Source organism: Fimbriimonas sp. LA-C6 (genome assembly GCF_055398105.1).
This window is the reverse complement of the sequence record NZ_AP038796.1, coordinates 2,292,043-2,349,713: the sequence shown is the minus strand read 5'-3', so window position 1 is coordinate 2,349,713 and position 57,671 is coordinate 2,292,043. Positions and strand designations below refer to the sequence as shown.

At 52.5% G+C, this 57,671-nt stretch carries 55 protein-coding genes (2 of these 55 only partly in view); 24 read left to right on the top strand and 31 right to left on the bottom strand.

Annotation, left to right across the window (positions count from 1 at the left end):
• Positions 1-730, top strand: partial view of an APC family permease gene (locus ACZ51B_RS10925; protein WP_464293359.1) — the 3' portion only. It extends 608 nt beyond the left edge of the window; 730 of the gene's 1,338 nt are visible here — the last part of the coding sequence; its start codon lies off the left edge, out of view; its stop codon occupies positions 728-730.
• 24 nt (positions 731-754) lie between these two features.
• Positions 755-1,672 carry an alpha/beta fold hydrolase gene (locus tag ACZ51B_RS10920; RefSeq protein WP_464293358.1) on the top strand — a complete coding sequence of 306 codons (918 nt, stop codon included), beginning with the start codon at positions 755-757 and terminating at the stop codon, positions 1,670-1,672.
• Between the two features lie 13 nt (positions 1,673-1,685).
• Here the strand turns inward: ACZ51B_RS10920 and ACZ51B_RS10915 are convergent, their stop codons facing one another.
• From ACZ51B_RS10915 to der, 4 genes are all read right to left on the bottom strand, one after another.
• Complete coding sequence (locus tag ACZ51B_RS10915) at positions 1,686-2,492, bottom strand: DUF4198 domain-containing protein (RefSeq protein ID WP_464293357.1); 807 nt, start codon at positions 2,490-2,492, stop codon at positions 1,686-1,688.
• Entirely contained in the window at positions 2,489-3,133 is a 645-nt protein-coding gene (locus tag ACZ51B_RS10910; RefSeq protein ID WP_464293356.1) for a peroxiredoxin family protein, read from the bottom strand. Before ACZ51B_RS10910 ends, ACZ51B_RS10915 begins: the two co-directional genes overlap by 4 nt.
• On the bottom strand, positions 3,133-3,894 hold the full coding sequence (locus ACZ51B_RS10905; RefSeq protein ID WP_464293355.1) for a prepilin-type N-terminal cleavage/methylation domain-containing protein: 762 nt from the start codon (positions 3,892-3,894) through the stop codon (positions 3,133-3,135). The genes ACZ51B_RS10910 and ACZ51B_RS10905 overlap by 1 nt, the downstream gene beginning before the upstream one ends.
• 605 nt (positions 3,895-4,499) lie before the next feature.
• Positions 4,500-5,852, bottom strand: coding sequence for a ribosome biogenesis GTPase Der (gene der / locus ACZ51B_RS10900; protein WP_464293354.1), 1,353 nt, complete (start codon positions 5,850-5,852; stop codon positions 4,500-4,502).
• Between the two features lie 72 nt (positions 5,853-5,924).
• Here der and ACZ51B_RS10895 point away from each other — a divergent pair, with 72 nt between their 5' ends.
• Positions 5,925-6,497, top strand: coding sequence for an acyloxyacyl hydrolase (locus ACZ51B_RS10895; protein WP_464293353.1), 573 nt, complete (start codon positions 5,925-5,927; stop codon positions 6,495-6,497).
• Here the strand turns inward: ACZ51B_RS10895 and ACZ51B_RS10890 are convergent.
• Positions 6,475-7,338 carry a TrmB family transcriptional regulator gene (locus ACZ51B_RS10890; RefSeq protein WP_464293352.1) on the bottom strand — a complete coding sequence of 288 codons (864 nt, stop codon included), beginning with the start codon at positions 7,336-7,338 and terminating at the stop codon, positions 6,475-6,477. The two genes, ACZ51B_RS10895 and ACZ51B_RS10890, sit on opposite strands and share 23 nt — an antisense overlap.
• A gap of 285 nt (positions 7,339-7,623) precedes the next feature.
• Here ACZ51B_RS10890 and ACZ51B_RS10885 point away from each other — a divergent pair, with 285 nt between their 5' ends.
• Entirely contained in the window at positions 7,624-10,887 is a 3,264-nt protein-coding gene (locus ACZ51B_RS10885; RefSeq protein ID WP_464293351.1) for a PAS domain S-box protein, read from the top strand.
• Here the strand turns inward: ACZ51B_RS10885 and ACZ51B_RS10880 are convergent.
• The 7 genes from ACZ51B_RS10880 to ACZ51B_RS10850 all read right to left on the bottom strand — a co-directional run bounded on the left by ACZ51B_RS10880 (position 10,884) and on the right by ACZ51B_RS10850 (position 17,393).
• The gene (locus ACZ51B_RS10880) at positions 10,884-11,714 is read right to left on the bottom strand and encodes a Stp1/IreP family PP2C-type Ser/Thr phosphatase (RefSeq protein ID WP_464293350.1); all 831 of its coding nucleotides are present in this window, start codon (positions 11,712-11,714) and stop codon (positions 10,884-10,886) included. The genes ACZ51B_RS10885 and ACZ51B_RS10880 overlap by 4 nt on opposite strands.
• A 15-nt stretch (positions 11,715-11,729) precedes the next feature.
• Positions 11,730-12,641, bottom strand: a complete 912-nt coding sequence (locus tag ACZ51B_RS10875) for an FHA domain-containing protein (RefSeq protein ID WP_464293349.1) — start codon at positions 12,639-12,641, stop codon at positions 11,730-11,732.
• A gap of 79 nt (positions 12,642-12,720) precedes the next feature.
• Positions 12,721-13,767: a GGDEF domain-containing protein gene (locus tag ACZ51B_RS10870; protein ID WP_464293348.1), complete on the bottom strand. Its 1,047-nt coding sequence runs from the start codon at positions 13,765-13,767 to the stop codon at positions 12,721-12,723.
• A 143-nt stretch (positions 13,768-13,910) separates the two neighbouring features.
• Positions 13,911-15,083 (bottom strand): bifunctional phosphopantothenoylcysteine decarboxylase/phosphopantothenate--cysteine ligase CoaBC, encoded by a 1,173-nt coding sequence (gene coaBC, locus ACZ51B_RS10865; protein ID WP_464293347.1) that lies wholly within the window; start codon positions 15,081-15,083, stop codon positions 13,911-13,913.
• Positions 15,084-15,098: 15 nt separating this feature from the next.
• A complete protein-coding gene (gene gmk, locus ACZ51B_RS10860) occupies positions 15,099-15,650 on the bottom strand; it encodes a guanylate kinase (protein ID WP_464293346.1) in 552 nt (183 codons plus the stop codon).
• Between the two features lie 47 nt (positions 15,651-15,697).
• On the bottom strand, positions 15,698-17,008 hold the full coding sequence (locus ACZ51B_RS10855; protein ID WP_464293345.1) for a gluconeogenesis factor YvcK family protein: 1,311 nt from the start codon (positions 17,006-17,008) through the stop codon (positions 15,698-15,700).
• Complete coding sequence (locus tag ACZ51B_RS10850; RefSeq protein WP_464293344.1) at positions 17,001-17,393, bottom strand: phage holin family protein; 393 nt, start codon at positions 17,391-17,393, stop codon at positions 17,001-17,003. Before ACZ51B_RS10850 ends, ACZ51B_RS10855 begins: the two co-directional genes overlap by 8 nt.
• A 108-nt stretch (positions 17,394-17,501) precedes the next feature.
• Between ACZ51B_RS10850 and mutS the strand changes: the two genes are divergently transcribed.
• Positions 17,502-20,069 (top strand): DNA mismatch repair protein MutS, encoded by a 2,568-nt coding sequence (gene mutS, locus ACZ51B_RS10845; RefSeq protein ID WP_464293343.1) that lies wholly within the window; start codon positions 17,502-17,504, stop codon positions 20,067-20,069.
• Here the strand turns inward: mutS and ACZ51B_RS10840 are convergent.
• From ACZ51B_RS10840 to ACZ51B_RS10815, 6 genes are all read right to left on the bottom strand, one after another.
• Positions 20,066-21,145, bottom strand: a complete 1,080-nt coding sequence (locus ACZ51B_RS10840) for an oxidoreductase (RefSeq protein ID WP_464293342.1) — start codon at positions 21,143-21,145, stop codon at positions 20,066-20,068. The genes mutS and ACZ51B_RS10840 overlap by 4 nt on opposite strands.
• Before the next feature lie 128 nt (positions 21,146-21,273).
• Positions 21,274-22,113 carry a ComEC/Rec2 family competence protein gene (locus tag ACZ51B_RS10835; protein ID WP_464293341.1) on the bottom strand — a complete coding sequence of 280 codons (840 nt, stop codon included), beginning with the start codon at positions 22,111-22,113 and terminating at the stop codon, positions 21,274-21,276.
• Positions 22,097-23,479, bottom strand: a complete 1,383-nt coding sequence (locus ACZ51B_RS10830) for a ComEC/Rec2 family competence protein (protein WP_464293340.1) — start codon at positions 23,477-23,479, stop codon at positions 22,097-22,099. The genes ACZ51B_RS10835 and ACZ51B_RS10830 overlap by 17 nt, the downstream gene beginning before the upstream one ends.
• The gene (locus ACZ51B_RS10825; RefSeq protein WP_464293339.1) at positions 23,467-23,865 is read right to left on the bottom strand and encodes a DciA family protein; all 399 of its coding nucleotides are present in this window, start codon (positions 23,863-23,865) and stop codon (positions 23,467-23,469) included. The genes ACZ51B_RS10830 and ACZ51B_RS10825 overlap by 13 nt, the downstream gene beginning before the upstream one ends.
• A complete protein-coding gene (gene recF / locus ACZ51B_RS10820; protein WP_464293338.1) occupies positions 23,862-25,004 on the bottom strand; it encodes a DNA replication/repair protein RecF in 1,143 nt (380 codons plus the stop codon). The genes ACZ51B_RS10825 and recF overlap by 4 nt, the downstream gene beginning before the upstream one ends.
• Positions 25,005-25,265: 261 nt before the next feature.
• Complete coding sequence (locus ACZ51B_RS10815) at positions 25,266-26,012, bottom strand: RDD family protein (RefSeq protein WP_464293337.1); 747 nt, start codon at positions 26,010-26,012, stop codon at positions 25,266-25,268.
• Between the two features lie 18 nt (positions 26,013-26,030).
• On the opposite strand from ACZ51B_RS10815, the gene ACZ51B_RS10810 reads away from it, so the two are divergent.
• Positions 26,031-27,338 carry a DUF58 domain-containing protein gene (locus ACZ51B_RS10810; RefSeq protein ID WP_464293336.1) on the top strand — a complete coding sequence of 436 codons (1,308 nt, stop codon included), beginning with the start codon at positions 26,031-26,033 and terminating at the stop codon, positions 27,336-27,338.
• Here the strand turns inward: ACZ51B_RS10810 and ACZ51B_RS10805 are convergent.
• From ACZ51B_RS10805 to ACZ51B_RS10750, 12 genes are all read right to left on the bottom strand, one after another.
• On the bottom strand, positions 27,333-28,946 hold the full coding sequence (locus tag ACZ51B_RS10805) for an FAD-dependent oxidoreductase (RefSeq protein WP_464293335.1): 1,614 nt from the start codon (positions 28,944-28,946) through the stop codon (positions 27,333-27,335). The genes ACZ51B_RS10810 and ACZ51B_RS10805 overlap by 6 nt on opposite strands.
• 92 nt (positions 28,947-29,038) lie before the next feature.
• Positions 29,039-30,847 carry a methyl-accepting chemotaxis protein gene (locus ACZ51B_RS10800; RefSeq protein WP_464293334.1) on the bottom strand — a complete coding sequence of 603 codons (1,809 nt, stop codon included), beginning with the start codon at positions 30,845-30,847 and terminating at the stop codon, positions 29,039-29,041.
• Positions 30,848-31,177: 330 nt separating this feature from the next.
• The gene (locus ACZ51B_RS10795) at positions 31,178-32,314 is read right to left on the bottom strand and encodes a trans-sulfuration enzyme family protein (RefSeq protein WP_464293333.1); all 1,137 of its coding nucleotides are present in this window, start codon (positions 32,312-32,314) and stop codon (positions 31,178-31,180) included.
• 252 nt (positions 32,315-32,566) lie between these two features.
• Positions 32,567-34,456 (bottom strand): carbohydrate binding family 9 domain-containing protein, encoded by a 1,890-nt coding sequence (locus tag ACZ51B_RS10790; RefSeq protein ID WP_464293332.1) that lies wholly within the window; start codon positions 34,454-34,456, stop codon positions 32,567-32,569.
• Between the two features lie 171 nt (positions 34,457-34,627).
• On the bottom strand, positions 34,628-35,431 hold the full coding sequence (locus ACZ51B_RS10785) for a DUF4097 family beta strand repeat-containing protein (protein WP_464293331.1): 804 nt from the start codon (positions 35,429-35,431) through the stop codon (positions 34,628-34,630).
• Between the two features lie 82 nt (positions 35,432-35,513).
• Positions 35,514-37,127 (bottom strand): M56 family metallopeptidase, encoded by a 1,614-nt coding sequence (locus ACZ51B_RS10780; RefSeq protein WP_464293330.1) that lies wholly within the window; start codon positions 37,125-37,127, stop codon positions 35,514-35,516.
• Positions 37,124-37,516, bottom strand: coding sequence for a BlaI/MecI/CopY family transcriptional regulator (locus ACZ51B_RS10775; protein ID WP_464293329.1), 393 nt, complete (start codon positions 37,514-37,516; stop codon positions 37,124-37,126). The genes ACZ51B_RS10780 and ACZ51B_RS10775 overlap by 4 nt, the downstream gene beginning before the upstream one ends.
• A 204-nt stretch (positions 37,517-37,720) precedes the next feature.
• Positions 37,721-38,575, bottom strand: coding sequence for a universal stress protein (locus ACZ51B_RS10770; RefSeq protein ID WP_464293328.1), 855 nt, complete (start codon positions 38,573-38,575; stop codon positions 37,721-37,723).
• 141 nt (positions 38,576-38,716) lie between these two features.
• Entirely contained in the window at positions 38,717-40,297 is a 1,581-nt protein-coding gene (locus ACZ51B_RS10765) for a putative bifunctional diguanylate cyclase/phosphodiesterase (RefSeq protein WP_464293327.1), read from the bottom strand.
• A gap of 233 nt (positions 40,298-40,530) precedes the next feature.
• A complete protein-coding gene (kaiC, locus tag ACZ51B_RS10760; RefSeq protein WP_464293326.1) occupies positions 40,531-42,063 on the bottom strand; it encodes a circadian clock protein KaiC in 1,533 nt (510 codons plus the stop codon).
• Positions 42,064-42,077: 14 nt separating this feature from the next.
• A complete protein-coding gene (locus tag ACZ51B_RS10755; RefSeq protein WP_464293325.1) occupies positions 42,078-42,356 on the bottom strand; it encodes a circadian clock KaiB family protein in 279 nt (92 codons plus the stop codon).
• Positions 42,353-43,189, bottom strand: coding sequence for a hypothetical protein (locus ACZ51B_RS10750; RefSeq protein ID WP_464293324.1), 837 nt, complete (start codon positions 43,187-43,189; stop codon positions 42,353-42,355). The genes ACZ51B_RS10755 and ACZ51B_RS10750 overlap by 4 nt, the downstream gene beginning before the upstream one ends.
• 283 nt (positions 43,190-43,472) lie before the next feature.
• Between ACZ51B_RS10750 and ACZ51B_RS10745 the strand changes: the two genes are divergently transcribed.
• The 17 genes from ACZ51B_RS10745 (at position 43,473) to ACZ51B_RS10665 (ending at position 56,397) form a co-directional block, all read left to right on the top strand.
• Positions 43,473-44,219 (top strand): flagellar hook-basal body protein, encoded by a 747-nt coding sequence (locus ACZ51B_RS10745; protein WP_464293323.1) that lies wholly within the window; start codon positions 43,473-43,475, stop codon positions 44,217-44,219.
• Positions 44,220-44,327: 108 nt separating this feature from the next.
• Positions 44,328-45,119 carry a flagellar basal-body rod protein FlgG gene (flgG, locus tag ACZ51B_RS10740; protein WP_464293322.1) on the top strand — a complete coding sequence of 264 codons (792 nt, stop codon included), beginning with the start codon at positions 44,328-44,330 and terminating at the stop codon, positions 45,117-45,119.
• Positions 45,120-45,125: 6 nt separating this feature from the next.
• Positions 45,126-46,319, top strand: a complete 1,194-nt coding sequence (locus tag ACZ51B_RS10735) for a flagella basal body P-ring formation protein FlgA (protein ID WP_464293321.1) — start codon at positions 45,126-45,128, stop codon at positions 46,317-46,319.
• Positions 46,316-46,972, top strand: a complete 657-nt coding sequence (locus ACZ51B_RS10730; RefSeq protein WP_464293320.1) for a flagellar basal body L-ring protein FlgH — start codon at positions 46,316-46,318, stop codon at positions 46,970-46,972. Before ACZ51B_RS10735 ends, ACZ51B_RS10730 begins: the two co-directional genes overlap by 4 nt.
• Positions 46,972-48,207, top strand: coding sequence for a flagellar basal body P-ring protein FlgI (locus ACZ51B_RS10725; RefSeq protein WP_464293319.1), 1,236 nt, complete (start codon positions 46,972-46,974; stop codon positions 48,205-48,207). The genes ACZ51B_RS10730 and ACZ51B_RS10725 overlap by 1 nt, the downstream gene beginning before the upstream one ends.
• Entirely contained in the window at positions 48,204-48,551 is a 348-nt protein-coding gene (locus ACZ51B_RS10720) for a rod-binding protein (protein ID WP_464293318.1), read from the top strand. Before ACZ51B_RS10725 ends, ACZ51B_RS10720 begins: the two co-directional genes overlap by 4 nt.
• On the top strand, positions 48,548-49,018 hold the full coding sequence (flgN, locus tag ACZ51B_RS10715) for a flagellar export chaperone FlgN (protein ID WP_464293317.1): 471 nt from the start codon (positions 48,548-48,550) through the stop codon (positions 49,016-49,018). The genes ACZ51B_RS10720 and flgN overlap by 4 nt, the downstream gene beginning before the upstream one ends.
• 31 nt (positions 49,019-49,049) lie before the next feature.
• Complete coding sequence (gene flgK, locus ACZ51B_RS10710; RefSeq protein ID WP_464293316.1) at positions 49,050-50,432, top strand: flagellar hook-associated protein FlgK; 1,383 nt, start codon at positions 49,050-49,052, stop codon at positions 50,430-50,432.
• A 92-nt stretch (positions 50,433-50,524) separates the two neighbouring features.
• Positions 50,525-51,406 carry a flagellar hook-associated protein FlgL gene (gene flgL / locus ACZ51B_RS10705; RefSeq protein WP_464293315.1) on the top strand — a complete coding sequence of 294 codons (882 nt, stop codon included), beginning with the start codon at positions 50,525-50,527 and terminating at the stop codon, positions 51,404-51,406.
• 20 nt (positions 51,407-51,426) lie between these two features.
• The gene (gene fliW / locus ACZ51B_RS10700; RefSeq protein ID WP_464293314.1) at positions 51,427-51,885 is read left to right on the top strand and encodes a flagellar assembly protein FliW; all 459 of its coding nucleotides are present in this window, start codon (positions 51,427-51,429) and stop codon (positions 51,883-51,885) included.
• Between the two features lie 49 nt (positions 51,886-51,934).
• Positions 51,935-52,141, top strand: coding sequence for a carbon storage regulator CsrA (gene csrA, locus ACZ51B_RS10695; protein WP_464293313.1), 207 nt, complete (start codon positions 51,935-51,937; stop codon positions 52,139-52,141).
• A gap of 6 nt (positions 52,142-52,147) precedes the next feature.
• Positions 52,148-52,585, top strand: coding sequence for a hypothetical protein (locus tag ACZ51B_RS10690; RefSeq protein ID WP_464293312.1), 438 nt, complete (start codon positions 52,148-52,150; stop codon positions 52,583-52,585).
• Positions 52,585-53,493, top strand: a complete 909-nt coding sequence (locus tag ACZ51B_RS10685) for a bifunctional riboflavin kinase/FAD synthetase (RefSeq protein WP_464293311.1) — start codon at positions 52,585-52,587, stop codon at positions 53,491-53,493. The genes ACZ51B_RS10690 and ACZ51B_RS10685 overlap by 1 nt, the downstream gene beginning before the upstream one ends.
• Positions 53,494-53,522: 29 nt before the next feature.
• Positions 53,523-54,008 (top strand): hypothetical protein, encoded by a 486-nt coding sequence (locus ACZ51B_RS10680; RefSeq protein ID WP_464293310.1) that lies wholly within the window; start codon positions 53,523-53,525, stop codon positions 54,006-54,008.
• A gap of 109 nt (positions 54,009-54,117) precedes the next feature.
• The gene (locus tag ACZ51B_RS10675; RefSeq protein WP_464293309.1) at positions 54,118-54,429 is read left to right on the top strand and encodes a hypothetical protein; all 312 of its coding nucleotides are present in this window, start codon (positions 54,118-54,120) and stop codon (positions 54,427-54,429) included.
• A gap of 85 nt (positions 54,430-54,514) precedes the next feature.
• Positions 54,515-55,636, top strand: coding sequence for an aminopeptidase (locus tag ACZ51B_RS10670; RefSeq protein WP_464293308.1), 1,122 nt, complete (start codon positions 54,515-54,517; stop codon positions 55,634-55,636).
• A gap of 89 nt (positions 55,637-55,725) precedes the next feature.
• Positions 55,726-56,397 carry a DedA family protein gene (locus ACZ51B_RS10665; RefSeq protein ID WP_464293307.1) on the top strand — a complete coding sequence of 224 codons (672 nt, stop codon included), beginning with the start codon at positions 55,726-55,728 and terminating at the stop codon, positions 56,395-56,397.
• Here ACZ51B_RS10665 and ACZ51B_RS10660 read toward each other — a convergent pair.
• The gene (locus ACZ51B_RS10660; protein WP_464293306.1) at positions 56,389-57,363 is read right to left on the bottom strand and encodes a phosphotransferase enzyme family protein; all 975 of its coding nucleotides are present in this window, start codon (positions 57,361-57,363) and stop codon (positions 56,389-56,391) included. The two genes, ACZ51B_RS10665 and ACZ51B_RS10660, sit on opposite strands and share 9 nt — an antisense overlap.
• 71 nt (positions 57,364-57,434) lie before the next feature.
• Here ACZ51B_RS10660 and ACZ51B_RS10655 point away from each other — a divergent pair, with 71 nt between their 5' ends.
• Positions 57,435-57,671, top strand: partial view of a GlsB/YeaQ/YmgE family stress response membrane protein gene (locus tag ACZ51B_RS10655; RefSeq protein ID WP_464293305.1) — the 5' portion only. 39 nt of this gene lie beyond the right edge of the window; 237 of the gene's 276 nt are visible here — the first part of the coding sequence; its start codon is at positions 57,435-57,437; its stop codon lies off the right edge, out of view.

The following is a 57,671-nucleotide window of genomic DNA, read 5'->3' as shown; positions in this document are numbered from 1 at the left end:
GAACTACTTGGGATGGGATTCGATGTCATCGGTGGCGGGCGAAGTAGAAAATCCAAGCAAGAACTACCCCAAAGCTCTTGCCATCACAGTGCCGCTTGTAACGGGTCTGTACGTGCTCACGGCCTGGGTAGGCGTCAGGGCCTACCCAGATCTCAGTAAGTGGGATGAAGGGGCATGGACCAACGTCGCAGCCGCCATCGGAGGACATGGGTTAGCCATTGCCATGACGCTCGCAGGAGTCTTCGGAGCTGCGGGCCTCTTCAGCGCAACCCTCATGGCAGGCAGCCGCATTCCCTTCGTCCTGGCGGAAGATGGTTGGCTGCCGAAACGGATCGCACAGATTCACCCTCGCCATGGAACCCCGTTCGTTGCCATTTTGGTGTCTTCGCTCTTCTACACCATCTTTAGTTTCAGTTCCTTCAAGGACCTTGCCGAAGCAGATGTTGTGCTCTATACAAGCGGGCTCGTTCTCGAGTTCGTCGCCCTCCTGTTATTTCGACATAAACAACCTGAACTCCACCGCCCCTTTCGTGTCCCTGGCGGATGGCTCGTGGCGGCGCTTATCTCGTTCTTTCCAACGGCAGTTGTCATCGCAGCTCTGATTCACGACTTCCAAGAAGGGGGACAAACGCGCATTTTGTATTCAGCAGGTCTGATCTTTACCGGCTTTGTCGCGTACCCTATTTGCAACGCATATCGACGAAGATCGAATGCGAAGCACACAACGTAGAATTGACTTGGAAGGACATCGCTCGTGCCACAGTCAACCGACTCAAGCTATCCCTGGCTCAATACTGTTCAGTACCCATTTGCCACCCGCCAATTTGACACAGGGGAAGGCTGGATCAGCTATGTGGATCACGGGCAGGGGCGTCCCATTGTGTTCTTACACGGCAACCCCACCTGGTCTTATCTCTACCGAAATCTCATTCAACAATTGGGAAGCACTTATCGATGCATCGCGCCCGATATGCTGGGATACGGACTCTCTGATAAGCCTCAAGACGTGGATTACCGTCCTCAAGCTCAAGCTCAGCGATTCGCTGCACTCATGGAGTATCTCGATTTGGACGATGTCACCATCGTTGTCCAGTGCGCTGGTGGGCCTATAGGACTCTCCTGGGCACTCGATCACCCCGAGCGAGTCCGCGATTTCGTAATTTTCAACACGTGGTTATGGCCCATGAATGAGAATCACATCGCCAGAAAGTTGGCCCAGCTTGTAGGGAACCCGCTCAACCGAATCTACTACAAGATCATCAAGGCGACTCCACGGTTCTTATTGCCCTCACTATTTGCAGACCGCCACCGGATCTCCCGGGCATCCCAAACGCAGTTCCTGCTTCCGTTCCAGAACTATCTTGAGCGAGGTGGCCTGTATTCCATGATCTTTGGTCTTGTGCGATCCACCGACTGGTTTCAAGGCCTATGGAACAGGCGGCAGATACTTGCGAACAAGCGTGCTCTAATACTATGGGGAATGAAAGATCCGATGCTGACAGAGGACTACATGCATCTGTTCCAGCAGATGTTTCCCCGTCATGAGACAATTCCCTTTAGCCATCGGGGGAGGTTCATCCCAGAAGAGGTTCCAGATAAGGCTTGCGAAGAGATTCGATGGTTCCTCATGAACCACACGGCCAACAACGATGTGGCCGTGCAGCTCAGTTAGGGTTACCGCGTCACTATTTCGATCCGCCTACGCAGCAAGGGCAAATGCCTGGAACGAGTACTACCAACGTAGCGCTGTATCCTATGGAATTGTAACCCTGCCCCTTGGCTTCCTTGTCCGTAAAATGGGCCGCCACCAAGTAGGAATTTGCCTCCTTCAGCGTAAGCTGCGCCTCACCGTTTGCGTCAGTTTTCTTCTCATAGGAGAAGTCCATCTCCCCGCGAAGCTCAGCGCCTTTCGGGATGAAACTCACCTTGGTGTTTGGCAGGGCCTTGCCCTTGTACAAGAGCCGAACCTTAAGGGTGCTGCCTGCGCCGAAAGGCGTCACCGGGTTCACAACCGGCACCAGCTCAAGCGCATGTCCGAGCGCCCGATTAAATCCAGGATTCAATTCTGGAACCTTGTCGAGGCTGTTACTGACCACAAAGAAGGTCTTGGCACTCTTGATGTCTCTCACAGGCGCGTAGCTCATCACCTTGTCAAAGGTGCTCGCAGCCATATACATGCCAGGAAGCTCGGGCTGGAATCGGGCACTCCAAAATCCCTCTTGCGGTGTGTACCCATTGTCTACCAAGGACGTTGTCAGATCGAACTTTTGCCCCTTCGGTCCATACACCATGAGGCTCTGGTCCCCCGCCGGCACCTTGGAGGCAAGTTTGAAATCCCGATGTGTGTTGCCATGATTGCCCAACATCAGCGAGAGTCGCAGCCAGTCGCCGCTACGAACAATCTGGCTGCTAGCCTCAATCCAAATGTCGTGTGCTTGACACGCACTGGCAAAAACGCACCCAGCAAGTAATGCAAACCATCCTCGCTTCACTGTTTCGCTCCTCTCATCTTTTCCTCCATACCCAGCTCACAACCTGATGTCATCGACACTGGTGCGGGTCTGGTATCCATCTTGCGATCCGCTATGCCAGACAGCTTCGCGATCTTCCCAGTGAGTTCTTTGAGCATTCCAGCTGAGTAGCCCGGATAACTCAGAATGATGCGACCGTTCTTGCTGACAAGTCGTGTGGCGAGACCGCTCCCAGCTCCGTACGCTTTGGCAATCTTGCCTGACGGGTCAGACAAGACCTGGAACTGGGGATTATTTTGCTTATCCCACTTCGCCGCCACCGGCACATCGCCATAAACGATGCCGACCACATTCGCCACATCCTTGTAGTGGTTTTGCACCCGGTCCAGGTAGGGCTTTCCACCCTTACAGCAAGGACATCCGCCCTCGATGAAAACCAAAACAACCGGCTTCTGCCGAAGGGTTCTTAGCGAAACAAGCTGCCCGTTCGAATTCTTGGTAACGAAATCGGGAGCAACTCTTCCATTCAATTTACTGGCGCTTACTGATGCAGAGTCTGCCGTAACATGACCGGCTCGCTTTCCATTTGCGTCAAGCGTGTGTCCGTGGTCTTGGGCACTCGTTCCAATGACAACCAATCCCAAAAGAGTAAGAAGTTGCATCAGTTGGACCGTCCTTGGTTTCTTGGATCGTAGCTGCCCGCGTAGATGCCTTTCGGCACATCTTGCCACCACAGTTGCGACCATTTTCCGAACTTCGCATGTCCATCTGCATACTCATAGTTCGTCCCCCCTGAGAAAGCGTCGAGTTTGATCTCTTTGGTGATCCCCTTGGCTGCGTCCCAGGTCATGTTCTGCATGTATCCACTTGCCGCTTCGCTCGGGTTCCCCCAATAGAAAGCGTGGAAGTGGTCCCGGGGAGCCACATCGTCTCGCGCCAACGAGATGTAGATGACATTCGCCGGAGAGTTGAGCGAGGATTGCACCGAGAACTGACCAACAGAGCCATTAGGATCCGTGTAGGCGCTCGACATATAAGCGCTCAACAGATAACTGGTCCATCTCAATTTCCAACGTGGGTCGTCCTCAGGAGTGTCCAACTGAGGTGGCTTAGTACCAGCCGCAGGCCACAGAGTGCTGGTGTCTCCTGGAGACTTAAACATGTCCCAATTCTTTATGTAAGCCTGGCAACGCAAAGGCCACGAGTTTCCTTTAGATGGGTACGAAGTGAGAGGGAAGCGATCATCGTTATCGTTTCCGTAAAGCATCATCATCGTGCCGATCTGTTTGAGATTTGATAGATCGACAGTCTTCTTGGCAGCCTGCTTTGCTTGACTAAAAACGGGGAACAAAATGGCAGCCAAGATCGCAATGATGGCGATGACGACGAGTAGCTCGATGAGCGTGAATGCCTGTTTTTTCACGTAGGGTTCTCCAAATGTGAGAGGGGTCCCTTGCCCAAGCTAGGTGGGACAAAGAACGAAGCAACGAGTCCGAAAGATGACTACGCGCTTATGGGAGGGAGAACCAACGGGGGAGAGGAGAGCGAACTGAACTCACATGAATATTCATGTTTCGTTCTAACCAGAGCAGGAGGCTGTGGACACTCGAAATCGAAAGGCTCAATCAAGAAAGGCTCAAGCCTGGGCGGAACCTGTGCCTGAACTCGCGCGTCCGTTTTTTCGGCGCAACGGCACTGGACAAAGGCTTTTTCACCCAGTTTTGGAGCACGTTCGGTGTAGCCAATAATCGTGCCACAGCAGTCTCTTTGCGCTACAAGCACCTTTTGAACAGGAGCAGTAGGGCATTGCACTCCCTCTGGCGTCCGCGGCATGTATTGAAACGCGGTACAGCCGAATAACCAGACCACAAGGAACACAGAAAGAACTTCGCGTCCTCGCAAGCTAGCTATTCTTGCCAGAAGATATTTGACCATGGGCCAAAGATTAGGATACCTGCCATAAGCGCACAACAAAAAAGCTCCACCGTCCAAGGACAGTGGAGCTTTGCAATCCAACCAAAGAAGGATTTACTTCTCTTTGGGCTTGTGGCTGCTCTTGGCTCGAAGCCGAATCGGAGTTCCTTCTAGAGGGAACGCCTCTCGAATCTTGTTCAGCAAATACCGCTGATACGAGAAGTGCATGATCTCTGGATCGTTGCAGAACATCACGAACGTGGGAGGTCTTGTCGAAACCTGTGTCGCGTAATAGATCTTCAGGTTCTTACCCTTGGTGCTATACGGTCTCGCAAACACGGCATCCTGGATCAAGCGGTTCAGCGCACCAGTTGAAACGCGGAAGCTAAATGCCTCCTGCGCCTTGAGCACTTCCTCCAAAACAGGTTCCAATCCTGCGCTTTCTTTCGCGGAAGTGAAAGCAGCTGTAGCGTACAGAAGCTCCGGAATCTCATCCTTGATGATCTTGACGAAGTCCTTCTTCAGCAAAGACTTGGTGCGGGGCTGACCGTCTGGCGGCTCCTTAGTGTCCCACTTGTTCACCGCAAACACCACCGCCTTACCTGCGTCGTGTGCGAGCTTCATGATGCGCTTGTCGCCGTCCGTCAGGCCCTCGCTACCATCCACAACGACCAACGCACAATCGGCACGGTCAATCGCTTTCTGAGCTCGGTCCACCATGTAGTATTCGACCGTTCCCTGGATCTTTCCACGACGTCGAATACCCGCAGTGTCGATTAATCGGAATCGCTCACCGTTGTATTCCAACATCGTGTCGATCGCGTCCCGTGTGGTGCCAGCGATGTCGCTGACAATCATCCGCTGCTCGCCCGTGAAGGCATTGACCAGCGAAGATTTTCCAACGTTGGGTCTTCCAACAATCGCGACTCGAATCTCGTCCTTCTCTTGCTCCTGTTCGGAGTGATCAGGGAGATCGGCAACGACGAGATCAAGAAGATCCGCAACGCCTCGACCATGCAGGCCTGAGATCGGATAAATCTCGCCCAGTCCTAAGCTATAGAATTCATTCGCAAGCGAATCTCGGTTTGCGTGGTCGGCTTTATTGACCACCAGGTAAATCGGCTTAGTAAAGCCGCGGAGTTGGTTGGCTAAGTCTTGATCGTCTGGACTCAATCCAGAGGTCGCTTCGGTAAGGAACAACACCACGTCGGCCTCGGCAAGGGCAACGTTGGCCTGAACACGAATCTGTTCGGCGAGCGGATCTCGCTCGTCAAATACGATTCCGCCGGTGTCTACAACTTGAAATTTCTTTCCGTTCCATACGGCGTCGGCATACAATCGGTCACGAGTAATACCGGGTTCGTCTTCAACGACAGCGACGCGTCGCTTGATCAATCGGTTGAAGAGGGTGCTCTTCCCGACGTTCGGGCGACCGACAATTACGACGGTTGGCAGTTTAGAGGTCATCGGGGGTATTTGTAAAGGTACCCGATAGGTCAAAAACACTTTTGGGTTTCTGCCAACGTAATGATAAGTACAGTGAAGATATGGGGAGTAGTTCTGCTCCTTGCCACCGCAACGGCTGCGATGGCTCATCAAGCAGACGAACGAACAGCGAAAACACATTACTTCGGCGCATTTTTTGGACAATCACAGTTGATACTTGGCTCGCAAGACCGACGCACAGGCGGCGGTTTTTCTTATGCATACGGCCAGCCAGAGCCAAAACTACGATGGAGGACGATCCCAGCCCAGCTTGTTATTGAGGGCTACACAGATCACACGCACAGCAAAGGTTTTGAAGGAGAACAATCCAACGACACCCTCGGCTACGGCGTGCTGAGCTATGGAAGATGGCGGTGGCCAGTCACCGCACGACATATAGGAATCTATTTCGATTTAGGAATCGGGTTGCAATACACAAACCGAACTACTTCAGATCTAGACTCCCGTTTCAATTCAACACCTATGGTGGGATTTGGTGGGGTATTCCAATTTGGAAGTCAAGAACTCTTACTAGGTTTCCGCCTACTGCATATCAGTAATGGAGGAACAGCAAAACCCAATAAAGGACAGAATCAACTCTTCATTACTGCGACGGTTCGGTACTAGCAATCCACTCGACTCCTAGAAGGTCCGCACAACCCGGAGTGGCCAGCGGATGTCGAAACTGCGTTAGGGTACGCAGCAGCTGTTTACGGCCGGCATCCGCTTTGATCTTGCCAGCAAGGACGTTAAGGCAGAACTCCGACGCAAGCCCGTTATGGTGGATCAAAGCAAGGATCGGACTCCTGCTCCATACAGCTTGCACCACTTCATTAGTCTCTCGGCTCACGATAGCTACAAGATAAGCGCGTCCATCCACCACCAGATGAAGCTCGTCGCCTGGCCAACGCTCATGAAGCTCTTGGGGATCGCCTGAGACGATGACTTCCACACCCGTCAGCTCAACCTCAGCGAACGCTTTTAAAACCACATCTATGCCTCGCCCCGCAGCCTCCTGCAAGGCAACTGCCAGTTCAGAAACGATGCCTGGGAATGCCGTGAGTAAAACTACTTTCTCGGCTTCCTCTATCGACTGGATAGCCTGAGCAATCACCTGGTCGCGAGACTTCATTTGGTAAACCCGCTCGTCTCCAGTCGGTCTGCCAAGCTTCTCCAGCGCCTTGGCTGCCTTCGACCGTTTGCTCTGAAACTCCTTCTCAAGCCGACCGAGTAACTTCTGAGAATCGATGGCACTCACCTGACGGCTATCACCCTGATCAACAAGGACAGCACCCTTCCGCTCAAGACTTTGAATTGCCTTGTAAGTGTTGGCTGCAGGCTTCCCAATAGCCTGAGCCACTCGATAACCGGTAGCAGGAGACTCACCCAACAGGAACGCGTAGATCTCCGACTCCAAGGCGGTGAAACCGAAGTCCATAAGGATGTGCGCTGGGCTTGGAGATGGCATGATTTAAGCATCTTACGCTGAGAAGACCTTCTCTTGCCAGATTTGATAGGTGAATCCGCATCATAACGAAAGTTACGAATTGCCTGATTTCAATAGTTTCGAGGACGGAAACATGCATCTTAGCCGCAATAATTCCGTTGATCAGAGAGATGACCTTGCTGCAAAATGAATACACTTCAACGAAGATCCTAAGCAAGGATCCTCTTGTACACTGCTTCCATACCAACTCTTCACCCGATCTCAACGACTGAGGCTCGAAATCATCCCACCTTAAGGAACTTGAATTTGAAAGCCGATTCCAGTAGAACGAACTCAGTCGTGCTGGGATTGGTTTCCGGTGGCCTTTTCATTGGCGCCATAGCAAGCATCACGTTCTCTAAACCAACGGGCATCCTTTTAGGCATGGGCGGCACGGCTCTTCTCACGTTGTCTTGTGCTTCTCACCTGCGATTTATTGCTTCTCAGAAGAAGTTAGAAAACACTTACCAATTGTCTTTGGTCTCAAACGATAAAGGCTTCTGGAACTGGGACATTGTCGCAAATCAACTGACTTACTCCGATCACTGTCGGACACTACTTGGATATTCGCGTGAAGAATTTCCGGACCAGATCAGTTCCTTCATCGAAAAAATCCACCCCGAAGATCTAGAAGGTGTCCGGGCCGCGATCCAAAGACACGTACAAGAGAAAGAGCCGTACCACATTCAATACCGACTGCTTGGTAAGGACGGAGAGTATCGGTGGTACGAGGTCCAAGGCCAAGCGCGATGGTCAGAGAGTGGGGAACCTCTTCAGATGGTGGGGTGGATTTCCGATGTCGCTGGGCGTCGCGCCAACGAAGATGAAGCGGCTCATCGGCAATTCCTAAAATCTGAGTTCTTTAAGAATTCACCCATCAACTTAGCGCTCTACCGAGCTGTGCGCGACGCAAACGGGAACATCATCGACTTTAGCATTGAGGACACAAACCACCGCAAAGGACCCGACAAGGTAACGCAACAAACAAAAGGGTTTCGCTTCAGAGAATTTTATGGACAGGAAACGCTGGACGAGTGGCTTCCTGTGTTGCAAGGGATAGCACAAACAGGCATCTCCGTCACCCGCGAACACTGGTTCGAACCGCTCAAGAGGTTCTACTCAAGCTCCATATTCTGGCTCGGTGATGACTACTTTGGCGTGAGCGCGGTGGATATCCATGAGCGCATCATCAGTGAGCAAAATTGGAGCGAGTCGGAACAAAGACTTCGAAAAATCATCGAGTCAACCGCCGTCGGCATGCTTCTCTATGATTTGCGTGATGACGATCAACTCATTCTCACCGCCACAAACCGAGCGACCGATCAACTATTAAACATCGACACATCGCCACTTATTGGGTTGCCGATCGAAGAAGCGTTTCCAGAACTCCAATATTCAGACAACCCAGAACGCTATCGGCTCGCGGCCAAATACGGGGAACCGTTCGTTCCCGAAGAGCATGTCTACTCCTTCAACGGCAAAGACATCTTTTTTGAAGTACACGCGTTTCAAGCGGGACAGAACCGGGTGGTTGTTCAACTCATCGACATCACGCAACGCAAAGAAAGCGAACTCGCCTTGATTGAGCGTGAGCGAGAATTCCGCACGCTGGCAGAAAACTCACCTGATGTCATCATCCGCTACGACTCGCAGGGCCGACGCACTTTCGTGAATGAAGCCTATGAAAGATCAACAGGGCAACTGCGCAATAACGTGATCGGTCAACAACCTAGCGAATATGCAAATTCCAGCCAAGAAGTAACGGACTTTGGCCAAGCGCTACACAGTGTCCTTGAGACGGGCGTGTCCGCAGAAGTTCTGATCGAGTGGAGCGATCCGAGTGGACTCGTGACGACTCAAGCCGTTCGAATTGTCCCAGAGCGCAACGTTGAAGGGAAGACCGTTGGGGCTCTCGCGATCGGTCGAAATGTGCAAGAACTGATCGACGTTCAAAACAAACTTCGAGAGAGTGAAATCCGATACCGAGAGGTGTTCGAAAACACAGCGGAGATGATCTTCGTGATCGATGTGACTGAAGAGGGTCGGTTCAAGTTTGCTAACGTGAATCCAGCTTGGGAACAAGTGGTCGGAAAGAAGAACGACGAGATCCAAGGACGGTTCATTGAAGATTGCATGCGCCAAGAAACCGTAGAGCAGGCAACACCGCGTTATTGGGAGTGCATCGAGCGCGCAGAACCCATCTCATTCGAGTTGGGGCTTACAACGTTCCAGGGTTTCCGCTACTTCATTACCACGGTGGTTCCCGTCAAAGACGCAACCGGTAGGATCCACCGATTGTTCGGCATTTCTCGAGACGTAACTCAACAGAGACTCGCTGAACAAGCGATGCGCAACGTACTACGACACGCCCGAACCATGGTGATGTCAAGTATTGTCACCGCGCCAGAAGGATGGGAGGCTCATGGGCCGGAGTGGGCCGCAGGCAAATTCGAGTGGGTTTCCTACTTCCCAGACGAAGAGTCTGCGAGAATTGTTCTTCCTCTTGAGATGCGTGAAGGAGAGGCATACTCGGCTGCATGGGGGCGTGCGAGACATCCTGATGATCGCCCTCCCACTGACCTGACTGCCGCCCGAGCATTTTATTCAAATGCGCCCCATTGGAACCAAGAATTCCGCGTACGCGATCTTTTCGGCAACCTGCGATGGTTCATGCAGTCTGCATCAGTTGAACTCATCACGCCCGGAAAGTGGACCGTAACCACCATCAATACCGACATCAGTGATCGAAAATGGATAGAGGAGGAGATTCACCAACTCAACTCCGAACTAGAACTGCGGGTTATCGACCGCACCAAGCAGCTTGAAATTGCAAACCGAGAACTGGAAGCATTTAGTTATTCCGTATCTCATGACCTTCGGTCGCCGCTTCGAGCAATCGCTGGATTCAACACATTCCTCACGACATTCGTCAATGAAAAGGGGGGAGAGGACGAGCAGCACTGTGTCCAGAGAATCCACGCTGCAACCATCAGGATGTCAGAGATCATCGACAGCCTTCTGGCACTGTCACGCCTTTCTCGGAAGAAGATGGAAGTCCGATTGCTGGACCTATCTGACATCGTCCAGTCCATTGCAAGAGAACTCAGCGAGGCTTACCCAACACGCAAGTTCGATTGGCGAATCCAAGATGCAACTCGTGTTCTCGGTGACGAAAGCCTCATCACCGCACTGCTCCACAATCTACTGGAGAACGCAGTGAAGTACACCCGCGATCGCGAGGTGGCAATCATCGAATTTGGGGAGTCCAAGAAGACATCCAGCAACCTAGAGTTCTTTGTCCGAGACAACGGCGCTGGCTTCGAAATGGAGGGCGCCGAACGGATGTTCCATGCCTTTGAAAGGCTCCATTCGAGCAAGAAGTTTGAAGGTACGGGCATCGGACTCGCTACCGCTCAGAGAATCGTTGCCATGCATGGCGGCTCTGTAAGGGCCGAGGGCGTCGTAGACGAAGGTGCCACGATCTATTTCGAGCTCAGCAGAAACTACTCCGCTAAGCCCGAACTGCTCTAGACACTCTCAACATTCTCAAGAGAGTCGACCCGCACAACCACAACAGTGGTGTTGTCGCTTCCTCCACCTTGCAAGGCGCTCCCCACGAGTCTCCACGTGGCTTCCGCCGGAGCAAACGTCCTGAGGGTTTCGCCGATCACATCATCACTCACATGGTTGATAAGCCCGTCTGAGCAGAGCAGATAGATGTCGCCGGCCTTAAGATCGTGTTTCTCAATGTCTGGCCGCACTTCGCCTTCCGTGCCAATGGCTCGCGTAAGAACGTGCTTGTAAGGATGGTTTTCAGCCTCTTCGGGGGTCATGGTTCCCAAGCGAAGCGCTTCGTCTACCCAAGTGTGGTCGTGGGTCATCTGAAGCAACTCACCGTTTCGAAGGCGATATACACGTGAATCACCGACTTGAGCGGTGTACACGGAATCCTGAAGCAGAATTAAACCACTGAGCGTCGTTCCCATTCCTTTGCGCTGAGGAAAGGCTCGACTGTTATCCAGAACCCATCGATTTGCCGCAGTGACTGCGCTGGCAATGGCCACTTCCGGCTCAGTCGCTGGGTGGTGGAGATAGACATCAATAAACGTCTTGCAAGCAAGTTCACTTGCAATCTGTCCGGCAGCGTGGCCGCCCATGCCATCGCAGACCATAAACACGAGCCCGCGGCTCGCGAGAGTCGCATCGTCCTCCGCCATGAAGAACTCAAACTTGTCTTCGTTATTCTCACGTACGCGACCGAGATCGGTCTTAGCGGCTACCGTAACCGATGTCCGGACACGGAGTTCGGCGGTCGTGACCAACTGGTCGGCGGCATATTCTGCGGTGATGTCGTCCATATTCGAGTCTGTATATTAGCTACCGGAAGGGGGCGTGATCTTAACCTGGAACTCCATGCTGCCCAATCTGAGAACGTCCTCAGGAGTCATCTGGGTTCGCATATTGGGCACAAGCTTGGCATCGTTGATAGCAGTTCCGTTGGAGCTGCCCAAGTCAGTTATAAATACGCCAAGGTCTGTGATTTCGATTTGCCCATGCTTGCCACTGACATAAGGATCGGCAATCTGAACATCGTTCTCTGGCTTTCTTCCAAACGTGTTAACACCGGCTCGAAGCGGAAACTCTTTGCCCTCACCGACAAGCATGGCAGGAGCGACCTCTTTTCGTGGCGCAGCAGCAATAGACGCGGTCTTGTTGCTAGAGAACACCTGTGTGGTGTTCCCACCCTTCGCACCAGGCATGCTCACCTTCAGCTCGACGCCACCTAGATTGATAGTTTCGCCACCTTTCAAGACCCGCTTTTCACCAGCAATAAGCGCGGTGCCATCCACTTTGGTTCCGTTGGTCGAACCGAGATCCTCAATCACTAGCTGATCATTGGCGTTGGTGATCTTTGCGTGACGACGAGAGATGCGACCGTCCGCAATGAGAATGTCGCCTTCACGTCCGATGCTGTTCTCACCAGGGCGTACCGGCTGCTCCTTCCCGCTCTGTTCCACCAACATGGGGACCTGAACCGCTGGCGCACCGAAGGCATCCTCTGCCAAAGCGCGCTCAAAAATCAGGCCGCAGTCAATGCAGAACATGACTCCTGCAGGGTTAAAGGTCTTGCAAACCGGGCACTGCATCGGCTTGACGATCTGCGTGACATTGAGGGACGGAGCCGTACCCATCACCGTCTTGTTAGGATCAATGGTAGGGGCCACACCCAATTGAGTGCGATTAGGGTCCGACATCAGTAACTGGGTTTTGTTGGCGTCGCTCATACGCTGTTCCTTTGACGGGGCAACGGGCGCTCTTAGTTTAACTCTTTCAACAGAACATCTGAAGTTCTATTGAAGAGCCTTATGCAACTCTCTGCTGTTTTCGCGCCCGTTTGTGCTGGTACATCAGACCATCGGCTTCCGCCATCACTTTTGAGAGATCACTATCCCCATTTATTTCGGTGATGCCAAAGCTCGTCCCAAAATTGAGTACTTTGCCGTCCGCGTACACTGGCTTGTCTTTAAGAGAAGAGTCCAACTTGACGAGAAGCCGTCCGAGGCTCTCGGTATCCAGCTTGTGCACCACGACGAATTCATCACCGCCAAGCCGAACAAGGAACGCATCCTCACCCGTGCTCTGCCTAAGACGCGTGCCGAATGCAATAAGCGCAGCATCTCCGGCACGGTGACCATGAGTATCGTTGAGGGCTTTAAAACCGTCGAGATCCATCAGCGCAAGCGAGCCCTTATCTTGAGTGGAACGCATCGCGGATACAACCTTCGCGAAGTGTCTTTCAAAGGCCGCCCGGTTGGCGAGACCTGTCAAAGCGTCCGTGCTGCTCTCCTTTTGGAGCTTCTCAAGTTGCACCTGCATTTTTCGAAGCTGTGACTCGTAGGTAGCCTGCATCGCGTCGCGCCGCTGGGTTTGTTTGCTGACCATTGCCCGTAAGGAGCTGAGACCCTTCGTCAAATGAGCCTTTGCCTCATCAAGCGACTTCGCATGTTGAATCTGCGAGAGGCTTCCGTTCAGATCTTGAATCTCCGTGATGCTCTCACCAGCAACGTCCACCGAATGTTTGTAAGAATCCAACGCATCTCGAACAGAATTTCCAAGCTCGTGAATCAACGCGTCAACTTCCTTCCGCTGAATCTCTCCAAACTCTTCAGCATTCGCTTCCAGCTTCTGAGACAAAGCATCGAACTCACGATCTTCCTCGGCGATCAGGATCTTCTCTTTCAGCGCATCATTCTTCTTCTTAAAACTGCTGGCAGATTCGGAGTTAGGACGAAGGATGAAAACCTCATGCAGGTCTGCTGCTCGCAGCGCGAGACCTCGCAAGCCTCCAACCTCGGGAGCGTCCATCTCACCGAAACCACGCGCCTTCTTCATCCACTTGAAACTGATCATAGGTCCAACCTTTTATGTCGGTTCATAGCGACACCAGGACTCACCGTATAAATGCTGAGGTCGCACAGATATATGTCAAAGCACTCAAAGACCTTTGACTTACTCAAGTCCATGCAACTGGAGCGTCTCAACAAGAAGAAGGCTTAGTTTGCAATCTGTTGTAACAGCCAAATGGCACAACCTAACTTCGTCTGGAGACCACTCTGAATCGAACGACCATCACTGAATAGCAACGTCAGTTCGTTTTGATCGGCATCAAACCCCACATCTTGGCGACTGATGTCGTTCGCCGCAATGGCGGTTAGGTTCTTGCGAGCGATCTTCTGTTTCACCGTCTCAAGCTCAATACTCGGCTCAGCCGCAAAGCCAACAACCGTAGCTCCGGGATTAGCTTTTGCCAACTCAGCGATCACGTCCGGATTCGGGACCAAACGAATATCCACTGGCTCATCAGAGCGTCGGAGTTTCGTCTCGCTCGGATGTTCAGGGCGATAGTCCGCTACTGCGGCCGCACCGATAATCAAGTCGTGCCCCGTTGCGTGCCACAAACCAGCATGAAGCATCTCTTCAGCTGTCTTAACAGGCACCACCCGGGCATTAAGCGGATACACAACGGAGGATGGGCCAGCTAATACGGTGACCTCGGCCCCCATGAGCAGAGCGGCTCGCGCCAAAGCCGCACCCATCTTGCCACTCGAACGGTTCGTAAGAAATCTCACCGAGTCGATTGGCTCTTGCGTTGGGCCACTCGTAATCAGGACCTTCTTGCCCTTGAGCAGCTCCGACCGTTTGAGAACAACTTCTACGGCACTAGCGATTTCATGAACGGTCGCCAGTTTGCCCTGCCCGTGTTCCCCACAAGCGACATCCCCTTCAGTCGGCTCAACAATCGAAGTCGCCCGAGCCGCAAGCTTGCGCATCGCTTCGCGCGTCACCTCAGACGCGTACATCTGAGGATTCATTGCAGGCGCAATCAAAAGCGGAGCAGTCGAAGCCAAAACCAATGTGGTGAGCATGTCATCTGCCATGCCCACAGCAAGCTTCACTATCGTATTGGCAGTCGCTGGTGCCACTACAACGAGGTCGGCCTGACGTGCCCACTCAATGTGCGCCATGTGCCCACGATCTGGCTCCTCGAAGGTGTCGATCAAACAAGGCTGCCCCGTGAGAGCCTCAAACAGCGCAGGCTTCACAAACTCTTGCGCGCTGTCCGTTAGACAAACCCGAACCGTGTGGCCATTGCGCATCATCTCACGCGCCAAATCTGCGGCGCGATACGCAGCCACCGAACCCGATACACCTAATACGATGTTCAAATTAGTTCCTTTTCGTTAGCTAACAAGCTCTTCCAATCGCCGAACTACCTCGGCAACGTCCTCATTGATCACGCGATGCTGATATCGATCCGCAACCGCCATCTCATCATAGGCATTCTTCAACCGTTTGGCGATGGTCGCATCGTCATCCGTGCCACGACCCCGGATGCGCCGCTCTAGCTCTTCTACGTCGGGAGGCATGATGAAGACGGTCAGAGCTTCTGGTCGCAACTCCATCGCAGTAAGTGCACCCTGAACATCGATCTTCAGAATGGCAACTTTCCCTTGTTCCAGCATCAACTCCATGTCGCGCAAAGGAGTTGCATAGAAGTTGCCGTGAACCTCTTTGTGCTCCAAAAAGTCGCCGTTCTCAACATGTTGAAGGAATCGATCCCTGGTCACAAAATGGTAATCCACTCCATGCGTTTCCCCGATGCGAGGATCCCGTGTGGTGTAAGCAACCACCCGTTCTACATGGGGATTCAGCTCGCGCCACCGGTCAATCACCGTGTCTTTCCCAACACCGCTTGGACCGCTTAATATGACAAGTTTTCCGTTAGACAACATGTAAAGTTTACTAGGCTGAATCGCCTGCACTAAGTATTGGCGGTTTCCTAGCGAGATAAGAGTCCAATCACGCGGGCCGCAACCCGCATGGGATCGTGACGCACCACGTCCGTCTCACTCATCAAGTTGCCCTGGATCACGCGCAAGCCCAGCGCACGAATGCGATCCACATCGGCCTCAACCAGCTTCTGCCCAGAGTGCATGTACTTGTTCAGGGCTTCCTCACTCGGAATCCCGTCATTCACCAGGACCATGTCGAACACTCGATCCCGTACGTGGTTGAGAATCGCGGTGACGTGCTCAGAAGCAGTAAACGCGTCACTCTCTCCTGGCTGGGTCATTACATTGCAGATATAGACCCGAATCGCCTCAGTGTCCCGCAGGGCCTCAGCCATGCCAGGCACGATCAGGTTTGGAATGACGCTCGTAAAAACGCTTCCCGGACCGATGCAGACCAAGTCCGCGGCGCGAATCGCGTCGAGAGCCTCTTTAGTGGCGCTGCAGTTGCTCGGATCCAACAGAATCTTGCGGATCCGCTTGCCCGAAGCCACAATCGCGGTCTCCCCAGCAATCTCCGATTCATCGTCCAAAATCGCCTTCAGGCTCACATGCTCCAGTGTGCTAGGGACCACGCGTCCGCGGATCGCAAGGACGTCGCTTGCAATCTCAATGGCTTTTTCGAAGTCACCATGAGCCTGATCCACCATCGCCGCAATCAGCAAGTTCCCAATCGAATGGCCGCTGAGGGATCCGCTGTCGTTCTTAAAGCGATGCTGGAACAGATCCGTCATCGACTTTTCTGCATCGGCCAAGGCAACCATACAGTTCCGAATGTCTCCAGGCGGAATCATGCCCTTATCGCGAATGAGCTGTCCAGAGGAACCTCCATCATCCGTCACGGTGACGATGGCAGTGATGTTACTGGTGTGATGCTTGAGGCCCCGTAACAACGTGCTAAGCCCTGTCCCTCCACCAATCGCAACCACGCGAGGACCTTGTGCCAGTTGTTGCCGGCGACGGTAAACGTCGACTTTGCCCGACTTCAGTCCGGGATTCAGCGTCTCCACAATGTGATTCAGCGCCGTCCGCATGGCATAGAACACGATCACTGAGCTCACGAGTAGCAGGATGCCGCCCATGTACCACATGACCATCTCTACTTCGGTCGGCGACACAAAACCCAGGAGCAGATGGCGTAAACCTGCGGAAGACCACACGAGAACTGGAAAGATCAGCTTCTTAAAGCTAAGCCCAATGGCCAAAAACCACAAAAAGATCCCCACCACCAGCCATGTGACTGCCTTCAGGAGACCTGCGGTCGGAGCAAGTAACTTCCGGAGACGATAATTTCTAATCATCGTCGTCGGGCAGGAACACCCCTAGCACTCCATTAATAAAGGAGATGAGCAAGCTCGCTACAAATGCGGCTAAGAACGCCTTGAGCCCGGTATCCGTAATGCGAAATCCAAGTTGAAGCATCGCCGCGGCATACAGAACAGCCGCATTGACCACCAACGAAAACAGACCCAGTGTGATGCAGCTGAGCGGGAGTGTAAGAAACTTGAGGATCTTCCCCAAAGTAGCGTTGAGCAAACTCAAAACTGCTACACCAACCAGCAGATTCATCACCTTTCCGGCTGTGGACACATCGACTTCAAATCCGAGACCGAGGACGTGGCTTACTAACGAGGCCGCGAATACAGAAAACGCAAGCAGAATCCAACGCAAGAAAAGTCTCTTCATAATCTGCCTCTCAACGCATTATGACGCGAGTCCGCAATCTGTACTGCTTTCACATTGCGAGATAGGGCTTCGGGTAGCTCAAAATAAGACGTGCCCCCTCATACACCCATGCTTCAACAGTACTTTGCCGCCAAGGCAGAGCATCCGGGTGTCCTCCTCGCCATGCGCGTTGGAGATTTCTATGAATTCTATGGAGAGGATGCCGACGAAGCAGCGGCAGCGCTGGAAATCACACTCACCGGACGCGAAGACGGTGCCAACGGACGCATCTCCATGGCAGGTGTCCCATTTCACTCGGTTGAGAAGTATCTTGCTCGGCTGTTAGCCAAAGGCTTGAAGGTCGCCCTGTGCGATCAACTAGAAGATCCCAAAGCCGCAAAGGGCCTAGTGAAGCGAGGCGTCACGAGGGTTCTCACGCCTGGAACGCTGGTCGAAGACTCTATGCTGAGCGCGGGCCAGAACAACTTCTTGGCTGCGATCTGTATACAAGATGGGCGTGCAGGCTTAGCCATATTAGATCCCTCCACTGGCGAATTCGCCGTGACGGAGCTGCTCGGAGAAGCCGTACAAGAACTGCTACTTGGAGAACTCGCCCGAGTGCGACCAACCGAACTGCTCGTCGACAATCACGGTGAGGCCTACGGAGAACTTGCCTCAACGTCACTAGGGTCTTCCGTCACCCAAGTGGGAACACTCAGTGCCGACCGCGCGGCGAAGAAGCTCTTAGGGCAACTCAACGCATCAAACCTACAAGGATTCGGGTGTGAAGACAAACCCAGCGCTGTGATCGCCGCCTCGATGATCCTGGCCTACGCCGACAAAAACCACTTACCCCTGAACCACGTCGATTCCTTGTCCACCTACTCAGTGGATTCGTTCATGAGGCTAGACCCCGCAACTCGCCGCTCTCTAGAACTCACCCAAAACCTATCCGACGGATCCCGTCGGTTTACGCTCCTTTCAGTCCTAGATGAAACGGTAACCCACATGGGCGCACGCCTCATGAGGCGATGGATCGAACAACCCCTTTTGGATCTTGCACAAATCACGTCCAGGCAAGAAGCCGTCGAGCGTCTATTGGGCCATTCCATGATCCGAGGCGACTTGCGCGATGCCATGCGCAAACTCTCCGACTTAGAGCGACTGGTCTCCCGAGTCTCAACAGGCGTCGCAGGACCGAGAGACCTGGTTGCCTTACGAAACTCGCTCATGGCGTTGCCCGTCATCGCCGAGCCACTCCGAAAAGTGGGCCTCGGCAGACTCCAAGAGCTGCGAGAGCAGATGAGCGACCATCAAGAGCTGGCTCTCCTTCTGGATCGAGCCCTCATCCTCGACCCTCCCATGTCCATCCGCGAGGGGGGTGTCCTCAAAGAAGGCTACGACCTAGAACTAGACAAGCTGAGGGATTTATCCAAGAATGGTAAGTCCTACATAGCCAGTTTGGAACAAGCGGAGCGTGAACGAACGGGCATCAACACCCTAAAAGTAGGCTTCAACTCGGTGTTCGGTTACTACTTGGAGGTTTCCAAACAACACCAAGCAAAGGTTCCTGCCGAGTACATCCGCAAACAAACAACCGCTAACGCCGAGCGCTACATCACGGCAGAGCTCAAGGAACATGAGTCGCAGGTTTTAGGTGCAGAAGAAAAAGCAACCGCCGTCGAGGTCGACCTCTTCAACCGTCTCCGCAACCGTGTAGCCGAACATACTCGGGCACTCCTTCAAACCGCCCGTGCCCTCGCAGAGATCGACACGCTCGGCGCCCTTGCTGAAGTTGCTTCCAGACGCGGATACGTGAAGCCGGAGCTGACCGACGAAGATGTAATGCAAGTCACCTCAGGTCGCCATGCCGTCGTCGAAACCTCAACAAGCGCCTTCGTACCTAACGACCTAAAATTTGAGACGCGCGCGGAGCCAACCGGTGCAAGAACTCACATCCTCACGGGCCCTAACATGGCGGGTAAGTCGACCTTCTTACGCCAGAACGCCCTGATCGTGCTCATGACCCAAATAGGCTCGTTCGTCCCGGCCAAAGAAACAAAGATGGGGCTTTGCGACCGCATCTTTGCACGAATCGGCGCAAAGGACGAGCTAGCGCTGGGACAAAGCACATTCATGGTGGAGATGGTGGAGTCCGCCAACATTCTCAACCACGCAACAGAAAGGTCCCTCGTCATCCTGGATGAAGTCGGCAGAGGCACTTCCACCTACGATGGCATGGCCATCGCGTGGGCCATGATCGAGCACTTAGTAGAGGTGGGCGCAAAGACGCTATTCGCCACCCACTACCATCAACTCAACGCGCTTGCGGACCAGATGCCGAGCGTAGCCAACTACCGAGTCGCGGTGGAAGAGTTTGGGGACGACATTGTTTGGACCCACCGTGTTCTTCCAGGTGGCACGGATCGCAGTTACGGCATTCACGTTGCCAGAATGGCAGGCGTGCCGCCTACTGTCCTGCTACGTGCCACAGAGATCCTACAAGACCTTGAGGACCGCTCAGAGCCACCTCAGGCGATCCAGCCCTCCACCCAGCGGCTCCAGATGACGTTATTCGAGTTCGAGGAACCACCCGTGGTGAAGGAGCTTCAACGCCTTGATGTCAACCGCCTCACACCCATCGAAGCCCTCAAGCTGATCGATGAGTGGAAGCGACGTTTTGGGCAGAAGAACTAGGCCGACTCGATGTCGAACCAACCGGTCACGGCGTAGATCTTTTCGGTAAGAATCGTTGGAAGCACCAGCTTCTCCTTGGCATGTGTAGCAGGCACCTTAAGTTGGGGTTCTCGATGCTGCTCTGTGTACAGCGGCCAGTCGGGATCTGTGATAGCGGTTCGCCCGATTGCAACCAGGTCGGAGCCTGCCGCCAAGATCGCCTCAGCATCTGCAACAGTCTTCACTGAACCCACCCCGATCAGTGGCAACCGATCCCCAATGTATTTCGCAACGTTGTCCAGGGTTGGCCCCTCGAACGATGCCTGCAAGCTTCCCTGCTGATAATCCCGGAGCGAAATATGCAGGTAGGAGAGCTTCCTCTTGCATAATTCGTCAATCAATTCATAGGTTTTTCCAATGCGAATTCCCGGTGTGTCCGCTTCTTCAGGGGAGAATCGATACCCAACCGGAAAGTCCGGACCTACTGCTTCGAGCACTGCGTCGGTAACAGCTAACGGGAATTTCAGCCGATTCTGGCCCCAACTGTCGGAGCGCCGATTGCTGTGAGGACTCACAAACTGTTGGAGCAGGTAAGTGTTCGCCCCGTGAATCTCCACGCCGTCATACCCTGCTTGCTTAGCCCGAGCGGCCGCCTTTGCGAACGCATCGATCGTCTCCAAGATCTCGTCCTCTGTCATCTCGTAGGGAACGGGAGCGTCCTCCTTGGTCGGGATAGCGCTAGCTGAGAGAGGTCTACCACCGCACAAAGCAGCGGGACACTGTCTCCCTCCATGGTGGATCTGCAGGATCGCCTTTGAACCGCCTTCGTGGATTGCATCCGCAACCGACTGTAGTGAAGGGAGGAACTTGTCGTCACTGCATCCCCACTGTCCGGAGAACGCCTGTCCGTGCGGATGAACGTAACATGCCGCTGTGATAATCAACCCGAAGCCGCCCTCTGCACGCCTCTTCAAATATTCAATCTCTTCCGGATTGATCGTGCCGTCGTCGTGGCTTGAATAAGTAGTCATAGGCGCTACTACCAGCCGGTTTTTGAGATTCAGTCCTTTCCCAAGAAGGAAGCCTTGTTCGATCATCACTATGCTCTATGGCTTCTTAAACAAGTTCGTTTCAATGTTAGAAGTTCACCATCGTCCAGAGTTTCTAGAGATCGTAGGGCACAGAATCACCAGAAATAGCATTCTGCGGGTGCGCTGTTTCACCTTCACTTAGACAACACAAAGTGCCCATTCTGAAGCACAAACCTTAAATCTCCTTGACGGTCTGTGCGAAAGGTCCGCACACCTTTTGATTGCAACAAATTCAAGACCTCTTGCTTTGGATGCCCATATCGATTGTTCCTGCCCACACTCAACACTGCATAAGAAGGGTGAACCGCATCGACCCATTCACCACTTGATGAAGTTTTGCTGCCATGATGCCCGCACTTCAGAACATCGCTTCGCCAGTCACCTGTTGAAACAAGCTCATGCTCCACCCGACTTGGAGCATCGCCAGAAAACACAGCCGTGCCGCCCTCATCCAGCAGGTGCACAAACATAGAACCATCGTTGTCGCCCATGCCTGGAGTCCACTTCGGACACGTAATGTCCATCTCCACGCCTTCAAACTTGACCTTGCTATGGTGGGGCAGCCAGATCAACTGGTTCGGCTTCAGACTCCACTCACGAATAAGCCTCAGCCACTTTTCGTCCTGATCAAAACATTTTGAGATCGCAATGCGACAATCAGGATAAGCGCGCAAGATCGCCGGAACACCACCCACATGATCGATATCAGGATGAGAAAGCAAAATCAGATCCACAGACAAAACGCCCATTTGGTGCAGCCGAGGAATCACAATTCGTTCACCTGCATCCGCAAAGTCTGTTTTTGGGCCAGCGTCGATCAACACGGTGTGTCCCTTATGTCGCAAAACAGCACAGTCACCCTGACCCACCGATAGAAAGGTGAGATCATTTGCGGGTGGTTGAAATGCTCCAACGGCAATTCCAGCAATCAGGCCAACAACGGCTAACTGATACGGCCTAATCTTGTTGAACACGAGGCCTCCAAGCGAAGAGTAATAGACCGTACAGAGGAATCAAGAGATAGCTTGAAAAGGACGGCACTACAATGTGGGTCCATGCAAATCGATCCAGACCCACAATTGCCCATCGACAAATCATCGTAAGTGATGCGACCGCCGCCATCAGAGGTTTGGCAGCAGCTAGCGAAACAAACGACACCCCAAAAGCAAGGAAAGCAATCCAGATTGCTGCGCATGCTGGGAGCACGGCAACCATGTTAGCCGGAATATTTGTCAGAGAAAGAACTCCCGTATGGGCCGCCAGAATTGGCTCACCCACCACAGCAGCCAACATGCTAAGCACCGACCCTTCCAACACGTAGGTCTTTGCAACAGACACCAAGTTTCGCTCCTTTGACTTAAGTCGAGGAAGGAAAAGAATGAGAGTCGTGACAATACAAAACGATAGCTGGAACCCCACGCTGTAAATAGCCGCTGGGTCGAACAAGAGATATCCACCCGACCCCAAAGCCAGAGCTGACAACGCGTCTGGGTCGCGTTTAACCAAGTAGGCCGAACACCCAACCATGAGACTACAAACCGCGCGAACGGTGGGCATATGCAAACCTGTCGCCAGACAGTACAAGCAAAGCACAAACCCAATGATCACTAATTGCAGCGGACGCCCAATAGGTACCCACCGTAAGACTGTAAATAACAGCGCCGCCAAAACCCCGACATGAAGACCCGAAGCTGCTACTAAGTGGACCGTGCCGGTCCGAACCAAAGCATCTCGCTCCTCAGGTTGCATCGCACCAGATCGAAAGCAGAGTGCCTGAATCCACCTCGCGTCATCTGGCATCAGGATCTCATCACTAAACTTCGCGAACCGCTTACGCCAAGCATCAGACCATCGATAGATGAAAGGGCCCTCGCTGATTCTCTTCGCCGTACCCGGCCACCGAATCGATCCCTGAACGCCCTGAGCTCGCATAAAAGGAGCAATCGTCTCAGACAAAGGCTTGGCCTTCACGACCAGTTGCCATCGCTCACCTTTGTGAATTTCTGCATCGAGAGGAGCGGTTGCTAGAAGCCTAAGGCTATTGCTCTGAATCAAGAAGCTCTGTGTCTTTGCTCCTTCTCGCGGGACAGAAACAACTTGAACTTGATCCCGAATCGAGACAGCTTCTGACGATTCGATAGCAGGCAAAGGTGCAATGCAAACACCCAACACTGACGCAACAAGGGAGATGATCCAGGAACGGTCTGTCTGGAAAAACAGGAGCATCAGACCCAGAAACCCAGCATGATAAGGGTGAGTAGGGACGGTAATGCCTAGGGAGAGAGCAAGCACAAACACGACCAGAGGTCGGTGCTCTATCGCATCTCTCAGTCTTTCCACTTTCTTAGCCGCCGCTCCGCAATCTCACTGATGGAGAGCGACTCGTCGTAAACGACACGCTCGGGAATGACGGGGAGTTCTGGATACTCAAGGTTCGAAGGCAGAGGGCGCACACCAAAACGGACATCGGTAAACAACCGGGAGCCTTCCATCTCATTCAGTTTATCAAGAATGCGCGTTTTCATAAAGCGCAGCTCCTGTGCCCAGGCAGAACCTTGCACTGCAACCCACACAACCCCTTTCTCAAACCGATCAGGATAGGATCGCCGAGCCATATCGGCTCCAACAACATCAGGCCAATAACGCAGAACCACCTGAGCACGAGCTGTACGTATCACCTCGGCCTGCTCAATCGCATCAGGCAGAACCGCTTGGATTCTCCTCATGCCTCGACTGCGCACAATGTCCCTCCTTTCACAGAGAACACTTGAGCTCTGTCCAATATCTTGTTTCCAGCAGCAGAAGCTTCAGTGCAAGTAAGGATCGCTTGTCCTGCCCGTTCCAAGACAACCTCAACCAGCAAAGCTCTTCGGGTTTCGTCCAGATCAGAAAGGATGTCATCCAACAACAACAAGGGCGCTGATCCGAGTTCTTCCTTGGCCAATTGCAAAGTCGCCATCTTAACCGCAATCACAGACGTGCGCTGTTGGCCCTGTGAGCCATACAGACGCGCCTCACGGCCTTGAACGTCCAAGATTAGGTCATCGCGATGTGGACCCGCTGTAGTCGATCCTCGAGCAATATCTCCAGAACGATTCCCTACCAACATCGCTCGTAGCTCGTCCACGTCAGTTGTCTCATCCTTGCAAAGGTAAGTCATTCCCAACTGCTCACCTCCACCCATCTGCGAATGAACCTGCTGGGTAACAGGCATCAGACGCTCAATATAGGCTTGTCGAGCATTTCTGAGCGCAGTTCCATGGGTTGCCAGCTGCTCTTCCCAAGGCTCCCAAACAGGATCAGGAGGTACCCATTCTCGTGCACTCTTAAGCAAAGCGTTACGTTGTTCCAATGCGCGTTTATAAAGGCTCAAGTGCCGAAGATAGGCCGGATAAAGACCACTGAGTTCTAGGTCCAAGAAGAGTCTTCGGTCAGCAGGCTCTCCTCGAACAATCGCCATGTCTACCGAACTGACGCAAACACAAGGCATCCGCCCCAAGATGTCCGCAGCTCTTGGAAGCCCCAATCCATTGAGATAAGCCTTCTTCCGAGCGCCACGTTCCAGAGTCATCGAAACGGTAGTCCCAACCTCGCTTAGAGTGGCACTTACTTGAGCTTTAGGCTCACCTTCCATAATCGCCTCAGTGTCACGCTGTCCACGGAGTAGCCGAGTTGTGGCGAGAAGATAGAGAGCTTCTAACAGGTTCGTTTTGCCTTGAGCGTTGGGTCCAGCCAACACATTGAAACCCGCGTTCAAAGAAAGGTCTAAAGATCGATAGTTCCTGAACCGATCTAACAATACGGACTGAACACAGTAGACAGTGCGGTGGTATTCCACATCCGTTTCTTTTAATACTGTATTCATGATAGATCAATTAGATTTGTTATTAAGGCAAACCATTTTGGGGATAACTTCAAAAGGTCAGCTTTAACGGCACGAGTAAGTCAACGGTTCAGGTTCAAAATTAAAAGCATCTTAATGAACCGCGTGGTGGATAAATAGGTGGATAACCACCCCTGATGACGAGTTAAGTGGTGTGCTTCTCCACCGTCCTCAAATCTGTCCACACTTTCCACCATTCATTCACACTCAAAACAGCGGCTTTCCCCACCTCTTTCCTCTGCCTTAAAGGATGCCATGTTTGCGTCCATACTTCATCACGACCGCCTCAGCCAAATAGATCGGATGGATGTTGGGCGGGTTTGGAATGCCTCTTCTCTCCGCAATCGGTTGAAACACTTCGTTCGTCAACTTGATCTGAATGTTCGTTGAGAGCTCTGGGAACCGATCCGCAAACCGTCGAAGTGCGTGATACTCCTCGATGGTCATCCCTCTCAATTCACCCACTTGGTTCTCAAACGGGTGTATACCTACCACGTGGGGTGCAATCGTGAAGTTGGGTAGCGATCGCTTCTCGTAGCACACCACCGTGTTTGCAACCAAGTCTCCAATACGCTGGGCTCTTGGGTTTGTGAAGGTCGCTAGCAAGCCAGCGAGATACGATATGGGCAACATGTCCGCAGGACGCAGGAGATTACGTCCAATCGCTGCTCCGAACGTGATCGGCGTACCGTCGGTCATCCTCACTCGAATTCCGAAGGCTTTCTTCCCAGGTGTCTGCCCATTCCACAGTCCTTCAAGCAAAATGAAGTAGAGAAGGGGAACCACGAAACTAATGAGTAGCAAAAGCCCCTGGCCAGAAACGGGATCGACACGGAAGAATGTGAAAGCAATTATGACGTTGACGACCATCACCAAACCGATGATCAGAAGGATATCGACTAGGTGAGCGATGATGCGACTTCCCAAACCGGCCAGCCGATAGGTTATGATCGTTTTCTCGGGACTGAGAATGACTGCGTCTTGCTCCACACATAGAGTTTACTAACGATGATCCCTACAAAACGATTTTGGGCGCTAATTGCACTAGGAGTTCCAGTGGCTGGGCTCTCCGCGGAGCTTGGTTCGCCTATGTTGGGAGTCGCGTACAACGTGGCCCTGGTCGCGATTGCCTACGCAACAAGCCGTTTGGGACCCTCTGCCAAAAACCTCCGTTTCAAGCGAACCCATGATCCAGTACTGAGCGTTCGCGTCGCCAATAAGGTCACCTTGACCATCGAGAACACGGGTGTCGAAACAATCACGGCGCTAGTGCGAGACGAAGCCCCCCCAAGCTTCCCAGCATCCCAGCGAGAGTTCCGAGTAAAGCTAGCTCCCGACGATCCTATAGAACTGCACTACACCCTGACACCTCCAGAAAGAGGCTCCGAAACCTTTCGAGGGACCTATCTTCGAGTGGATTGTCCGCTTGGCCTCGTGACGAATCAGGTCTATGTCGACACAACCCAACCTTTGCGCGTGTATCCAAATGTGCTGGCTCTGAAAGAGTTTGACCTCCTCAAGCAACAGGGCAGACTTAAAGAGATGGGCATCCGCCGATCTCGCGCACGTGGACTAGGAACAGAATTTGAGAGCCTGAGACAGTATGCCGAAGGAGACGACTACAGAAAGATCGACTGGAAGGCCTCGGCGCGTAAAGGCGAAACGGTCGTCAGGCAGTACGAGCAAGAACGCAATCAGTGCGTCTTGATCTGCATTGACATTGGTCGCCATATGCTTGCGGAAGTAAATGGAGTCCGAAAACTGGATCACGTCCTCGACGCACTCCTCATGCTGACGAATGCTGCAGCCGTTGCAGGTGACCTCGTGGGTGTCATGGTATACGCTGATACCGTCCGCCGCTACATCCCACCTAGAAAGGGGCGAAACCACGTAGGCGCGATCATCGAGGCTTGTCACGACTTAGTTGCCGAACCTGTCGAATCCGATCCCGTCGCGGCCTTCAGCTACCTTGCCCAGCGCTGGAAGCGCAGATCCCTCCTTGTGACTTTCACAGACTACGAAGACGAAGATCGTGCAAGGGACTTGGTGCGAGCGTTCGGCCCAATGGCTAAGAGACACCTCTCCCTAACATGTCGCGTGATGGATCCGAGGAACGAAGAAGTGTTTGCGGGGAACATTCAAACCAGTACGGATCTGTACAGGAAAGCGGCTGCCTCGATGCTTTTAGAAGATCGACGGAATGCCACGTATATCATGGAGAACGCTGGAGTCCGGAACCTTGATTCCGAACCTCAGGATCTAGCCGCGAAGCTGGTTACCTACTATTTCATGGTCAAAGAGAAGAGCCTTCTATAAGGCTCTCAGCTTTGGCCACTCCAATTCGATCCCTTGCGCCCTAAGCAACGCTTGGTAGTCGTGGAGTAGCATTCCTTTCTCGTGAACCTCACTCGGCACCACATTCCGACCAATGCAGAAGGCAGCCAATAGCCCTGCTGCTTCCCCAATGTTCCATTCAACTGGGTGCAGTCGGTAGCAGCCATTGGTGATGTGTGTCGATCCGATGTTCTTGCAAGCGGCAATGAGATTGCGCATCCGAACAGGAATGAGCGCTCCCAAAGGAATCTGAAACGGCAATGAGCTTGTGTCGATATAGCTGGTGCCGCTTGTACTTGGATGCAAGTCGATCCGATAAGCTCCAATACCCACCGAGTCAGCAAACTCCGTCGCTCGATCCTGATCGGGATTGGTATAGGCAGCAACCTGCTGCTCAGTAATAGTTGTTCGTGCTACCAGGCGTCTCGATTCTCGGATGTAAGGCGTCTTAGCAAAACCATCCTCAGTCCCCGTCAGATTGGGTCTAAGGTGCAACCCAGGGTAACCCGTGTTGCCATAAGGATTGGGAGCCTCCGTTTGGAGCCAGTACAGCAATGACAAAGAAAGCTGCTTACTGGCATGAAGTCGGTCCGCAAACAACGTGCGTTCTACATCTACAATAGGATCGATAAAGTAGTCGTTCTGAGGCCAGTTTACGATCGTGACGGGGACCGAAATGTAACCTTCCTGAAAGACTTTCGGTTCGACAATCTGGCGGTACTTGAACAGACAGAACCAACCATCGCTAAAAATCGGGAGGTTCCGAGGCGCCCCTGTTTGGGGGTTGATGTCTGTGAACCCAAAGAACTGCCCTGGCCAGAAATCAGGTTTATAACTTCTCCAAGATTCATACTGTTCGGGTTTCTGAATCGTATGATTCTCGCCTGGCTCGTATCCCATCGCGAATACCCAAGTAAATCCTTGCTGGTTGTTAGGTTGAGGCGGGCCTTCCACAGCATTTGGTTCGTGCGTATCTGCTTTACTCTCCGCCCCCACAACGTACTCGGTGCCCGTCAGCGGAAGAAGATCACCCAACTCCGTCGCGTCAATCACATACTTGGCTTGAACAATCTCTTCCCGTATTGTTTGGAGATTGAGTAGCGCTACGGATTCGATCTGATCGTGATGAACACTACTTTGTTCGGTTCCTTCTAGGAACGGATTTGAAAAAGCAATGCTTCCAGAAGCAATGGTATGAAGGCGAATTTCGAGAAGCCCCTTCGAAACCGCTGGCTGAACCATCTGATTCAATACCTGCCATCCAATGCGTGGTTCATGACATAGCGCGCTAACCCACCCTGTTCCAGGGTTCAGAGCAGCTTGTTGGCCGAACTCAGGAAGTAATGGTGTGTGGTCTCGGTAGAACTTTCGGACAAGATTGCGATAAGTGCGATACCGACTCGTGCAGCCAAACTGCTCAATCCAAGGATGTTCGTCGGGCGGAACGGCTTGCGAAGTGAGCTGCCCTCCAATCCAGTCGGTCTCTTCGGTAAGAATTACCTTGAGACCCATGGCTGTGGCCGCCAAAGCCGCCGCAACACCGCCTGTGCCTCCACCTACTACCAAGACATCGCACTTCACTTCGCGCATTCAGAGAGGTTACCGATTGTATGGAACTGCTTAGATAAATAAAAACGCGCAGCAAGGACCTTGCTGCGCGTCTTCAGGCGGTTCTGGAAGTGTTAAGCGGCTCGCTGCATCGGCTTTGACGACTCCTCCTCAAGATTAAATTGCCTAATTGAGGCGGTCAACTTATCCGTCACCGCAAGCATTTCCGTACAGGCCATGGCAGACATCTCGACCTTGTGATTGAGTTCACTTGCTGCAGCTGCAGTCTCTTCGGTGACACTGGCCACATTGGTGATGTTCTGGGAAACAAACACCGCGGAGTTAGAAATCTCTTCTGTTGCCCCCTGGACGGTTTGGGCAATATCGCGCACCTCTTTAACCATCTTCGTCAGGGCGTCGGTCTTTCGGGACACCTCTTGAATCTGGGTGGATACGTTGGTGGCAGATTGTAAGATCGTCTCGACAGCTCCCGAGGCAGCCATAGAATGCTCAGCTCCGGTAGAGACTTCCTTGTTCATCTGCTCCATCGACTTAACAGCTTCCTTCACCTTGGAGCCGATGTCCGTGATGAGGGTGCTAATCTCGCCCGATGCGCTAGCACACTGCTCTGCAAGCTTGCGCACTTCGTCGGCAACCACCGCAAAGCCGCGACCATGCTCACCAGCACGTGCTGCTTCGATAGCCGCATTGAGAGCAAGAAGATTGGTTTGACCCGCGATCTCGCTGATGGTCTGAACAATACGTCCAATCTCCTGACCACATCGATCCAACTCTTGCATCTGGGCTGCCGATGATAGAGCCTTTTCCTGGATCAGCGACATCATTTGGAGCGACTCTTTAAGCGTCTTACCACTGTCCCGAGCGGAAGTCATCATCGCAACCGATGCCTCAGTCACTTCAACCATAGAAGACGCTGTCTCTACCAAAACTTCATCAGCTCGGATCGCCGCGCTTACCTGATCAGAAGTCCCGTCTTTGATCTTTCGAATCTGGTCTGTCAGTCCTTCCATCGTATGGGCAACAGACGACGCGGATTCAGCCAAAGAAGTCGCTCCTTTAGCGATCTCCTCTGCAGCCCATCCGCTGTCCTTTGCCATGCTTTCAAGGCTGTTGGTAGAGTCCACCACAGTGTGAGTGCTCTTCTGGACCTTGCTCATGAGGTCGTGAAGCGCCTCCTGTGCGGCATGATAGGAGTCCGCAGCTCGATGCGTGGTATCGATGATCTCACTGAAACTCTGAACAAGCTCTTTAAATTCATCATTCGAACGAAGTAAGTGCGAATCCCCAGTGAGCTCAAGTTTGTAAGTCAGATCACCATTTGCAACTGCTTGAATTGCGTTAGCGATTGCGTGGAGATCCGCGGAAATGGTTCTGTTAATCCGCCCACATACCCCGTTGATAACTCTCTTCACGCTGGCGATGACGGATCGGCTAGCAACGATGCTGAAGGCAAGGATGAAGAACTGGACTACCCAAGCAGTCTTCTTTGTGCCTTCGACTGTCCCGGCGAGTTGAGCTGCTGCTAATACGGATCGTGCTTCCACGGCATCCACAAACTTGTCGATACGCTTCTCAAGATCCTCACGTGCAGGGATGTACTTTTCCTGAATGAGCTTTGTCGCCTCGGCTCCCTTTCCTTCAGCAGTCAGGGCGATGGCTTTGTTTTCCAACGGGTTACAGACTTTTTCGTCTTGTTCGCTGGCCGATTCAAGAAGTTCCAACAGTTGCTTGGAGTCGGGCAGTTTGGCAAGCAATTTACTGACTTCCTTTACTTTGTCTGCTGCTAAGTCATCTGCAGCTAACTTGTCCTTCTTGTCCTCTGCGCTCTTGGTGTAGGTGTAGAGCTCCGTATGGGCTGCCATATCGCGCGACGCTGCGCGGAACTCCTGGGCCAACATATTCGATTTGTTGGCGATGGTCACACCTTCTTTCTGTAACTTTAAAATACGATCAAACGATGCAGACGACCACAAGGTCCCGACGACGCTTAAGGCAATTACAATGAAAAATGCTATCCCAAGTCGGGCAGCGAGACTCAAACTTCTGGATTTACGCAATGCAAACTCCTCCGAACCCTCTTATTGCCCCAAAATCATTGGCACTTTCCAGGTACTACTACGGTGGGAAACTTGCGTCACATAGCGCAAAGTTATCCATGGAGAGATTGCAAGAATACGCTGTTAAAGCTATACAAAACAAAGGCGTGCCACCAGAACTAGTCTGATGGCACGCCTCGGCTTAGTGCAGAGCTTTTACGAAAGTGCCTGCTCAAGATCCGCAATCATGTCTTGCGCATCTTCGATTCCAATACTCAGTCGGATGAGGGTCGGAGGGATTCCCTTAGCTAACCGCTGCTCTTCCGTCATGGTTGCGTGAGACATGAGCGGCGGATAACCGACAAGCGACTCCACGCCACCCAGAGACTCAGCCAAGAGGAAAACCTGCGTGGACTCGCAAACCTTACGAGCAAACTCGGTGGTGCCTTTCACTTCGAAAGCCAGCATGCCACCAAATCCACTCATCTGCTTCTTAGCTACTTCGTGATCTGGGTGAGAAGGCAGACCCGGATAATGAACGCGGGCCACCTTAGGGTGACCCTCGAGATACTCGGCAACTGCTTGAGCATTGCGACAATGGGCGTCCATTCGACAACTAAGGGTCTTAACGCCTCGCAAAGAGAGCCAACAATCGAACGGAGAAGGCACCGAACCGACAGCCTTGTTCCAATCGAACATCGCCTGGCCATACTCGTCGCTATTGGTGACAGTCGCGCCACCAATGATGTCCGAGTGTCCGCTGATGTACTTGGTCGTGCTGTGCACCACGATGTCGATACCAAGATCCAGAGGATTCTGAAGAGCGGGTGATGCGAAGGTGTTGTCGAATACCGTGATCAATCCAAACTCTTTCGCAGCCTTGACCACAGCAGCGATGTCGCTCACGCGTAGGTTTGGATTCGTCGGAGTCTCGAAGATCAACATCTTCGAATTCGGCTTGACCAAATCTTTGATGGTCTCTGGCTTATGCGCATCGAACTCAGTAACAGAAATGCCCTGGCGTGGAAGAATCTTCTCACCCACGCGGAAGGTTCCACCGTAGATGTCTGTCGCCATGAGAAGGTTGTCACCGTTCTGAAGAAGCGAAAACGCCGCGACAATCGCAGCCATTCCGCTACCAAAGAGCGTGCAGTGCTTGCCGTTCTCAAGAGCAGCAATAACTTGCTCTAAGCTCTCGCGGTTCGGATTCGCGCAACGCGTGTAGTCGATAGCTGGAATGTGGTCCAGGTCTTCCCAAGCGAATGTTGCGGATTGATAGAGCGGCTGAATAACCGCACGATACTTAGGATCTGGTTCCTGTCCAATTCGAAGAGCCCTTGTTGCGAAGCGCATAACGAAACGATTTTACGCCCTTCGAGAGGTGTACTTGTCCCCATGATCTAGTCAGGCAAACGACCGTTTGTCAGAACTGTGTTTCGCCTAACACTCAACGGAGATCCCTACCCAAAGCGTATGTTGGGTGGGTGCAGGCGGATGGGGAGGAGAGCTAGTTTATGACCTGCACCCGTTTGGAGGGTTGCGGGCAGATCCATTTGTCTGCCACTTAATACGACTGACATCACTTTGTAAATGTTCCAGTGTTTCTTAGAATGGCCGGACCACCTTAACCGTCAACCCAAGGCGCGTCCGAACAGCATTTGGATCACCCAATAAGAGGAAAAGATCGTAGCCCTTCCGAGAGTGCTGGCCATAAGACAGATAGAAGTTGTAGTTCTTGTCCTGCTGCACAAGCCGCCCCCCAAAGGACCGATGAGCGTCTAATCGATAGGTGCCCCCGAGGATCGTTTGAGTTGTCGTGTCCGATCCCAGCTTCGACACGCTGTAACTCAGGTTCATAGAAAACGGTTTGGAGACAGCTATCCCCTGGTTAATTCCAAGGAGACGATAAGACTGGCTGTTTACGCTGCCAAATGTGTAATGGACGCCACCCCGTTGTAAAAGTGTCTTGTTCCCCCACCATGTGCCGAGGTCCGTCGTGTGGTCGTGATTTTCTTCTCGCTTGGACACGTCTTCGCTGGCCGTAAAATTCCAACCCGAGCGAAAGCGAGCATTCAAGAACATGGCAAGATCGTCGCGAAAAAAACCTCCCGTCGCGTGCTTATACGATGCAGCGTCAAACTCAAAGTAATAGCCCTCAAGTTTGCCCTTATCGAACTGGTCAAACTGACCGACCCAGGCACTTGTTCCGCGCAGATTGACTTCCGGAATGTAACCCAGCTGGTTCACATAGTTCGGCCCAATGTCTTGGTAGTTGATCCCAAGCTGCGGCCGCCCCTTCCCGCCATCGACAAAGAATCGATAGAAGTAGTTGTGATCCGAGCCGTCACCAGCAGTCCATGATTGATCCATCACGGCACTCAGCCCCATCTGATCCTTGCCCTGCATCCAACCGTAGCTTCCGTTGATACGCCCAACTCGGTTGGCCGGATTGTTAATCATATTGTTAGCAGTTGCCGCAACTCCTATGTTACTGAGTGACCCCAACTCATGGTTGATGCTAAAAACCCCATCTGTTTGAGCGTTGATTCCTTTGCTCGTGGTGGAGAGGAGGCTCACAGAAGTCGAACCTTGCTTGCCCACCACTTTCACCCCACCATCCACCGTAGGAATGCGCTGAGAGTAGAACAACCCAATGTCTTGGATGAACTGGTTGCCCTCCGCAAAGAACGGACGCCTGTCTTGAAGCACCTTCTCTGTGTAGGAAAAGCTAATGTCTTGCACCGCATTTTCAACCGTGGCGAAGTCTGGGAAAAGCGTCGCTACACCTGTCATCGTAGTCGAGATCGGATATTTGACATCCAGCCCCATGCGTCCATAGGATCCCTGCCCACCACTAAGGAGCATGTAAGGCAGAAACACAGGCTTGGGCGCATAGTACGGCGGCTCGATTCCAGTGAAATCGTGCATGTACATGGCAAGGTTCCGATCGGCATTCAGAGGAACCCAGGGCCAACACTCCATGTTCGTCTCCCGAGCTAGCTTGCGCACGAAGAACAGTGGGAACTTGTTCGTTCCTTTCGGATACTTCAGCAGAGCGAACGGTATCGAAATCTCACATGTCCAGCCGTCGTCAGTTCGCTGAGTCACCGCCTTCCAGTCGCCCGCCCAAGTGATGTTGTCGGCCGTCCCACCCTCCAATTGAGTCACTTGGGTGCCTCTGGCAGACACAGAAAACACGCTGAGATTGCGGCGGCTACACTGGCTATCAATCGCCACCGCAACGTAATCGTCCTGGTTGATGTTGCCTTCGCGCTGGGTCTCCACCGCCCGAATCAAATTGGGCTGACTCTCAAGGCAGTGGAACGCCACATACAAGTGTGTTTTATCTGCGCAATACCGAACTTCGGTCTGCTGCTGGATCGGATCATCACTCTGATATCGATAGAAACCAGTCCCTTTCGATGCGGTTTGCCAACAAGGATCATCCAACTTTCCATCAATGACAGGTGGCACCTCGCACCGGGCGATCGACATGGTTTCGCGTGTCCATGGTGCTGGGTGCGGAGGAGGGTTTTGAATCCTCCCGGGTGGACCGGGAGGAGGCGCTGGAAGGCCAGCCTGAGCCAACACACCGCCGGGCAGTATCAGAGTAAACAAGAGGAGAGTTGATCGATGAATCATGATGGCAAGCAGTTCGGCATTAGATCACTTCGAGGAAAGTTGGATGCTTCCGGTACCAACCTTTAGGTCCACGCGATTGCCACCACCCGAGACACTGCCGGAGAGCTTATGACTGAGCCCATCTTCAGACTGGCTCACTCGGGTCATCCGGAGAGAATTACTGATATCTCCAAGGGAAACCGTTGCCGTGAGATCCATGCCTTTTCCGGAGGGTACGGTGAACGCAAGCTCACCGGTAGTTACGGATAGCCTAGAACCCTTGGCAGGAACTGAATGGAGATGTGCCTTTAGCTCGCCAGTGCTCACACCTGCAACGATTTGTCCTCGGCAATCCAAAGCGCTCAAATCGAGTTGACCGGTCGTTATATTCGCACTCAGTTGCGAGAATCTGCCGTGAACGGTGGCTTCGCCTGTGGTCACTTCGATATCTCCAACGAGATCAGCTGGCACATGCAAGTCGATCTCAAGGTTCATCCGCCGAGCGGATTGACTCCCCTGACCTCGATAGGGATGTTCTTCCAGAACAATGAGATCTCCGTTTTGCTTCAGGCTAACAGAGGACTCGGAGAGCCACTTTCGCTGGAAAGCTGTTGGGTTACTCTCGGTGCTCCTGGCAACGTTAGCAGTGACCTTCCCCTTGGAATCGGTGAAGATGCGAACAGCCCCGGTCGGCACTCTCACCCGGAGTTTCTTCGCGTGGGATGCAACCACCGAGAGCTGGGTCTTCCTCGTCTCATCGCGATGGATGAGGGACGAACTCTTTGCAATTCCAATGCCGGTAGCGGTGAGCACGACAACAAGCGAGACGTATTTTGTATTCAGTTTCATGGGTTTCACTCGAAAAAGAAGGCGTAAGAGAGGGTTCGAAGTGCACTCGCATTTCGAAACAGCTGACTGATTGGGTGTGAACCTAGGGTTTGTGTGTTGGTGTGGACTTAGCCGGAGGTTCTGGTGGGCTATCTACGGAAACCCGTACTCCGGAACCAGCTTCTAAAGAAGCTCTTACACTGGTCTGAACAATGCTCTTGGTGATCGCGCCAACTTGCTTCATCTGCTCGCCAACCATGGCAGTGGCCTTGTGAACAGCCTGGTTCGCGATGCCGCCTGTTTGGCAATTGGCCTGAGCAAGACTCTCGGCAGCAATCGCCATAGAGCTCTCAAACTCTTTTTTAGCGTGATCGAGCTCCGATTTGATTTGCTTTCGCTCTACTTCAGAGAGACCCTCGACTTTGTTCAGGTCGATTTGCAACTTGCTCATCTTCCTATCGAAGTCACGCTGTGCGTGATCAATCGGTTGTAGTTTCTTCTCGATGTCTTTTTGCTTGGCAGGTTCCATATCGGAAAATGCGGCTTCCTTCAAGTCGGCTACTGCTTCCGAAACATCTTCGCGAACTTCCTGGTGCCGCTCCTGGATCTCTTCTCTTGCCTCAACACGCCTCTCCATCAGGTCGCTGTTATCCACTGGCTCGGTCGGTAAAGGATGTGCCACTACAGCAATCTCCGGGCTCAGAGATTTCTTGTTCTGGACATGAGTGGGCACAGCGGCAGCTACGGTCGCTGCGGCGGCTGCAACGCAAGCCACAAAGCTCCAGGCAAGAATTCCTGATACGGGTCGCCGCTTGGCTCCCCTTTCCAAAATGGACTTCACTCGAACCTGAATTTGAGATGACTTGGCCATCGAAAGGGCAAGACCACAGTCACGGTAAGGTGCCTGAAGTGAACGAACCACATCAAGCAGCACAGAAGCGTAGTCGATGGGCGAGTAGCCAGCCTCTAGGACTTGATCGTCACAGGCGCGCTCGCTTTCAATCTGTAGCTGGCGAGCTAAAACCCAAGCTGCAGGGTGGAACCAGTACACCGCACGCAGGGTCTCAGCAAAGAGTTGTGAGAGCCAGTCATATCGTTTGATATGGGCAAGCTCGTGCAAGATGACCGCTCTTGTGCGGCTCTCAGGCCATTCAGTTGCCTGCTCGGGGAGTAGAAGGACGGGCTTTCGAAATCCCCATGTCATTGGAGGCTCCTGGTGGACACCAACTCGGATCTGCACATTAAATCCGCAGGCGTCCACCAAGGGCTTGGTCAGCTCGAAGAGCTCTCCAGTCTCCAAAGGGATGGATCTGAGTCGCAATCCACGAACTCGTAACAGACCCAAGCCGATCCGTGCGACCATGAGTCCCATCACGGAGACCCACACAATAAAGAGCATGCTCGTCGAGGAGATGACGCTCGGTGCCGCACTTGTATTCACACTCTCAACGTAAGGCGAGCTAGCAAGCACCACCTTTGCAGCAGGTTTGTCGTGAAGCCACGGCACTTCCCATCTAGGAAGGAAGACCGAAAGCGCCGGCAGAGCAAGAAGGCTGCTCATTGCCAACAGCAGGATGAGGTGACGCGCAGCTGCTGAAGATTTACGGAGGAACACCGCGCCAAGACCAATCAGCACCGCGAGAAGAGTCGCTCGGATCACGATGTCTGTGGCGTTATTCAACCAAACATTGGAAATTCTTTCGAGTATTTGGTTCATGGCGTGCCTGTCCTCTTTGCCTCTTCAATCAGCGCCGAAAGCCGGTCAAGTTCTTCGTCCGAAAGCGCCGTTTCTTTGTCTGAAAGGAAGGTGCGTACAGCACTCTCGAGACTTCCACCAAAGAAGGTCTGCATCACGTTTTGAAGTGCTGACTTAGCCGCCACCTGGCGAGGTTCTAAGGGTGCATAAACATAGCGCTTCCCGTCCTCCTCGTGGCGAATATGCCCCTTTTCTTCAAGGATTCGCAAAATCGATCGCACTGCCGAATACGAAGGAGCATCGGCCAGAAGTTCCATCACTTCCGATGCCGTCGCTTTCCCCTCACGATGGAGGATATCGATGATCTCGCGCTCGCGGCGACTCAGACCATTGCCGACCATCTTAGGCATGTACGCGACTCCTGTTAAAGAACATGCTGAAAGATTCGCACATCTCCAACTCGTTTGCCAAGGGGATGTGTTGAAAAACCTGCACTTTGTCTTTGGCCAGGTTCAAAGGCGCTAAAAAAGTCCTAGGTCTTCAAGCGATGTAGAAACAAACAAAGACGATCGGGTCCAACTGGACCCGATCGTCTTGACTGCCTGAAACCAGACTCAGTGGGTTCTTAAAACCCAAACAGGATGAAAGCTAGTCGTTGCCTGCTTGGAAGAGACGCTACCCAGCATCCGCTCAACCATGTTGTGGCCGCGTGCTCCCAAAATCAGCAATTCAGCGTGTACCTCTTGCATGGTCTCAACAATAACGTGGTTGGGCTCACCTTCAATGACCATGGAAGAGGCTTCAACCCCAAGAGCCTTGATGTGCTCGACAATACGGTTATTCTTGACAATCACATCCTGCGCAAACTCTGTGGGCTCACCCGCTTCGTCATTCAAAGAACCAACAGGCGCGACGTACAGCACATGCACCTTCGTGATGCCGCTTGGAAAAGCGTGAAGAAGCTCATGGAGGCACCGGTCGAAGTACTCCGAGTGGTCCGTCGCCAGAAGTGCCTCAACGGGGCCTGTGTTCCTCACTGACGGACGTGAGAAGAGGATTGGGTACTGCGAGTGGTTCGTAAGACCCTGAATAGTGCTTCCTGCAAAGAACGTTTCTAGGGTCGACTTGTTACTAGGCCCGATAGCGATCAAATTTGCCTGAAGCTCGTCAGCACGCTCCGTAAGGCTGCTGATAGGATTTCCAAAGGCCCGAAAAGTCTCGGACGTCAACCCCATCTGGTCTGCATGAGTTTTTGCTTCCGTCAAGAGCTTTTTTGCGGCCTCATCAAGGCCATGAATCGCCTCCCCCTGCATATCGGGCACTGGCATGGGCGAGAGGCTCACAAAAGAAGGGACCATTTCAACGGCGGTGACTAGCTCAAGCTGGTTATCCGCGAAGTTAAGGCGACTCAACAACCGTAGCGTTGAATCGTAGTTTCCGCATGGATCGATACCGACAACTGTTTTCAAAGTGATTTCTCCTAGCCGATTGCACGAGCAACCGCGATCTCTTCCATCCTTAGCATAGCCAAGTCGCGATCGGTAAGATAGTCAGCTATTTAGTGTCATGATTTCTCGGGACACAAATGAGGCAATACGATCCAGTCGAACTCATGCAAGGTTGGTAACGGCCTTACCTGGGCGGGGTAGACGGATCGGTCTGTGCGCAAGGAGTTGGTCGGACTTAGTAAAGAAGAGAAGCTGCTGGGCGTCAAGTGCATTGCTGATTGCGAATCCTTGAACCATCGGGCAGCCAAGAGCTTGTAACTGTTGAAGCTGACGGATGGATTCCACCCCCTCTGCCACAAGGTTAATCCTCAAGCGTTTACACAGAAGGACCACCGATTCGATGATGGCTTGCTTCCGGGGATTCGAATCACATCCGTCTATAAGCGACCCATCAAGCTTGAGAGTATCTATAGGAAGTCGATCCAACCATCTCAGCGAGGTCGCCCCGGCACCAAAGTCATCAATAGCGAGCCGCAACCCAAGCGACTTCAGAGCTCTTAGCGTGGCCTCTCGCTCACTGGTAAGTTCTGCTCGTTCCGAAATTTCAACCTCGATCATTTCCGGTCGCGCTCCTGTCCTGGTAACGATTTCTGAAATCCACTCGGTCGTTTTTGAGTCTGCGATTGACGCGGGAGATAGATTCACGGCGACATGAGACACAGGAACTTTCTCCAGTTCCCAATTCACGACCTGATTACACACTGTTTCCAGAACCGCCTGATCGATCGAAGTCACCAGACAAAACTCCTCGGCAGCTTCAATGAACTCACTAGCCCGCAAAAAGCCGAGTTGAGGATGGTTCCAACAACATAGTGCCTCAGCGGCAATCCGCTTGTCGGTCTTAAGGTCTATCTGTGGCTGATAGTAAACAGCTATCTCTTGCGACTCAACCGCAGATTGCACCTCATCTCGACTGAAAATAAACCGAGGGGAGACCGGCTCCCTGCTCGTCAGCTTCGCTCGATACATGCTTGCATCAGCAATCTCAATCAAAGCATCAGGCGTCGTGCCGTCAGTCGGAAAAAGCGCGACACCCAACGAACCAGAGATGGGGATCCGCTTCCCTTGGTAAACAAGAGGTCGATCAAAACACCGATTCACACGTGCCAGCAGTGCCTCCGCCTTTCGTTGGCTATCTACGCCCCTGCAAAGCAACAAGAACTCATCTCCCCCAAATCGAGCAGCGACATCACCGCCACGCACGATGCCCGATAACCGCCTAGCAATCGTTTGAAGGACCGTATCTCCACCCGTATGTCCCAACGTGTCATTGAGAGTCTTGAAGTGGTCGATATCAATGTAGATGATTGCGAACGCTTCGTCCCTTTTATCGCAAGCGGCCGCTAATTCCTCATTTAGCTTGGCTCGGTTGCTCAACGAGGTGAGGGCGTCGTGCTCGGCATTGTACTTGAGAGCTGCTAAAGAGTCTCTCGTTTCGGTGACGTCGACGATTCTTATCAAGTAAGCAGGAGATCCGTCTACGACAGTCTCTCCCACAAACATCTCCGCATGATGAATTCGTTCGCTTCGAGAAATTTCAATCTCTACTTTGGCGCCAACACTGACAGGAATCCCAAAAGGTTGGCCGACAAGAGTCGTTAGGTGCGGTGCTAATAATTGGGTCGCGGCTGGATTGGCTTCAAGAATAGTCCCATCGAGATTTACGACGACAATAGCATCCATACTATCATTCGATAGTTGGACTACCCGGTAAACAGGGATCACGCTAGAAGTGTCTGCTAGATCGACTTCCACTGTAGCTAATCCTTGCTGTAAACGCCGATGACTATCCTGCTCATAATCGATCCAATCTATCTGACAATACGTCAAATATCACGGAAGCATGATAGTTATTCTTGCGGAAAGAAGTAAGGTTTTGATTAAGGTTACCGCAAATTGCTATACATTACTTTAATCTACGGTGTTCCGATATCTTCAGGGAACAGTCGAGATAGTCGGTCAACTTCACTTTGAGGTACATACGTGAAGTGACCGGATAGTATTCCGTGAACATTTGTGAAAGGATTACCAATATTCATTCCTCTACCATCGATAATAAATTCTCGAATATCCTTGGCATGGGCCGATCCGCGCATCTTAAGCACGTTCAACCCTCGTCGGATCTCACCGTACATCTCAACATAGCGCAACAGGATAATCGTGTCGGTAATCGTGCTAATGTGAGCTTCTGTAACGGAGGCTCCTCCCAGGAGGTCTGAAGTCGTAGAAGTCATTAGACCCGTGATGTCTGCCTGCTTAATCAATGCCGTCAAAGAGATAACAAACTCCCGGATCGACTTTCGACCTGCGACACGTTCGAGAGCAGATATCGAGTCAACTGCCACGCGTTGAGGCTGAAACTCCTCGATGATGGTGCGGATCTTAATTAGGTGATCTTCAAGCGCATGAGCCTCGGGGTAATCGCAAACAATCTTTAGCAAACCCTGCTCTTGAAGAGCATGAAAGTCGACGCCCCAACCGCGTGCATTCCGAGAGAGCTGCTCATAACTCTCTTCATAAGCGAAGAGAAGACAGCGTTCTTTATTAGCAGCAGCACTGGCCAGATACATGGCCGAGAGCATTGTTTTACCGGTACCGGTTGCACCCGATACCAGAATGACTGAATCGCGGAAGTACCCGCCTCCACACATTTCGTCAAGTCCCTGGACACCCGTTGGCACGCGCAAGTCTGTAGAACGTTGCACCAACTCCATGGCCGACAGGGGAATGACCATAATGCCTGCTTCGGGGTGGATCGTAAACGGCCACTCGCCCTTCTGGTGATAGGTCCCCCTATATTTCAGGATCTCGATCGTTCGACGTCTTTTCTCTTCATCAAGAGTGTTTCGAAGGAGAATCACGTTGTCACTCACAAACTCCTCAACGTCAAAGCGAGCGACTGAACCGTAATCATTAGTTCGCTCAGCAGTAACCATGGAAGTGAGGTTCATTCTTTTGAGTGCATCGTGGGTCTTGAACAACTCCCTCCGCACCACGTTGGTATCTTCAAACTGACTAAAAATGGCACTAACAGAGTCCAATGTGATCCGCTCAGCACGGGTGATCGAAACGGCATGCTCGATTCTTGCGATGAGCCCTGACATATCAAAGGGTCCAGATTGGAGCGTTTCCACCGTGTAATCAGGGGATGCATCCACGAATACCCACAAACCCTCTCTCTCGTACTGCTCTACGTCCCAGCCAAATCCTTTGAGGTTTCTTCGAATATCATCCGGGCGCTCTTCGAAGGTAACAAAAACTCCGGGCTGTCCATATTTTCGAATCCCTTCAACGAGAAACTGAGCGCTAAAAACCGTCTTGGCGCTTCCGGCTGTTCCGGCGACGAGGGTAACGCGACCTTTAGGAAGACCGCCATGACTAATGGTGTCGAAGCCAGAGATGCCCGTCTCTAACTTCTCAATGGATTCAACTTTGGCAGATGGATACATAGCAATTCTTGCAGTCAGTCTGTCCTGATAATGTCGAGGCCCCGAAGAACCTGATCCTCGTTAGAAAGATCCCCTATTATGCGCCGCAAAGGGGACGGAAGTTCTTTTATGAGAGTGGGCGTTGCGAGTACTTTAGATTCTTCCGCGGACGCCGGGTCCTCTAACACATCAACGACCTCCAGCGTGTAATTGCCGTCCAGATCGGATTCACATATGCGACGGATGTTAGCAACGGCCCGTTCTGACCTCGCTGTCCATCCCGCTATAAAGAGTTTCAGAATGTGTTTACTCATGACTGTATGGAGCCCTCTGGATGATGATCATGCGGGTCAGAAATAGCAGTGCTCTTAGATGGAAATCCAAAGGACTGCATTCGGTAATGCGATACCATCGAGCCCAAGAGTTCGATGAGCAAATATCGCGATTCCTCGATGTAGCCAGCCCCCCGAGATGGTCGCTCCCTCATCTTTAAGGAAAAGGATCTCAAATGAATGCCGAGCGCATCTCTTGCCGTGCCGCGAAGCTGAGCAAGCTTTTTGCCAATTAGTCGAACGGAATGTGGATTGCGCCGGGATTTCCTGATCAACGTCGTTTCTACGGCCTCATCAAGAAGCTTTGCATACTCTTCGCAAAGCTCCTCAAAAGTTCCTGGAGCCGCCTCCGCGAGCGGTTTGACCCCCACGAAGCTATTCGTAATGGGAGAGGACATCGTACTCGGTAATCCCACCATGATCTCTGTCTCATTGATCAACTCGATAGGAAGGCGTATATGGGAGATAATTGCTCCCTCAATCGGGTCGGAAATAGGCGTGACCTGAAGAAGAAATAGACGATATTCGTCTGGACCGTGGCAGGTATATCGCGTCTCGTATTTGATGACCTGGCGAGTCAAAACAGAACGAATGCCAACACCATATTCCGTCGCGTCCGGATCTGCGTCGCAGACGCGCAAGTAGTTCTGACCAACAGGGCTATCGTAATGACCACTCGGCATCTGGTCCGCCGAGAACTTGATCCAGCTCTTGTTGACATAGACGATCGTGCCTTCACGATCAATCACCGCCACCTCAGTAGGAAGTGCGTCTAAAACACTGGCTAGCCCGTGAGTGAGTGGCTCGATTTGCATGGCAATTCTACAAAATTCGGTCACCACGAAGGCGACAATTACCTTTAGTAATCTTCTATGAAGGCATGTTAGCACAGGTTCCTACAAGTTTCTTATGGATTCTTGTACACATGCTGGGACAGGACTCTTATCGCAGGAATTGAATGGGGCTATCCACACGACCAGCCTCGAAAATTTCTAGACGCAAAACGCCCGGATTTGTACCTGGGAAAACAAACCTCAAGTAGATTGCGAGGTTTCAACCCTGAACCTCGCAAGGATACGTGCCGATGTCACAAATGAGATGGACCGAGGCGTTTACACAATTGGAACAGGAATGATGGCCGCGCAGCGAGCGCAAGAAGTCATCGCCAACAATTTGGCCAACGCGAACACAACCGGCTTTAAGCAAGACGGCCTCATGTTCGCCGACGCCCTCGTTCGCCAAATGTCCGCAAATGGAGGGACAGGAACCGATCTCGGTTCATTAGGCTCAGGCGCGGAAATCAAAGACGGTTTCACCAATTTCAGCCAAGGTCCCATCAACACCACGGGTAGCCCTTTGGACATCGCCATTGAAGGCAATGGGATGTTCGCAGTACAAGGGGCGAACGGCCAGATCAACTACACGAGAGATGGCTCCTTTGCCATGTCAGTCGATGGCACGCTGGTAACCAAGACCGGATTACCAGTTCTTGATCCGTCCCTGAATCCCATCAAGCTCGACAAAGGTTCCATCGCGATTGCCGCTAACGGCTCCATCACGGTGGGTCAAAGTGCAAAAGCTGTAGCCCAAATTGGACTCTTTGACGGCACCTTCGTTAAGCAAGGCGGCAACTTATATGTCGCTCAAGGCGAAGCTCAGGCCATCGATACAAAGGTTGCCGGAACGTCGCAGTTTCACCAAGGAGCGGTCGAAGGATCGAACGTTTCGCCGGTGCAAGCCATGACCGAAATGATCCGAATGAGTCGGATGTTCGATCTCGCGGAGAAGTCGGCTCAGTCGCAAGACGAACTGACGCAAAAGCTAATTTCTAGCATGAACAGCTAGGAACCAACAAAGTTTGCGGTGCGGCAGGACGCTGCTCCGAGGATCGCCTAGGATGGGCGAATGAAATGCAGGATCAGTATAGGTCCTGTGCCTTAGGAGCATATCGTTATGATGCGAGCACTGAATACATCGGGGACCGGAATGGTCTCACAGCAATATAACCTGGATGTCATTGCCAACAACCTGGCAAACGTCAACACAACGGGCTTTAAGGGCCAGCGAGCAGAGTTTCAAGACCTAGTCTATGAAACAGTACGCGCATCGGGTGTCCCTCGCGACGGTGCCCCTATCTCCCCTGTTGCACTCCAAATCGGTCTTGGTGCTCGTTTTGCTTCCACTGCGCCTAACTTTGCTCCGGGCTCTTTGCAGGCGACCAGCAATCCGTTGGACCTCGCAATAAACGGATCAGGATTCCTCAAAGTGAAGCAGCAGGACGGAACCATTGTTTACACACGAGATGGCTCCCTCAAAGTGGATGCAAACGGTTCGCTTGTAACCAGCGACGGCCTTAAGATCGACCCAGAAGTCAAGATCCCTAAAGATGCAACCTCAATCAACGTTGCGACTAACGGGACCATCACCGTTATTTTGCCAGGCTCGGCAAACGCAGTACCAGTCGATCCACCCATCCAAATTACGATGTTCCCCAACCCTTCCGGCATGCAACGCGTTGGACAGAACCTTTACCGAGCCAACGATGCAGCGGGTGAGGCAGTAGAAGGCCTGCCCGGAGAGAATGGTGCTGGAACGATCCAGTCGGGATTCCTAGAAGGATCCAACGTACAAGTCGTCGAGGAAATGGTGCGAATGATTCAGGCTCAGCGAGCCTACGAAATCAATTCGAAGGCAGTTCAAACGTCGGACGAAATGCTCTCGACGCTCAATAACCTCAAGAGGTAATTAGCTATGCACGCGATCTACACACTTGCGCTTCTGGCCGTCCAAGGAAATTCCCCAGTACAAATACGGGTGGATGGAGATGGCTATTTGCGTTTCGCCAAAGGAACCCAGGCGGTTTATGCGACGCAGGCCAAACTAACCATCACCAAGGGTTTGCTTTGCAACACCGATGGCTTGCCGCTCCTCCCGCAAATCCATGTCACCACAGAAACAGACTCGGTGGAAGTATCGATGGACGGAACCGTCACGGTTGCCGGCAACAGTGTGGGCAAGATCGTTCTCGTCTCGTTTCCAGAAGGCTCCCTTACTAAAGGGGCAGGAGACTACTGGACCGCATCGACCAAGGGTTCTTTAGGCTCTCCTGGTGAAGGTGTATTGGGTGTGATTCGAGGGAATGAGCTCAATACAAAACCCCCAACACCCAAACCCACCCAACTTCCGAACACAGCGAAAGTCGCATCGAAGACAAAGGCCAGTCCACTCGTAAAGCAAGACCCTAAAAAAACGAAATATCAGAAGCCAACCATCCAGGTAGCCGAGCACTCAGAGATCGAAGGACCCTACATCACCCTAGGCGAGATCGCAAAGATCGAGGCATCAGGCGACCTAGGTGTGGCGTTGTCAAACATCTCCCTCGGAGGCTCGCCAGCACCGGGAGCAAAGAAGCGACTTTCACAAAAAGACGTGACCGATCGAATGGACAAGCTGGGATACGAACCCAAGAACTACATCCTTGACTTCCCTGATGTAGTGGAGGTGGTCCGCAAAACCCACGTGGTGAGTTCAGACGAGATCATAGCGGCAGCAAAAAATGCCCTCAAAGAGCAGGCTGGCATCGATATCGAAACTCAGGCTTCAAAACCGGTGGAGGATGTATCGGTTGGAGGATCGCATGTTGAAGTCAAAGCTGGAGCCCCCACCAAAGTAGGAACAGGCTTTTCAGTTCCGGTGAAGATCATGGTCACCGGAGCCGGCACGATCTACCGAACGATTTTGCTCGTCCCTGCCGAAGCTCCAAAGGTTATCAAAGCTTTTGAGCTGGTGAAGATCCGCATCATGCGGGCAGGAGCCGTAGTGGAAGTCCAGGGCAAAGCGCGAACTGGCGGAGCCGTCGGGACTTCAGTGAGTGTGCAAACCGACGCAGGTGCAGTCCTAAATGGCACCATCGTCGCCCCAGGACTCGTGGAGGTGAAACTATGAAAAAGACGTTTGCTTTCCTAGCTGTGGTGCTGACCGCCCCAGCCTTTTGCCAGGATGACGCTTCCATGCGTGCAGGATCCTTGTTTAACCAATCCAAAGCCAAATCGCTCTTCCTCAGCCGCAACGCTTTTGCTAAGGGTGATGTGGTGACCATCATCATCAATGAGGCCTCCAACGGGACTTACACAGCAACAACAACCACAACCAAGAAAGACACGAACTCGACAACACAATCCGCGATCCCATTGCTGGATTACGTAACGGGTCCCATTTTGGGCAAGTTGTTTGGAAAGTCAGCAACTAATCTCAAAAACGCACTGACTGGCGCGAACAGCACGGGTGCTAACTCAAGTGTTGCAGGCTCGGGCACAACCACCAACACCGGTTCGTACACCAACAAGATCTCCGTGATTGTCAAAGAGGTCCTGCCAAACGGCAATCTCGTCATCGAAGGTCAGCGATATCTAAAGTTGAACAAGGACACGCAAAGTTTGATCTTGTCGGGCGTGGTAAGAGCCGACGACATCGCCTTTGACAATACGGTGTCAAGCGAGAAAATCGCCGACGCAAAGATCTACACAGAAGGAAAGGGCGCAATCGCCGAGCGACAACGCAAGGGAATCCTTACCCGAATAATGGAGTGGCTATTCTAATGTTACGAACTCTCTTCATCGCCGCATTCATCGCATCGTTTAGCATCGCACTGAGCCAAGGCGCACCAGGCACTCCGTCCACTGCGAAGAAGCCAGACACCACCAAGGCAGATCAACAGGCCCAGGAAGAGGCCAGAAAATATGAAATGCAGCTTCTCAAAAAGAAGCGAGAAATGATTCAAAAGGCCGAAACCCGAGGCGTGATGTCCCGCATCAAAGACATCTCCAAGTTTCGAGGCATTTGGGCTAACCAACTTCTGGGCTACGGCTTGGTCGTAGGTCTCGATGCTACGGGCGACAGCAAGAAGTTTGCAGCGACTTCCCGTGCGCTAGCCAACATGATGAGAAAAGCACATTTGGATGTCGATCCAGCCAATTACGACTCCAAGAACATAGCATTGGTAGCCATCACAGCGGAGCTCCCAGCTTTCGCCGCCCTCGGTCAAAGAATCGACATTACCGTGAGCACCATCGGTGACGCGAAGAGCCTGCGTGGTGGAACCCTAATCTACGGAGAGCTCAAATATCCGAACGACGAGAAGGTATACGCAACCGCCTCCGGCTCAGTCAGTGTAGGTGGATTCAGCGCCTCCGCCGGTGGTAACAGCGCGACTAAGAACTTTGTGACAGTCGGTCGCATCCCAAGCGGAGCGATCATCCAAGAAAGCGTTCCCACTCAAACGGTGTTCGGCAACAAGATGATCTTAGATCTAGACACAGCGGACATTACAACCGCTCAAAGGGTCGAAGAAAAGATCAACGAAGTGAACCCAGGCTTCCGAGCTCGGGCGGTCAATGGTGGCTCTATCGAAGTGCAAATACCCATCGGTATGACCGCAAACCAGGCACAAGCGAAGCTGGAAGAGATCAATGTCGAATCCGACATCGAAGCGAAAGTAGTCGTCGACGAAAAGACCGGAACGATCATTGTGGGTGGAAACGTCCGCATCGCGCCCTGCATGATCGCCAGCGGAAGCATCAGCGTCAAGATTGACGAAGAGATGCTAATCAGCCAACCCGGCCCCTTCTCCAATGGGCAGACCGTCGTGGTCCCACAAAAGACGTTGAATACCAAAGAAGAGAATGCGGAAATCGCCATGGTTCGCCCCAATACGACGGTGGCAGACCTCGCCGCGATCTTCCAATCCCTCAAGCTCAAAGCGGGTGACATCATCAATATCCTCAAAGAGATGCACACCCACGGCTCGCTCAAAGCCAAGCTGGTGATCGAATGAACCCACTCGAGATGATGGTGCAGACACAGACCGCTCTCAACAACCTCCAGCCAAAGCTCGACAAGTTGAAGAAAGCGTGCGACGCACTCGAAGGCAATTTTATGAAGGACCTCGTGTCCGCCATGAAGAAAGGCACCAGCGAGGTGCATTTTGGAAAAGCACCGGGTGGCGATGTCTATCAAGGAATGATGGATGAAGCCCTCTCCGGCGCTCTGTCAAAGCAAGGTTTGTTGGGCATCAGCAAGATGGTTTACAAATCCACGGCATCCAACCTACTCGCATCTGAAATGACTACCCAGGTGGTAGCCCAACGCAATCCGATCAAAGGAACTGAAGACAAATGAAGACGAGAGAATTACAAACACTGTGGTGGGACTGGCTGAGCACAAGCGAGCGCTTGTTGCGGTCGCTCCACGAACAGACCGTGGCCGTCACGCTACGGGATGTCGCTAGAGTCGAGAGAATCCAACCAGAGTTAGACAACCTGATGGAGCGCATCCGCACCATCGACGAGCAAGCTGTGGCTTGTGCCAAGAGACTGGCCGTAGAGTTTGATGTTGAACCAACTCTTCGAGGTCTGGTGCAGGTCCTAGATAAGGCAGAAGCACAGCAGCTCCACGGACTCGCGAATCGCGTATCGGTTGCCGCACGGAACGTGCAGGAAGTTCTGGAAAAGAACCGATCACTCATCGAAAACGAGATGACCTACATCAATGGCACGCTCACGCTGATCGCACGAGCCGCCGTAGAGACCAAGTCACCCTATAGCAAACGTCCTGTAAGATCGGTCCTCGTAGACCAGGCGGCCTAACATGCCCAGTCCATTTCAAGGCATTTCTACAATGAGCAGTGCCCTACAGGCATTCCAGCGTCAGATGGATGTCTTAGGGAACAACGTTTCAAACGTTGACACGCCAGGCTACTCCCGCCAGCGTGTCAACCTAGTCGAAGCTGACCCGACTCAAGTTAGCCAAGGGACAATGATCTCTCTGGGTAACGGTGTGTCTATCAGTTCGGTGACGCGCATTCGTGACATGTTCTTGGAAGGACGAAGCCGAACAACTGCAAGCGATCAAGGCAAAACAGACGTGCAGTCGGGACAACTGTCGCAGATCGAATCATTGATGAACGAGCCAGGAACCAACGGCATTGCAGATGCTCTCGACAAATTCTGGAACTCTTGGTCTTCACTCGCATCAAATCCAGCAGATGCAGGTAGCAAGTCCGCAGTCCAGGCAGCAGGTAACACATTAGCCAGCCGAGTCAGCGGGACCTATGCCAGCCTGCAAAACCAAAAGACGCAGATTACAGGACAGATCAACGACACAGTCAGAGCAATCCAGTCCGATATGGACGAGATTGCAAAGCTGAACGATCAGATCCGCCAAACTCAAACCCTGGGCGCAGAACCGAACAACCTGTTAGATCGACGGGATCAACTTGTCCAAGATCTAGCCTCAAAAGTTGATATTAACGTCCAGAAATTTGGAGATGGCTCCTACGCAATCTACGCAGGACAGATCACCTTGGTGGACCCAGGTGGGTCACACACGTTCCCAACATCGTGGAACGCAGCCACCTCCAGCATCAGCAACGCAACCACGACCAGCACAGTGATCAGCGGGCAACTTGCGGGCCTGTTCGATAGCTACAACAAGGTGACCGGCTACCAGGCTCAACTGGATACCTTAGCTAACAGCTTGCGAACGCAAGTTAATAGCATCACCATGACCGGAACGAATGCCGCCGGTGCAACGGGCCTGAAGTTCTTTAACGATGTGACCACCGGCCCGCAAACCGGTGCGGTCGACTTCGCGCTTGATAAAGTTGGCGTCGTGGGCCCACCTGCCTCAGTAGGTGTGGGCACCAGTGCTAGCGCAATCCCTTCAGGTACCTCAGGTAAAGCCGGAGATGGCAGTATCGCTCTTGCTCTCTCTCAGCTACGAGACGCCCCCGTTGCTGCTTTAGGAAACGTCTCCGCCACCTCATTCTATGCAACGTTGGTGGGAACCATTGGTCGAGACTCCGCCACAGCTGCAGCAGCTCAAAAAACCCAGACGGCCATCGGAGCGCAGGTCACTCAGCAGATTCAAAGCTTGAGTGGAGTGTCCATTGACGACGAAATGGCCAACATGCTCCGATTCCAGAGGAGCTACCAGGCCGCAGCGAAAGCGCTCTCAACCATGAACTCCGTCTTGGATGACCTGATGGCAATGATGAGGTAGAGCCAAAACTCTCACGCTTTGTAACAAGTTTCTCTACAGCAAACCCTCAAGTAAACCAATAATTTTAACAGGATAGACCTAAGCGAGCCGTCATGAGAATTAGCACTGCGTACCAGTTTGATACCTATAGTCAGAACATCACCGATGTTCACAATAGGCTTATCGATGCTCAGAACCAAGTGCAAAGTGGAAAGAAGCTCAATAAGCCGAGCGACGATCCCTACGGCACAACACTTTCGCTCACCATGACGAGCCTCCAGTCCGGTTTGACGCAATACGCTTCAAACCTGAACTTCGCAAAAGGATATCTTGGTTTTACTGAGCAGTCTCTGTCGGATATGAACAATATCGCGCAGAGTGCCTACTCGATTTCTGTAAGCGGTAGCACGGCCACGATGGACCAGGCTGGGCGAACGGGACTTGCACAACAGGTCGCCTCTCTTCAACAGAGGTTGATCAGCGTTGCAAACACCCGAGGACCTAGTAACGCTTACATTTTTGCAGGACAGAACAACACAACACAGCCATACGTGCTCTCGGGAAGCACCCTAACCTACACAGGTGACACCAACAATGTCCTCGTAGAGACAGGGCCAGGAAGCACCATGGCTGCGAACACACAAGGTTCGCCGATGATCGAGACTCTCTATCAGCGCCTCGAGACGCTTCGGCAGGACCTTACGAATGGTTCGGTTTCCAATATTGGGGATACGGATTTGCCCAATCTGCAGTCATCAATCAGCGCGATCTCGTTGGCTCGCGGCGATGTGGGGACCCGGCTGAATACAGTCGCAGACCTCACAGATCAACACAAACGTCGATCAGACGAGTTGACATCAGACAACTCGGACATCACCGAAATTGATTACGCCGAAGCTATCACGAAATATAGCGCCGCAAATGCAGCCTATCAGGCAGCGCTGAGCGTAGCCAGTCAGGGATTCAAGACGAGTCTCATGGACTACATACGCTAATTAGCCCAATGGTAACCACTATGACCCTCGATAACACTCGTTTTGGAACAGTCGAATACAGCGATATCGACGTTGTCACGTTCGATTTCGGCCTGATCGGCTTCCCGGCATGTACCCAGTTTCTCGTGATCTGTGCGAAGGAAAACAGCCCTTTTCGCTGGCTCCAAAGCATCGAAGAACCAGCTCTCGCATTTCTCGTGACCGATCCTAGGAACTATGTGGATGACTACTCACCCAAGATTTCTAAAGACGATAGTAGGTTCCTCGCTTTAGAGAATGAAGAAGAGCGCCTGGTATTCACCACAGTCAATATTCCGAAGGGTAAACCGGAAGAAATGACCCTCAATTTAGCGGGTCCACTCGTGATCAATGCCGATACAAGAAAAGGAAAGCAGATTGTGCTGGAAGACGAAGCGTATACTACGAAGTACCGGGTGTTCCAGCAGACAGCTAAGGTAACTGATTCTGTCGCTGCCTAAGGTCGATTCCATCGACTTAGGCATCACCGGCCAGGGAGGGCTATAGGAAATGCTGGTGCTTACGCGGAAGCTCCAACAAAGCATCATCATCGGCGATCAAATTGAGGTCGTGGTATTGGAAGTTCGGGGTGAACAGGTCCGACTCGGTATTCGTGCACCCAAAGACGTAGCGGTTCATCGTAAAGAAATTTACGACCAGATACAGGAAGAGAATCGTGGCGCTGCCGATGTTAATCCAGATGATTTGCCGGAGTAATACACTTTGAATCGAAATGACCGACTCTATCTTGCGATGGAGTGCGCATTGATTCTGTTTCTATGCGCAGCGGTCCATGCCATCTTTAAGGTCTGGAAAGCAGGTGCGTCGGAGGCATCTGACTACCTAGTCGTGATCGCTGTCCCGGCTTTTGTCTCCTTGCTGTTCGTCGTCATTTGCTTGCTCGTACCCACGCTTCTGGCAGTCGGCAAACTCCGATACCCTCTCCAAGTCACCCTGCCAATCGTGTACGCATCACTTCTGCTGTTTGCAGTGGTGCTCTGGACAACCTCACCCCTAAGCATCGTTCGAAATCGCGACATCATTGAAAGGGTCGAATTTTGGGCAAAACCTGCGGTTCTCGCCGTAACAGCCGCCGCCCAAGTTCTGGGCTTGTGGGTTGTCAGCGCGCTACGACAGGATCGCCCGGTAGACTCGGTGTAATGCAGGTCCACTTTGGCGTGGGAAGTTTGCACGCGGAATGGTCGCGTGCAGTAGTTTGTATCGGCACGTTCGACGGTGTCCACATCGGACATCAGGCCGTCATCTCAGCAGCGGTAGAACGAGCCGCAGAGCAGGAGCTACCTGCCGTGCTTGTCACCTTTGATCGGCATCCCGCAGCCGTCCTTGCGCCCACCAAATGCCCGAAGTCACTAGCAGCACTCAGCGATAACCTCGAACAATTTGAGCGTCTTGGAGTCGGAATTGCGATCGTCTTACCATTCGACGCCGAGCTAAGCAGGATGAGTGCAGAGCGGTTCCTAACGGAAATTCTGGTAGACGCCGTCCACGCATCGGAAATCGTGGTCGGACACGACTTTGCAATGGGTAACGGGCGCGAAGGTACCACCGAGTGGCTTGCCCAACGTATACCGACCATCGTGATCCCGCCTTTCGAACTCAATGGGCTCCGGGTAAGTTCCTCCGTCATCAGAGAGTACATCTCAGAAGGAAAAATGATCGAAGCCATCAACCTGCTTGGCAGACCCTTTAGACTCTCCGGTGTGGTTGTCGGTGGCCAAAAACTCGGTCGTCAGCTCGGGTTTCCAACCGCCAATCTTGCACGGTCCTTTGATCAAGTGCTACCGGCGGACGGAGTCTATGCCGCCCGGTTCACCTGCGCGCGAGGCACGTTCAAAGCAGCCCTAGCCGTCGGTTTAAGGCCTGCTGTGGGCGGTGGCGCTAGGACCATCGAAGCCTATCTAATGGACTACCCAGGGGACTCTTTGTACGGATTATCGTGCGAAATGGACATTTTGCAGTTCCTTCGGGAAGAGCGCCACTTTGATAGTCTCGACGCCTTGATAGAGCAAATGGGCAAAGATGTTGAAGATGCAAGAGCTTTGCTGTAATTTAAGGCAATTCTTACGTCGTTAACAATATGAAGAAGCCGCTGGTCATCGTAGGCGCTTTGATTTTGGTTTTACTCCTGGTCAAAGTAGGTCTCTCGTTGGGAAGCAAAATGGACGATCAGGCAGAGATCCAGAAAACGCTTCATGAGTCCATTAAAGCCAGTCGGGAGGGTAAATCCGGTGGAGTAATGGACAAACTCAGCTCGCAACTCAAGTTTAATGAGGAAGAAGCGGGTGGGAATATGCGACAAGTTGCGGATTTTATTCGCAATCAAAGACCCGACATAACTTTCGAAAATGAGACCCCAATCGTGACCGGCGATGAGGCGAGATTGACAAGCCCAGTGGAGCTAAAGGTCAACTTTTTGGGTCAAAGTAAATCTTTTCACCTAAAGAATGTGGTGATTGTGTTCCGAAAAGAAGATGATCGCTCGTTTCTGGTATTGCCCACAAAGAAGTGGAAACTTTCCGAAGTTCGCGTTCCGGACATCAATTCGGCAGATTTTTTTCAATAGGTACAAGGTCCCTAATGTAGTGAAAAACTGAACGAATGGTATGATGCTAAACACGGAATACTGCTGGGCAACAGTGGTTTTCCGCTCGCTCAACAACAGGAGAACAATCATGAAAAAGTTTCTAACTCTATTTCTCGTCGGTGCAATCGCTGCAGCTATGATCGGATGCGGTTCCGGAACAGACGCTGGTGCTGACACAAGCAAGCCAGCTCCAGAGAAGAAGGACGACAAGGCCACAACTCCAGAGAAGAAGGACGACAAGGCTACGACTCCAGAAAAGAAGGACGACAAGCCAGCTACAACTCCAGAAAAGAAGGATGAGAAGCCAGCAGGCGACAAGCCAGCTACAACTCCTGAGAAGAAGGACGAGAAGCCAGCAGGCGACAAGCCAGTCGACGCTCCAAAGACCGACAAGAAATAATCGTCTAAACGATTTGGCCGTCCTCAGAACAAGAGCTGGGGGCGGCCTTTAACATTTTTTGACCCCAGCTTGGTACCCTTCTGAAATGCTGGATCCGCGTATTACGAAGCTAGCAGAGCTGCTATGCTCCCACTCATGTGAGCTGTCCTCTGCCGATAGCCTGCTCATACACGCCTTTGATATTCCCGAAGAGGCAGTAGCCGAAATTGTGCGCGTAGCCCAACAAACCGGCGCGAAGGTCGCAGTCCGACTCGAAAGCAATCTCGTCCGACGTCAACTGATGATGGGAATGAGTGTGGAAAACGCTCAACTATACGCCAACATCGAGAAGCACGAGATGGAGCAGATGACAGCATACATCGCACTCCGAGGCACACAAAATTCGCTAGAACTCAGCGACGTCCCTGGCCCGACACTCGCCATGTGGCAGAAAGAGTACGTGACGCCCGTCGTGTTCGGTGTGCGCGTCCCCAAAACAAAATGGGTCGCCCTGCGATGGCCGACAGCCAGCTTTGCTCAACAAGCCAGCATGAGCACCTCAGCGTTCGAGAAGTTCTACTTCGATGTCTGTACGCTGGATTACGCAAAAATGGCCGCAGCAAGCAAACCTCTTGAAGACCTCATGAGCCGCACGGACCGTGTAGAAGTGAAAGGTCCCGGGACCGATTTCTCGTTCTCCATCAAAGGCATTGGTGCCGTCGCCTGCTCGGGCGAGCGCAACATCCCTGACGGCGAGTGTTTCACGGCTCCAGTAAAAGATAGTGTCAACGGAGTGGTTCAGTTCAACACCTCCTCTCTCTACCAAGGAACCGAGTTCAAAGACATCCGGTACGTCATCAAAGACGGCAAGATCATCGAGGCCACTGCTGGAGCCAACACCGCCAAGCTCAACGAGATCCTGGATACCGACGAAGGTGCCCGATACTTCGGCGAGTTCGCCATCGGCTTCAACCCCTACGTTCGCGAACCAATGCTCGACACCCTCTTCGATGAGAAGATCGCAGGAAGCTTCCACTTCACCCCCGGCAACGCATACGACCCACCCGGAGGCAACGGTAACAAGAGTGCCATCCACTGGGACACAGTCCTCATCCAACGCCCCGAGTATGGAGGCGGTGAAATCTGGTTCGACGGAGTACTCATCCGTAAAGACGGCCTTTTCGTCATCCCAGAACTCATGGCGTTAAATCCCGACCAACTAGGTTAAGACAAGTTCCAGAGGCCGGCCAAAAGGCCGGTCTCAAAATATCGGGACTACCGGCCGAGCCTCTCGTCGGGTACGGTTACGCATCAGTTATGGCCAGCCTTCTAGATTTCATATTGCACATTGACAAGCACATTGGCGCGTTGATCCGTCAGCACGGCACAACAACCTATGCCATCTTGTTCGCAGTAGTCTTTGCAGAGACCGGGCTGGTCGTAACGCCATTCCTCCCCGGCGACTCCCTTCTGTTCGCGGTCGGTGTGTTCTGTAATCCGAACAAGGGGCCAGACTCGCTAAATGTCGGCTTCATGTTTGCAGTGTTTTGCCTAGCTGCTCTCACGGGCGACAACCTGAACTACTTCATTGGCAAGTGCTTCGGGCATAAACTCTTCCGAAACGAAAAGTCGAGGATATTCAAGAAGTCGAATCTCGAACAGACTCACGAATTCTTTGAGAAGCACGGCCCCAAAACAGTCATCCTTGCGCGCTTCATCCCCATCGTCCGGACGTTCTGTCCGTTCGTCGCCGGAATGGGCAAAATGCCATACAAGAGCTTCATCTGTTTCAGCGCGATTGGCGCGGTCGTCTGGGTTGGGCTCTTTCTGTTCGCTGGCTACTTCTTCGGTCAGCTCAAGTTTGTAGAAAAGAACTTCACAGTAGCCATCATCGTGATGGTTGCCTTAACCGGATTGCCCATGGTGTGGGAGTTTTTCAAAGCCCACAAAGAAGCAAAACGAAAAGCAGCCGAGAAGCAGCTAGGCTAAAGCCCTCATCTTCTCGCACTGACCATGCACCCAGTTGGCATCAAGCTTTCGAAGATCCGGGTTATCGGTTCGCTCCATAACCCAGCAAGCCACGCCAGCCAACCGCATCTGAAGAAAGGGCTTGAGTAGCTCAAGAGTCCTTGGCGGAAGCGGGCGAACCGTTTGGTAGCCATCAAACAGTGCGGCCTGTACCTGCTCATAGTGTGGCCCGTCGAGTTCATAGGCCAATGCTGCAGCGAAGTCGTAAAGCCAAAACGCCCATCCAGCATCATCAAAGTCGATGATTTTAAGGTGATTCTCGTTGAACAGCAAGTTGTGCCTGTGCAAATCCCCATGAATCAGTCCAAAGTTCTCTGGACTCTGCTCAAGACTTCCCAAAATCGTCCGGCTCTGGAGGTCTAGGTCGAGCAGAAACTCGCGGTCCTCTTCAAAAATTCGATCAGAAGGCTCTTTCAGACATGCAATGTCATTGCCCTCAAACGCCCAGTCATGCAGCCCAGGCCGGCTAAATCCGTATGGCAAGGTCCAATTCAAAGCAAATTCATGAAGCTTCGCCATCGTGACCCCAAGCCTATGCGCTTCTTCTGGTGTCAGCCGTTCTTTGCAAATGTCGCCCTCCATCCAATGGAACAGGAGACAAGTCCGAGGATCAGGCACATCCCGATGGCTCACCTTAACGATCTTGTCCCGAAACGGCTTGGGCACCTCAAAGCCCGCAGCAGAGAGCGCCGAGAGCCACTGAACCTCGCTTTCTAGCTGCGAGTGGTTCCGATACCCCGGCCGACAAAGCCGAATACAGAACTTTCCGAGGTTGCTGGTCACGCAGAAAGTGGTGTTCTCAGCATGAACAAGGGGCTCAAGTTGAGTTTCATAAATCCCAAACTCGGTAAGTGCAACCTCTGCCAAAAGCCGCAATCTTTCAATTTGCTCTTCCTGAGAAAGGTTTTCAAAGTGTCGTTCTTCCATCGTCGCCATAGGCCCTTAGACCAACGGATGAAACCTTGAGGCGATACTGTCGGTCTTTGAAACAACAGTATATGGGACAACATCACGGCTGGATATATTGGATCGTTATCGGGCTCTTCGCAGGCGGACTCGCCAAGATGCTCACCCCAGGCGAGAGCAAAGAATCAAAGGGCTGCCTCATGACGGTTCTGCTCGGCATCTGTGGCTCTGTCCTAGTGGGCTTCATCATGCGCTCCGTGTTCCATGATAGAGGCGGCGGAGGCTTCCTCGGAACGCTTTGTGGAGCCACCATTGGCTCAGTGCTCATC

Excerpts from the sequence above, each read along its gene's own strand:
- ACZ51B_RS10795 (WP_464293333.1), bottom strand. The coding sequence starts at position 32,314 with ATGCGCTTCGCAACAAGGGCTCTTCGAATTGGACAGGAACCAGATCCT.
- kaiC (WP_464293326.1), bottom strand. The coding sequence starts at position 42,063 with ATGTATCCATCTGCCAAAGTTGAATCCATTGAGAAGTTAGAGACGGGC.
- ACZ51B_RS10805 (WP_464293335.1), bottom strand. The coding sequence starts at position 28,946 with ATGCGCGAAGTGAAGTGCGATGTCTTGGTAGTAGGTGGAGGCACAGGC.
- flgG (WP_464293322.1), top strand. The coding sequence starts at position 44,328 with ATGATGCGAGCACTGAATACATCGGGGACCGGAATGGTCTCACAGCAA.
- mutS (WP_464293343.1), top strand. The coding sequence starts at position 17,502 with ATGCTTCAACAGTACTTTGCCGCCAAGGCAGAGCATCCGGGTGTCCTC.
- ACZ51B_RS10840 (WP_464293342.1), bottom strand. The coding sequence starts at position 21,145 with ATGATCGAACAAGGCTTCCTTCTTGGGAAAGGACTGAATCTCAAAAAC.
- ACZ51B_RS10730 (WP_464293320.1), top strand. The coding sequence starts at position 46,316 with ATGAAAAAGACGTTTGCTTTCCTAGCTGTGGTGCTGACCGCCCCAGCC.
- ACZ51B_RS10680 (WP_464293310.1), top strand. The coding sequence starts at position 53,523 with ATGAAGAAGCCGCTGGTCATCGTAGGCGCTTTGATTTTGGTTTTACTC.
- recF (WP_464293338.1), bottom strand. The coding sequence starts at position 25,004 with ATGAATACAGTATTAAAAGAAACGGATGTGGAATACCACCGCACTGTC.
- ACZ51B_RS10790 (WP_464293332.1), bottom strand. The coding sequence starts at position 34,456 with ATGTCGATCGCCCGGTGCGAGGTGCCACCTGTCATTGATGGAAAGTTG.
- flgK (WP_464293316.1), top strand. The coding sequence starts at position 49,050 with ATGAGCAGTGCCCTACAGGCATTCCAGCGTCAGATGGATGTCTTAGGG.
- ACZ51B_RS10745 (WP_464293323.1), top strand. The coding sequence starts at position 43,473 with ATGGACCGAGGCGTTTACACAATTGGAACAGGAATGATGGCCGCGCAG.
- ACZ51B_RS10670 (WP_464293308.1), top strand. The coding sequence starts at position 54,515 with ATGCTGGATCCGCGTATTACGAAGCTAGCAGAGCTGCTATGCTCCCAC.
- ACZ51B_RS10810 (WP_464293336.1), top strand. The coding sequence starts at position 26,031 with ATGATCCCTACAAAACGATTTTGGGCGCTAATTGCACTAGGAGTTCCA.
- ACZ51B_RS10880 (WP_464293350.1), bottom strand. The coding sequence starts at position 11,714 with ATGGACGACATCACCGCAGAATATGCCGCCGACCAGTTGGTCACGACC.
- ACZ51B_RS10870 (WP_464293348.1), bottom strand. The coding sequence starts at position 13,767 with ATGATCAGTTTCAAGTGGATGAAGAAGGCGCGTGGTTTCGGTGAGATG.
- ACZ51B_RS10775 (WP_464293329.1), bottom strand. The coding sequence starts at position 37,516 with ATGCCTAAGATGGTCGGCAATGGTCTGAGTCGCCGCGAGCGCGAGATC.
- ACZ51B_RS10780 (WP_464293330.1), bottom strand. The coding sequence starts at position 37,127 with ATGAACCAAATACTCGAAAGAATTTCCAATGTTTGGTTGAATAACGCC.
- ACZ51B_RS10910 (WP_464293356.1), bottom strand. The coding sequence starts at position 3,133 with ATGCAACTTCTTACTCTTTTGGGATTGGTTGTCATTGGAACGAGTGCC.
- ACZ51B_RS10825 (WP_464293339.1), bottom strand. The coding sequence starts at position 23,865 with ATGAGGAGAATCCAAGCGGTTCTGCCTGATGCGATTGAGCAGGCCGAG.
- ACZ51B_RS10755 (WP_464293325.1), bottom strand. The coding sequence starts at position 42,356 with ATGAGTAAACACATTCTGAAACTCTTTATAGCGGGATGGACAGCGAGG.
- gmk (WP_464293346.1), bottom strand. The coding sequence starts at position 15,650 with ATGTTGTCTAACGGAAAACTTGTCATATTAAGCGGTCCAAGCGGTGTT.
- csrA (WP_464293313.1), top strand. The coding sequence starts at position 51,935 with ATGCTGGTGCTTACGCGGAAGCTCCAACAAAGCATCATCATCGGCGAT.
- ACZ51B_RS10665 (WP_464293307.1), top strand. The coding sequence starts at position 55,726 with ATGGCCAGCCTTCTAGATTTCATATTGCACATTGACAAGCACATTGGC.
- ACZ51B_RS10890 (WP_464293352.1), bottom strand. The coding sequence starts at position 7,338 with ATGCCATCTCCAAGCCCAGCGCACATCCTTATGGACTTCGGTTTCACC.
- ACZ51B_RS10675 (WP_464293309.1), top strand. The coding sequence starts at position 54,118 with ATGAAAAAGTTTCTAACTCTATTTCTCGTCGGTGCAATCGCTGCAGCT.
- ACZ51B_RS10685 (WP_464293311.1), top strand. The coding sequence starts at position 52,585 with ATGCAGGTCCACTTTGGCGTGGGAAGTTTGCACGCGGAATGGTCGCGT.
- ACZ51B_RS10850 (WP_464293344.1), bottom strand. The coding sequence starts at position 17,393 with ATGAAGAGACTTTTCTTGCGTTGGATTCTGCTTGCGTTTTCTGTATTC.
- flgL (WP_464293315.1), top strand. The coding sequence starts at position 50,525 with ATGAGAATTAGCACTGCGTACCAGTTTGATACCTATAGTCAGAACATC.
- ACZ51B_RS10735 (WP_464293321.1), top strand. The coding sequence starts at position 45,126 with ATGCACGCGATCTACACACTTGCGCTTCTGGCCGTCCAAGGAAATTCC.
- ACZ51B_RS10720 (WP_464293318.1), top strand. The coding sequence starts at position 48,204 with ATGAACCCACTCGAGATGATGGTGCAGACACAGACCGCTCTCAACAAC.
- der (WP_464293354.1), bottom strand. The coding sequence starts at position 5,852 with ATGACCTCTAAACTGCCAACCGTCGTAATTGTCGGTCGCCCGAACGTC.
- ACZ51B_RS10785 (WP_464293331.1), bottom strand. The coding sequence starts at position 35,431 with ATGAAACTGAATACAAAATACGTCTCGCTTGTTGTCGTGCTCACCGCT.
- ACZ51B_RS10765 (WP_464293327.1), bottom strand. The coding sequence starts at position 40,297 with ATGGATGCTATTGTCGTCGTAAATCTCGATGGGACTATTCTTGAAGCC.
- flgN (WP_464293317.1), top strand. The coding sequence starts at position 48,548 with ATGAAGACGAGAGAATTACAAACACTGTGGTGGGACTGGCTGAGCACA.
- fliW (WP_464293314.1), top strand. The coding sequence starts at position 51,427 with ATGACCCTCGATAACACTCGTTTTGGAACAGTCGAATACAGCGATATC.
- ACZ51B_RS10855 (WP_464293345.1), bottom strand. The coding sequence starts at position 17,008 with ATGATTAGAAATTATCGTCTCCGGAAGTTACTTGCTCCGACCGCAGGT.
- ACZ51B_RS10875 (WP_464293349.1), bottom strand. The coding sequence starts at position 12,641 with ATGAGCGACGCCAACAAAACCCAGTTACTGATGTCGGACCCTAATCGC.
- ACZ51B_RS10660 (WP_464293306.1), bottom strand. The coding sequence starts at position 57,363 with ATGGAAGAACGACACTTTGAAAACCTTTCTCAGGAAGAGCAAATTGAA.
- ACZ51B_RS10750 (WP_464293324.1), bottom strand. The coding sequence starts at position 43,189 with ATGCAAATCGAGCCACTCACTCACGGGCTAGCCAGTGTTTTAGACGCA.
- ACZ51B_RS10725 (WP_464293319.1), top strand. The coding sequence starts at position 46,972 with ATGTTACGAACTCTCTTCATCGCCGCATTCATCGCATCGTTTAGCATC.